This is a genomic window from Synechococcus sp. HK05, assembly GCF_019104765.1.
In the GTDB taxonomy this organism is placed as follows: Bacteria; Cyanobacteriota; Cyanobacteriia; order PCC-6307; family Cyanobiaceae; genus Vulcanococcus.
On record NZ_JAHRXJ010000009.1, the window covers coordinates 1 to 55016 of the forward strand.

The 55016-nt window shown below is 65.1% G+C and carries 56 protein-coding genes (1 of these 56 running past the window's edge); 24 read left to right on the forward strand and 32 right to left on the reverse strand.

Annotated elements, in window-relative coordinates; genetic code table 11:
* The first annotated feature begins 119 nt into the window (after window positions 1-119).
* Window positions 120-1154 (forward strand): YihY/virulence factor BrkB family protein, encoded by a 1035-nt coding sequence (locus KUL97_RS06745; protein WP_368656111.1) that lies wholly within the window; start codon window positions 120-122, stop codon window positions 1152-1154.
* A gap of 30 nt (window positions 1155-1184) precedes the next feature.
* Window positions 1185-1529, forward strand: a complete 345-nt coding sequence (locus KUL97_RS06750) for a zinc ribbon domain-containing protein (RefSeq protein ID WP_217796219.1) — start codon at window positions 1185-1187, stop codon at window positions 1527-1529.
* On the opposite strand, the gene KUL97_RS06755 is transcribed toward KUL97_RS06750, so the two are convergent.
* The 5 genes from KUL97_RS06755 to KUL97_RS06775 are packed head-to-tail and all read right to left on the reverse strand — an operon-like array spanning window position 1515 to window position 3741.
* Window positions 1515-1904 (reverse strand): DUF2834 domain-containing protein, encoded by a 390-nt coding sequence (locus tag KUL97_RS06755; protein ID WP_217796484.1) that lies wholly within the window; start codon window positions 1902-1904, stop codon window positions 1515-1517. The two genes, KUL97_RS06750 and KUL97_RS06755, sit on opposite strands and share 15 nt — an antisense overlap.
* Before the next feature lie 8 nt (window positions 1905-1912).
* Window positions 1913-2170, reverse strand: a complete 258-nt coding sequence (xseB, locus tag KUL97_RS06760) for an exodeoxyribonuclease VII small subunit (protein ID WP_217796220.1) — start codon at window positions 2168-2170, stop codon at window positions 1913-1915.
* Window positions 2163-3320 (reverse strand): exodeoxyribonuclease VII large subunit, encoded by a 1158-nt coding sequence (gene xseA, locus KUL97_RS06765; RefSeq protein WP_217796485.1) that lies wholly within the window; start codon window positions 3318-3320, stop codon window positions 2163-2165. Before xseA ends, xseB begins: the two co-directional genes overlap by 8 nt.
* Window positions 3317-3529, reverse strand: a complete 213-nt coding sequence (locus KUL97_RS06770; RefSeq protein WP_217796221.1) for a hypothetical protein — start codon at window positions 3527-3529, stop codon at window positions 3317-3319. The genes xseA and KUL97_RS06770 overlap by 4 nt, the downstream gene beginning before the upstream one ends.
* A 59-nt stretch (window positions 3530-3588) precedes the next feature.
* Window positions 3589-3741: a chlorophyll a/b-binding protein gene (locus KUL97_RS06775; protein WP_010304750.1), complete on the reverse strand. Its 153-nt coding sequence runs from the start codon at window positions 3739-3741 to the stop codon at window positions 3589-3591.
* A gap of 93 nt (window positions 3742-3834) precedes the next feature.
* Here KUL97_RS06775 and KUL97_RS06780 point away from each other — a divergent pair, with 93 nt between their 5' ends.
* On the forward strand, window positions 3835-4623 hold the full coding sequence (locus KUL97_RS06780) for an HAD family hydrolase (protein WP_368656112.1): 789 nt from the start codon (window positions 3835-3837) through the stop codon (window positions 4621-4623).
* Here KUL97_RS06780 and hrpB read toward each other — a convergent pair.
* The 3 genes from hrpB to KUL97_RS06795 form a co-directional block, all read right to left on the reverse strand.
* Window positions 4608-7106, reverse strand: coding sequence for an ATP-dependent helicase HrpB (gene hrpB, locus KUL97_RS06785; protein ID WP_217796222.1), 2499 nt, complete (start codon window positions 7104-7106; stop codon window positions 4608-4610). The two genes, KUL97_RS06780 and hrpB, sit on opposite strands and share 16 nt — an antisense overlap.
* A 26-nt stretch (window positions 7107-7132) precedes the next feature.
* Window positions 7133-7516: a hypothetical protein gene (locus tag KUL97_RS06790; RefSeq protein ID WP_217796223.1), complete on the reverse strand. Its 384-nt coding sequence runs from the start codon at window positions 7514-7516 to the stop codon at window positions 7133-7135.
* Window positions 7517-7577: 61 nt separating this feature from the next.
* Complete coding sequence (locus KUL97_RS06795) at window positions 7578-7853, reverse strand: DUF2973 domain-containing protein (protein ID WP_217796224.1); 276 nt, start codon at window positions 7851-7853, stop codon at window positions 7578-7580.
* A gap of 157 nt (window positions 7854-8010) precedes the next feature.
* Between KUL97_RS06795 and KUL97_RS06800 the strand changes: the two genes are divergently transcribed.
* Window positions 8011-9138: a trypsin-like peptidase domain-containing protein gene (locus KUL97_RS06800; RefSeq protein WP_217796225.1), complete on the forward strand. Its 1128-nt coding sequence runs from the start codon at window positions 8011-8013 to the stop codon at window positions 9136-9138.
* Window positions 9139-9144: 6 nt separating this feature from the next.
* Here KUL97_RS06800 and KUL97_RS06805 read toward each other — a convergent pair whose 3' ends face one another.
* The 8 genes from KUL97_RS06805 to KUL97_RS06840 form a co-directional block, all read right to left on the reverse strand.
* The gene (locus tag KUL97_RS06805; protein WP_217796522.1) at window positions 9145-9345 is read right to left on the reverse strand and encodes a hypothetical protein; all 201 of its coding nucleotides are present in this window, start codon (window positions 9343-9345) and stop codon (window positions 9145-9147) included.
* Window positions 9346-9470: 125 nt separating this feature from the next.
* Entirely contained in the window at window positions 9471-11198 is a 1728-nt protein-coding gene (locus tag KUL97_RS06810) for an ABC-F family ATP-binding cassette domain-containing protein (protein WP_217796226.1), read from the reverse strand.
* Between the two features lie 221 nt (window positions 11199-11419).
* Complete coding sequence (locus KUL97_RS06815; RefSeq protein ID WP_217796227.1) at window positions 11420-11653, reverse strand: hypothetical protein; 234 nt, start codon at window positions 11651-11653, stop codon at window positions 11420-11422.
* An 80-nt stretch (window positions 11654-11733) separates the two neighbouring features.
* On the reverse strand, window positions 11734-12885 hold the full coding sequence (locus tag KUL97_RS06820; RefSeq protein ID WP_217796487.1) for an anhydro-N-acetylmuramic acid kinase: 1152 nt from the start codon (window positions 12883-12885) through the stop codon (window positions 11734-11736).
* 62 nt (window positions 12886-12947) lie between these two features.
* Window positions 12948-13583 (reverse strand): peroxiredoxin, encoded by a 636-nt coding sequence (locus KUL97_RS06825; RefSeq protein ID WP_217796228.1) that lies wholly within the window; start codon window positions 13581-13583, stop codon window positions 12948-12950.
* A gap of 53 nt (window positions 13584-13636) precedes the next feature.
* A complete protein-coding gene (hflX, locus tag KUL97_RS06830; protein ID WP_217796229.1) occupies window positions 13637-15274 on the reverse strand; it encodes a GTPase HflX in 1638 nt (545 codons plus the stop codon).
* The gene (locus tag KUL97_RS06835) at window positions 15271-15948 is read right to left on the reverse strand and encodes an HAD-IA family hydrolase (protein WP_217796230.1); all 678 of its coding nucleotides are present in this window, start codon (window positions 15946-15948) and stop codon (window positions 15271-15273) included. The genes hflX and KUL97_RS06835 overlap by 4 nt, the downstream gene beginning before the upstream one ends.
* Window positions 15949-15971: 23 nt before the next feature.
* Window positions 15972-17144, reverse strand: a complete 1173-nt coding sequence (locus KUL97_RS06840) for an FAD-dependent oxidoreductase (RefSeq protein WP_217796231.1) — start codon at window positions 17142-17144, stop codon at window positions 15972-15974.
* 88 nt (window positions 17145-17232) lie between these two features.
* Between KUL97_RS06840 and KUL97_RS06845 the strand changes: the two genes are divergently transcribed.
* Both KUL97_RS06845 and KUL97_RS06850 read left to right on the forward strand, forming a co-directional pair.
* On the forward strand, window positions 17233-17970 hold the full coding sequence (locus KUL97_RS06845) for a phosphoadenylyl-sulfate reductase (RefSeq protein ID WP_217796232.1): 738 nt from the start codon (window positions 17233-17235) through the stop codon (window positions 17968-17970).
* Window positions 17971-17982: 12 nt separating this feature from the next.
* On the forward strand, window positions 17983-18651 hold the full coding sequence (locus tag KUL97_RS06850) for a type III pantothenate kinase (protein WP_254896291.1): 669 nt from the start codon (window positions 17983-17985) through the stop codon (window positions 18649-18651).
* A gap of 2 nt (window positions 18652-18653) precedes the next feature.
* Here KUL97_RS06850 and bcp read toward each other — a convergent pair whose 3' ends face one another.
* On the reverse strand, window positions 18654-19121 hold the full coding sequence (bcp, locus tag KUL97_RS06855; protein WP_217796234.1) for a thioredoxin-dependent thiol peroxidase: 468 nt from the start codon (window positions 19119-19121) through the stop codon (window positions 18654-18656).
* 40 nt (window positions 19122-19161) lie between these two features.
* Here bcp and KUL97_RS06860 point away from each other — a divergent pair, with 40 nt between their 5' ends.
* The 4 genes from KUL97_RS06860 (at window position 19162) to KUL97_RS06875 (ending at window position 21905) form a co-directional block, all read left to right on the forward strand.
* Complete coding sequence (locus KUL97_RS06860) at window positions 19162-19791, forward strand: 4'-phosphopantetheinyl transferase superfamily protein (protein WP_217796235.1); 630 nt, start codon at window positions 19162-19164, stop codon at window positions 19789-19791.
* Window positions 19792-19825: 34 nt separating this feature from the next.
* On the forward strand, window positions 19826-20338 hold the full coding sequence (locus KUL97_RS06865) for a hypothetical protein (protein ID WP_254896292.1): 513 nt from the start codon (window positions 19826-19828) through the stop codon (window positions 20336-20338).
* Between the two features lie 116 nt (window positions 20339-20454).
* Window positions 20455-21135 carry an alpha/beta hydrolase gene (locus KUL97_RS06870; RefSeq protein ID WP_217796236.1) on the forward strand — a complete coding sequence of 227 codons (681 nt, stop codon included), beginning with the start codon at window positions 20455-20457 and terminating at the stop codon, window positions 21133-21135.
* A 161-nt stretch (window positions 21136-21296) separates the two neighbouring features.
* Window positions 21297-21905 (forward strand): alpha/beta hydrolase, encoded by a 609-nt coding sequence (locus tag KUL97_RS06875; protein ID WP_217796237.1) that lies wholly within the window; start codon window positions 21297-21299, stop codon window positions 21903-21905.
* 2 nt (window positions 21906-21907) lie between these two features.
* On the opposite strand, the gene KUL97_RS06880 is transcribed toward KUL97_RS06875, so the two are convergent.
* Window positions 21908-24103, reverse strand: a complete 2196-nt coding sequence (locus KUL97_RS06880) for an AAA family ATPase (RefSeq protein ID WP_368656113.1) — start codon at window positions 24101-24103, stop codon at window positions 21908-21910.
* 172 nt (window positions 24104-24275) lie between these two features.
* Between KUL97_RS06880 and KUL97_RS06885 the strand changes: the two genes are divergently transcribed.
* The 5 genes from KUL97_RS06885 to KUL97_RS06905 all read left to right on the forward strand — a co-directional run bounded on the left by KUL97_RS06885 (window position 24276) and on the right by KUL97_RS06905 (window position 33414).
* A complete protein-coding gene (locus KUL97_RS06885) occupies window positions 24276-25331 on the forward strand; it encodes an efflux RND transporter periplasmic adaptor subunit (protein WP_217796239.1) in 1056 nt (351 codons plus the stop codon).
* Window positions 25332-25339: 8 nt separating this feature from the next.
* A complete protein-coding gene (locus KUL97_RS06890; protein ID WP_217796240.1) occupies window positions 25340-28603 on the forward strand; it encodes an efflux RND transporter permease subunit in 3264 nt (1087 codons plus the stop codon).
* Window positions 28604-28717: 114 nt separating this feature from the next.
* A complete protein-coding gene (locus KUL97_RS06895) occupies window positions 28718-29710 on the forward strand; it encodes an efflux RND transporter periplasmic adaptor subunit (RefSeq protein WP_368656114.1) in 993 nt (330 codons plus the stop codon).
* Window positions 29711-29719: 9 nt separating this feature from the next.
* Window positions 29720-33133, forward strand: a complete 3414-nt coding sequence (locus KUL97_RS06900) for an efflux RND transporter permease subunit (protein WP_217796241.1) — start codon at window positions 29720-29722, stop codon at window positions 33131-33133.
* Window positions 33133-33414 (forward strand): hypothetical protein, encoded by a 282-nt coding sequence (locus tag KUL97_RS06905; protein WP_254896294.1) that lies wholly within the window; start codon window positions 33133-33135, stop codon window positions 33412-33414. The genes KUL97_RS06900 and KUL97_RS06905 overlap by 1 nt, the downstream gene beginning before the upstream one ends.
* 7 nt (window positions 33415-33421) lie before the next feature.
* On the opposite strand, the gene KUL97_RS06910 is transcribed toward KUL97_RS06905, so the two are convergent.
* From KUL97_RS06910 to KUL97_RS06940, 7 genes are all read right to left on the reverse strand, one after another.
* Window positions 33422-35062 carry an alpha-D-glucose phosphate-specific phosphoglucomutase gene (locus KUL97_RS06910; protein WP_217796242.1) on the reverse strand — a complete coding sequence of 547 codons (1641 nt, stop codon included), beginning with the start codon at window positions 35060-35062 and terminating at the stop codon, window positions 33422-33424.
* Window positions 35063-35129: 67 nt separating this feature from the next.
* The gene (locus tag KUL97_RS06915; RefSeq protein ID WP_254896295.1) at window positions 35130-35576 is read right to left on the reverse strand and encodes a hypothetical protein; all 447 of its coding nucleotides are present in this window, start codon (window positions 35574-35576) and stop codon (window positions 35130-35132) included.
* A 224-nt stretch (window positions 35577-35800) separates the two neighbouring features.
* Window positions 35801-37213, reverse strand: a complete 1413-nt coding sequence (locus KUL97_RS06920) for a phosphatidylserine/phosphatidylglycerophosphate/cardiolipin synthase family protein (protein WP_217796243.1) — start codon at window positions 37211-37213, stop codon at window positions 35801-35803.
* A gap of 47 nt (window positions 37214-37260) precedes the next feature.
* Complete coding sequence (locus KUL97_RS06925) at window positions 37261-37434, reverse strand: hypothetical protein (RefSeq protein WP_217796244.1); 174 nt, start codon at window positions 37432-37434, stop codon at window positions 37261-37263.
* 10 nt (window positions 37435-37444) lie between these two features.
* Complete coding sequence (locus KUL97_RS06930) at window positions 37445-38491, reverse strand: DUF4912 domain-containing protein (RefSeq protein ID WP_217796245.1); 1047 nt, start codon at window positions 38489-38491, stop codon at window positions 37445-37447.
* A gap of 162 nt (window positions 38492-38653) precedes the next feature.
* Entirely contained in the window at window positions 38654-39412 is a 759-nt protein-coding gene (locus KUL97_RS06935) for a phycobilisome rod-core linker polypeptide (protein WP_217796246.1), read from the reverse strand.
* Window positions 39413-39517: 105 nt separating this feature from the next.
* Window positions 39518-40132: a phycobiliprotein lyase gene (locus KUL97_RS06940; RefSeq protein ID WP_217796247.1), complete on the reverse strand. Its 615-nt coding sequence runs from the start codon at window positions 40130-40132 to the stop codon at window positions 39518-39520.
* Between the two features lie 53 nt (window positions 40133-40185).
* Here KUL97_RS06940 and KUL97_RS06945 point away from each other — a divergent pair, with 53 nt between their 5' ends.
* Window positions 40186-41049 (forward strand): DMT family transporter, encoded by an 864-nt coding sequence (locus tag KUL97_RS06945; RefSeq protein ID WP_217796248.1) that lies wholly within the window; start codon window positions 40186-40188, stop codon window positions 41047-41049.
* Here the strand turns inward: KUL97_RS06945 and KUL97_RS06950 are convergent.
* Entirely contained in the window at window positions 41030-41392 is a 363-nt protein-coding gene (locus tag KUL97_RS06950) for a hypothetical protein (RefSeq protein WP_217796249.1), read from the reverse strand. The genes KUL97_RS06945 and KUL97_RS06950 overlap by 20 nt on opposite strands.
* On the reverse strand, window positions 41386-42021 hold the full coding sequence (sufR, locus tag KUL97_RS06955; RefSeq protein WP_217796250.1) for an iron-sulfur cluster biosynthesis transcriptional regulator SufR: 636 nt from the start codon (window positions 42019-42021) through the stop codon (window positions 41386-41388). Before sufR ends, KUL97_RS06950 begins: the two co-directional genes overlap by 7 nt.
* A 214-nt stretch (window positions 42022-42235) precedes the next feature.
* On the opposite strand from sufR, the gene KUL97_RS06960 reads away from it, so the two are divergent.
* From KUL97_RS06960 to KUL97_RS06980, 5 genes are all read left to right on the forward strand, one after another.
* The gene (locus tag KUL97_RS06960) at window positions 42236-42589 is read left to right on the forward strand and encodes a ferredoxin-thioredoxin reductase catalytic domain-containing protein (RefSeq protein WP_217796251.1); all 354 of its coding nucleotides are present in this window, start codon (window positions 42236-42238) and stop codon (window positions 42587-42589) included.
* A 10-nt stretch (window positions 42590-42599) separates the two neighbouring features.
* Window positions 42600-44042 carry a Fe-S cluster assembly protein SufB gene (gene sufB / locus KUL97_RS06965; RefSeq protein WP_217796252.1) on the forward strand — a complete coding sequence of 481 codons (1443 nt, stop codon included), beginning with the start codon at window positions 42600-42602 and terminating at the stop codon, window positions 44040-44042.
* An 80-nt stretch (window positions 44043-44122) separates the two neighbouring features.
* Complete coding sequence (gene sufC, locus KUL97_RS06970; RefSeq protein ID WP_217796253.1) at window positions 44123-44917, forward strand: Fe-S cluster assembly ATPase SufC; 795 nt, start codon at window positions 44123-44125, stop codon at window positions 44915-44917.
* Window positions 44917-46161 (forward strand): Fe-S cluster assembly protein SufD, encoded by a 1245-nt coding sequence (gene sufD / locus KUL97_RS06975; RefSeq protein WP_217796254.1) that lies wholly within the window; start codon window positions 44917-44919, stop codon window positions 46159-46161. Before sufC ends, sufD begins: the two co-directional genes overlap by 1 nt.
* Window positions 46158-47447, forward strand: a complete 1290-nt coding sequence (locus KUL97_RS06980; RefSeq protein ID WP_217796255.1) for a SufS family cysteine desulfurase — start codon at window positions 46158-46160, stop codon at window positions 47445-47447. Before sufD ends, KUL97_RS06980 begins: the two co-directional genes overlap by 4 nt.
* 6 nt (window positions 47448-47453) lie before the next feature.
* On the opposite strand, the gene KUL97_RS06985 is transcribed toward KUL97_RS06980, so the two are convergent.
* Genes KUL97_RS06985 through KUL97_RS06995 form a run of 3 tightly spaced genes read right to left on the reverse strand, consistent with a single transcriptional unit; the run spans window position 47454 to window position 50597 of the window.
* Window positions 47454-48167, reverse strand: a complete 714-nt coding sequence (locus tag KUL97_RS06985) for a trans-aconitate 2-methyltransferase (protein ID WP_217796256.1) — start codon at window positions 48165-48167, stop codon at window positions 47454-47456.
* Between the two features lie 27 nt (window positions 48168-48194).
* Window positions 48195-49121, reverse strand: a complete 927-nt coding sequence (locus KUL97_RS06990; protein ID WP_217796257.1) for an aldo/keto reductase — start codon at window positions 49119-49121, stop codon at window positions 48195-48197.
* A 54-nt stretch (window positions 49122-49175) separates the two neighbouring features.
* Window positions 49176-50597: an FAD-dependent oxidoreductase gene (locus tag KUL97_RS06995; RefSeq protein ID WP_217796258.1), complete on the reverse strand. Its 1422-nt coding sequence runs from the start codon at window positions 50595-50597 to the stop codon at window positions 49176-49178.
* 75 nt (window positions 50598-50672) lie between these two features.
* Between KUL97_RS06995 and KUL97_RS07000 the strand changes: the two genes are divergently transcribed.
* Window positions 50673-51227, forward strand: coding sequence for a DUF1543 domain-containing protein (locus KUL97_RS07000; RefSeq protein WP_217796259.1), 555 nt, complete (start codon window positions 50673-50675; stop codon window positions 51225-51227).
* Here the strand turns inward: KUL97_RS07000 and KUL97_RS07005 are convergent.
* Window positions 51203-52222, reverse strand: coding sequence for a metallophosphoesterase (locus KUL97_RS07005; protein WP_217796260.1), 1020 nt, complete (start codon window positions 52220-52222; stop codon window positions 51203-51205). The two genes, KUL97_RS07000 and KUL97_RS07005, sit on opposite strands and share 25 nt — an antisense overlap.
* Before the next feature lie 65 nt (window positions 52223-52287).
* Here KUL97_RS07005 and mtnA point away from each other — a divergent pair, with 65 nt between their 5' ends.
* Window positions 52288-53382, forward strand: coding sequence for an S-methyl-5-thioribose-1-phosphate isomerase (gene mtnA / locus KUL97_RS07010; protein ID WP_217796261.1), 1095 nt, complete (start codon window positions 52288-52290; stop codon window positions 53380-53382).
* Window positions 53383-53393: 11 nt separating this feature from the next.
* Complete coding sequence (locus KUL97_RS07015; RefSeq protein ID WP_217796262.1) at window positions 53394-54053, forward strand: class II aldolase/adducin family protein; 660 nt, start codon at window positions 53394-53396, stop codon at window positions 54051-54053.
* 3 nt (window positions 54054-54056) lie between these two features.
* On the opposite strand, the gene KUL97_RS07020 is transcribed toward KUL97_RS07015, so the two are convergent.
* Window positions 54057-55016 carry the 3' portion of a sodium/glutamate symporter gene (locus KUL97_RS07020; RefSeq protein ID WP_217796263.1) on the reverse strand. Its footprint extends 444 nt past the window's final position, so only the last 960 of its 1404 coding nucleotides appear in the window; its start codon lies off the right edge, out of view — the gene reads right to left on this strand; the stop codon is at window positions 54057-54059.

Here is a 55016-nt window from a genome sequence, read left to right on the forward strand (position 1 = left end):
GCAGCGCCGACGATATTTGGGGGGTAGCCCCCTGAGAAAATAGGTCGATGCCAGGTAAAACATTCTTTGCTCCAACCAGCTCACGCCTCAAAGCTTGCTGTTGATCAGCAGCTGAGGTGATGAGACAGAGAAGCCACCCGAAAGGGTGGCTTTTTTGTTGGCTGAAAGGAGCTGACGCTGTAGCGTCGGGTCAGGAGCGGTGCCCCAGGATTTCCATGCAGCGGTCTGGTTGGTGGCGTTCTCTGGTGCGCTTGTTTTGGCGTTCCTATCGGCTCTGGGATCGTGAAGATTGCGTGGATCTGAGTGCTGCGTTTGCATATCACACGCTCCAATCGATTTTCCCCATCCTGTTGATTGCTTTGGGCGTCGCTAGTCGCGTGCTAGGGCGTGCGGATAATGTGTCTGAGCAGCTCTTGGAATTGGCGGATCAGGTGCTGCCTGCGTCTGTGATTCCGGTGATTAGAAGCACGCTGAATCAGCTCATTCGCCAGGGCACCGGCGCTGGTTTGGTAGGTGCTGGCTTCCTGTTGGTGTCATCCACCAATGCTTATTTGAGTCTCCAGCGTGGTGCGGATCGGTTATGGGGGTTTCGACCCTGTTTGCTACCGATTGACCACTGGATGCGGCCGGTCTGGCGGTTCATTCGGGCTCGGCTCGAGGCGCTTGCCTTGGTGACATTGATCGGCTTCTTCGTGGTGTTGGACCAACTCACCACCAATCTGCGCTTGCTCAGTCCTGGGAGTTGGCGTCTGATGCTGCAGAGCTGGTTGCCCTCCTGGCTGCACCTCTGGGCACCGGTGCCGATGGCTGTCGACTTTGGCCTGTCGCTGTTGATCGCCTGCAGCTTGGCATTTGCCCTGCTTGCCATCCTGCCGACGCGTCATGTTCCGGTGCGAGCGCTGATTCCTGGCTCGTTGTTGATTGGCTTGGTCCTCACCATCTTCAACGTGGTGCTTGGTCGCAGCTTGCTCTCGCTTGGCTCGCGTTTTCAGGCCTATGGCGTGATTGGTGGTGTCTTGCTGCTCAGTTTGTGGGTCTGGCTGGTGGGCTTGGTGGTGTACTTCGGTACGGCGTTAAGCGTGGTGGTCAGCCGGCGCCGTGAGGTTGAGGCATCCGCACAGTGGCGTGCTTCCGCTGCGCCTGATCTGCCCTGAAGATGGGGTTGCCATCCCAGAGGTCCGCTGATGCAACGCCCGATTCCGTGGTTGTGGATCCTGGTGATCGGGTTCCTGTTGTTGGCCCCTGGTTTCACCGGGCGTCTGTTTGTGGACGTGCTCGAGGGTTTTGCACTGTTGTTGGTGTTTGGCCCTCTGGTCTTGGCCGGTGCAGGCTTCCTGGCTTGGCAGTGGTTCCGGCGCCGGTTGATTACCTGTCCTGCCTGCGGGACACCGAGCCTGGGCGCCAGCGTCTGTCCCGCCTGCGGGACGAGCTTGTTGAATGCCAACGGTCAAACCAGCGTGACCAATGATCAGCCGGCTAGTTCTGCCGTGATTGATGTGGAGGTACGCGACGTGTCAGGCGATCGCTGAGCCATCGGTTCCTCCGGCTTGCCGGGCCAGCTCGGCGAGCCGCCGTTCCCTCAGAAACAGGAAAAAGGGCGCGGCAAAGGCAAACGCAATCGTGACGGAGCTCAGCAACACAAGCCAGAGATGGCGCATCTGTAGCCGGCGGCTTTCCACAATGATCCAGATCGTGATTGCTGAGGCACCCACCAGCAGATCTCGGGAGAGGGATTGCGCTGCCGGGTTGGCATTGGCCAGCGCGATGAACAGCTCGAGATCAAAGCTGGAGCCGTAGTCGCGCATGTAGTCCAGGTTGGCCATCCACGGCAGCACGCCCCCAGCGACCGCCAGCGCCAGATACAGCCAGGCCAGCCAGGGTTTGGGCGCGGTGTTGATCTCCATAGCGGTGCTTACCTGTTGGTTGTGTCCCATTGGATCACTTCCTGCTCCACGCCTTCGAGAACTGCGCTGCAGCGGTTGGCATAGGCCTCGGCTCGGCGATAGAGGGTTGCCATCTCTTCCACCTCGAGTTCGCTTGATTGCAGCTTGGCCATCGCCAGCTCAAGGGCCGTTCGGGCCTCGTTGAAGCTCAGTGCCTCCACCTCGGCGTGCCATGGATCGGCGGCGTGAGGGGCGCTGCGCTTGCGCTTGGGTTTGGGCTCAGCCATCAGCACCGGGTTCCGTGGTTTGCACAACGGTGTTGATCCTGCCGTCTGCCACCAACACTTGCAGCACATCGCCGCTGCCTACCTGCTGCACAGAGCGCACCAGTTGCCCATCACCACCATGCAGCAGCGCGAAGCCTCGCTCCAGCAGCCGCAGGGGTGAGAGGGCCTGCAGCAGTTCGATCCGTTGCTCCAGCTGGTGGCGTGCGTTGGCGAGGAGCTGGCGCGGATGCAGGGCCACTAAGCGCTCCCGGATCGCCGTCAGCCGGAAGCGTTCTTGTTGTAGGCGGTGGCTCACGGCTTGCCGGACTAGGGCGCGTTGCTGTTGCAGTGCCAGCATCAGGTGTTGGCGGTCTGGCAAAAGAGCGACCACCGCTGCGGTGGGGGTTGCGGCTCGGTAATCGGCCACCAGATCCGCGATGGTGGTGTCGTCTTCATGGCCCAGCCCCGTGACCACGGGCAGCGGACAGGCGGCCAGATCGCGGGCTAAGGCTTCGTTGTCGAACACTGCTAGATCTTCCCGGCTGCCGCCGCCTCGGGCCAGCACAAGCGCTTCAATCCCAAGCTCATCGGCACGGGCGATCACCTCCGCCAGACGTGCGCGGATCTGCTCGTCGACGGCACCCTGCACTGGAATCGGCACCACATGGATGCGTGTGGCTGGCCAGCGCTCCTGAGCGGTGCGCAGCATGTCGGCCAGCGCAGAACTGGGCACGCTGGTGAGGAGCGCAATCGCCGCGGGCATCGCCGGCAGCGGCCGTTTGCAGGCCGGGTCGAGCAGACCCTCGGGTTCCAACAGGGCGCGCACGCGCTCGAATTGGCGCAGCACAGCGCTCAGGCTGGGACGCAGATCGAGGATCTGTACGCACAAGCTGGCGCGGCTCGCCCAGAAATTGAGCTTGCCCACCACCTGCACACCATCCCCTTCGCTGGGCTGAAAGCTGAGCTTGTTCAGCTGCGATGCCCAGACCACACCAGAAATCGAGGCCTGCTCATCCACCAGGGTGAGCCAGAGGTGGCCTTTTTTGAGCTGCGGCCGCGAGACGGTCGCCTCCAGCAGGAAGCGAGGCGCAAAACCTCGCTCCAGCAGCGAGGCAATCGCCTGGTTCAGTTCGGCAACGCTGTAGCGCGGTAGCCCTGGATCGCCGTTCACCGCTCCAGGCGGCGATAGCAGCTCCACCAATAGAGGCAAACCAGGCTGCCGAGCACGGCCACGGCTTGGCCCGCAGGATGGTCGATGCGAATCCAGCCCACGCTGGTGATCACAATGCCGCTGCTCAGCATCCGGGCGCCATCGCGGCGGTTCTTGGCAAAAAGCTGGGCCAGGGGACCTGCGGGTGGTGTGCTGCCAGTTTGACCCATCAAAAAGCGCCCCCTCGCAGGAGAAGGCGCTGATCATGGTTGGGGTTGGCGTGAAGGCTTCAGCCCAGGCCGATCTGGCCGAGGATGCCTTGGCCGGTGAGCAGTTCGGTCGCGAGGCCGATGGTGAAGCCCAGCATGGCCAGACGGCCATTCCAGGTTTCGGCGAAATTCACAAATCCGAAGCGCGCAGATGTTGAAGTGGAGTCAGGCATCGGTAAGACGCGAACGCTTGAACTGTAACGAAACATGTGGGCTGCTTGACGGTGTTCGGCGATACGGTTGTCGCCACTTGATCGCCATCGGCCGTGTCGCGTGCGTTGTTGCAAAGTCAGCTCTCTGCCCCCTTGCCGGAGGCGCCTGAGCTCGTGCTGGTCACCGACCTCGATGGCACCTTGCTGGGGGGCGCCACCGCTGAGCGGCGCCGTTTTTACCGATGGTTGACGGAGCAGCGACAACGGGTGCTGCATGTGTTTTGCACCGGCCGCGACCTCAGCTCCATTGCCAGGGTGTTGGCAGAGGATGAGCCGATCGGTTTGGCTGCTCCCCATCTGGTGATTGGTGATGTGGGTTGCACGGTGGCCTGCGGCCAGTCGTTGCTGCCGGTGCCGTTGGCGGTGGATCCGATCGAGGCGCTTTGGCAGGGCAAGGAACAGCGGTTGCTGCCATTGCTGGAGGGGCAGCCTGGTCTGGCGCCCCAACCCCTCCACTCCGAGCGACGTCTGGCGTATTACGTCGACCCAGCGGCCTTCGATCACAGCCTGATCCCGCAACTCGAGGCCCATGGTGTGGATTGCCTCCTCTCCGACAACCGTTATCTCGACCTACTCCCCAGTGGCGTGAACAAGGGCACCACACTCTTGGCCCTGTTGCAATGGCTGGATGTGGATCCCGCCTGCGTGGTGACAGCCGGTGACACCCTCAACGACCTGGCGATGTTTGAAACCGGCCTGAAGGGGGTGATGGTGGCCAACGCTGAACCCGCACTGCAGGAGCACCTGCCCCGCCTGCCCTCGGTGTATCTGGCTGCAGCAGAGGGATGTGCCGGCATTGCCGAAGGCTTACGCCATTTCGGCTTTGATCACCTCTGGGACTGACGGCGTTCGAGGGCGCGCTTGGTGAGTGCGGTGGCGGGCGTGTTGGCGGGATCATCCGGCCACGGGTGGCGGGGGTAGCGGCCCCTCAGCTCTTTGCGCACCTCCAGATAGGCGCCACTCCAGAAGCCCGCCAGGTCTTGGGTGATGGCCGCAGGTCGGCCGGCCGGGGAGAGCAGATGCACCGTGACAGGCAGCCGGCCCCCCAGCACCGTTGGGGTACTGGCTGCGCCGAATAGCTCCTGCAGTTTCACCGCCAGCACCGGTTCGCCGCTGCTGTAATCCAGCCGTGCCTCCCGGCCTGAGGGGATGGGCAGGTTCTGGGGAAGCAGCGCATCAAGTTCGCGGCGCGCCTCCCAGGCCAGGCCGCTCCAGAGGGCTTCCTCCAGGTTGATGTTCTGTAGATCGGTGCGGCTGCGAAGACCGTCGAGTTGATCGATCAGCCAGCTGGCCGGATCAGCGGCCAGGGTCGTGAGGCTTCGGTCGGGCCAGGGATCTCCCAATTCCCGCTGGGCCAGGGCCAGGCGTTGCTGCAGTTGGCGGCTGCCAGCGTCCCAGGGGAGCGCTTCGATTCCCAGTTCGATTAGGCCGGTGAGCAGGGCTTCGCGCAGCACAGCTGCTGGTGCTTCGGGCCAGGGGCGGCGCTCGAGCACCAGTGCCCCCAGGCGCAGTTCCCGCTCAGCTCGGATGCGCTGCTGCTGGGAATCCCAGCACACCTGCGCTTGCTCGTCTCCCGCGGTGTGCGCCAGGGCGTTGAGGCTGCTGATGGCTAGGGGCAGGGCCAGCTGGATGCGGGCATCGCTGCTGCCGCCATCGGCGGCGGCGATGGCCAGGGCTGGAGCGCCCACCAGGGGGTCGCTGGGGTGCAGCACGGCGCCGCGGCCGCTGCGGGTGAGGTAGCGCCCAGAGCCGGGCGTGCGCTCCAGCGCCACGCGTTCGGGGTAGGCATGGGCCAGCAGCTCGGCGGCCAGAACGGTTTCAGGTTCAGCGGGGGGGCTCTGGCCCGAGCTGGGCGGCAGCTGGCGCCGCAGCTGCTGTCCCAGTTGCTGCAGATGTTGGCGCCGCGGATCGCGGCCTGGTTGCCGCAACCAATCGAGCCGCCGCATCAGATCGCAGCCAGCCTCCTGCTGCGAGAGAGGATCGCGTTCGCTCAGCAGTGCTGCCAAGCTGCAGCCCAGTTCTTCGGCTCCCAGCTCGCGGGCCCGCAGGAGCAGTTGCGCCAGCCTTGGATGCACCCCCAGGCTGGCCAGCTGGCGGCCGTGGGCATTCAGGGTGCCGTTCACCTCGAGGGCGCCCAGCTGATGCAGCAGCCCTTGCCCCTCCTTGAGGTGGGCCTGGGGTGGTGGCTCGAGCCAGGGGAGCGTCTCTCCGAGGCCAGCTCCCCATTCGGCGAGCTGCAGCACCAACGGTGCTGGGTCGGCCTCCATGACCGCAGGAGGGTCGAAGGCGGGGCGGCGGTTCTGCTCCGCCGGGCTCCACAGCCGCAGGGCGCGGCCTGGGCCCAAGCGCCCGGCGCGGCCGGCCCGTTGCTCAGCGCTGGCCAGGCTGGCGGGCACGGTTACCAGGCTCTCCATGCCGCTCACCGGATCGAAGCGGCTGCGGCGGCTGAGCCCGCTGTCGATCACCAGGCTGACGCCTTCGATCGTGAGTGAGCTTTCGGCGATCGCCGTCGCCAGCACCACCTTTCCGCCGGGGCCGTTGGCGCGGCGGATTGCGCGGCTCTGTTCGGCCAGGGGCAGATTGCCGTGCAGCAGGCAGAGCTCCAGGTTTCCCCCCCAGCTGGTGGCGGCGATCGCCTCCTGGCAGAGGCGCAGCTCCCGTTGGCCGGGCAGGAACACCAACACCGTGTCTCCGGGCTCCCGCTGATCGAGCCAGTGGGCCTCGAGGGCGCGTACCACCTGGCCTGGCAGGGATTCCCGCTCCCGAGGTGGTTGATGGCTGATGTCCACCGGGTGGCTGCGGCCTTCGCTGGTGAGCAGCGCGGCCTCCGGCAATTGCTCCACCAGCGGTTGCAGGTTGAGCGTGGCGGACATCACCAGTAACCGCAGCTCCGGCATCAGCAGCTCGCGAGCTTCGCGTAACAGAGCGAGGGCCAGATCCGCCTCGCAGCGACGTTCGTGAAACTCGTCGAAAATCACGCAGCCCACCCCCTCCAGGCCCGGATCGGCCTGCAGCTGCCGCAGGAACAGGCCGTCGGTGAGCACCTCCAGGCGGGTGCTGGCAGACACGCGGCTCTCCAGACGCACGCGGTATCCGACGCGTTGGCCCACCTGTTCGTCCAATTCAGAGGCGAGCCGTTCGGCGGCCGCCTTGGCGGCCAGGCGCCGGGGCTCCAGCATCAGGATGCGGCCGCGGCAGCCCTCCAGCAGGGCCAGCGGAACGCGGGTGGTTTTGCCGGCCCCTGGAGGCGCCTGCAGCAACACCGTGCCCCCGGCGGGGAGCCGCTGCACCAGCTCAGGCAGCAGCGGCTCGATCGGTAGGGGCACGGGCTGGTGTGGGTGAAGCGGCGGGCTCAGCGCACGTGGCGGGCACCGTCCACCGGGTGATACACCTCGCCGGTGGTTTCTTCGTACACGATGGCCGGCAGGCCGGTTTCAAACATGGTCTGGAGGGCTTCCTTCAGGTAGGGGTTCCAGCCACCGGTGTTCACCTTGCCGTGGCGCACGGTCCAATCCCAGGTGCCTTGTAAATCTCTGGGGACGCGGCCCTCACGGTCGCGGCGGGCCACCAGATCCTGGGATTCCACGATGCCCACCAAGATCGGTTGCTTGCCATAGGCCGGGGTGAGGATCAGCTCCAGACGCACGGGATCTTCCTTCACCAGCTTCAGCTGAAAGCGGGGGGGCAGCTTGATGGCCTTGAGCACCGCAGCCACGATCCGGGTTCTTTGCTCCACTCAGCCTCCGCTGTGTCCACAAGCACTCAACGGTTGTACCAGCTGGAGGGCCCGTGCGGGCTCAGCTGGGGTCGTTCGGTGAGGCGGGCTGCTCTTGATCACCACCGAAGCGCACGGTGAGGAGGTCGTCGCGGGTGAGCTGACCATCGGCATCCAGCAGCTCGGGGTGGATGGTGAGGCGGCCGGTGCGATCGCCTCTGGGGATGCGGTTTTGATCGCCCGGGCGGGGCACTGCAGCAAATCCGCGGCCCATGATCCGGAAGGCCTGCCAGAGCAATCCGAGGAAGCAGGCCGCGTAGACCAGCGGCAGCAGCTTGGCGAAGAACTCGGAGATCATGGGTAGGGTCCCGGCGAGGGAAGCGATGGGCCGGCGTGCAAGTCGTGTGCCCCATCATCGCGCGGCTAGGCCAGTTGCGGTGGGGAAATCCACCAGCGCGGCCCCTTTGCCCCCACCACAAACCTGCGTACGGTCGAAGCCCACCGGTTCCCCTGCGATGGCTGCTGTGCATTCCCGGGTGTTGCCTTTGGCCCTCGTTGCGGCCCTGGCTGGCGTGGCCCTGCCGCCGGCCCTGGCCCAATCGTCAGCAGCGAGTGCGGTGCTCTCGCGCCAATCCTTTGTGGCGGAGGCCGTGCGGCGCACGGGGCCGGCGGTGGTCACGATCGACACCGAGCGCACGGTGGTGGTGCCGGGCCGTCAGAGCCTGCCGCCCTTCCCGTTCATGGATCCGATGCTGCGGCAGTTCTTTGGGCTGCCGCAGGGTGGTGGCACCATCCCGCCTTCCCAGCGCACCGAGCGGGGTCAGGGCAGTGGCTTCATTTATGACAGCAGCGGCCTGCTGCTCACCAACGCCCACGTGGTGGAGGGCAGCACGCGCGTGATGGTGGGGCTGAGCGACGGCCGCCGGGTGGAGGGCACGGTGGTGGGGGCCGACCGTGTGACCGATCTGGCGGTGGTGCAGCTGGCGGGCGGCAGCTCCTGGCCCGTGGCGCCCTTGGGTAACTCCGACAGCCTGCAGGTGGGTGAGTGGGTGATCGCGGTGGGGAATCCTTTTGGCCTGGATCAGACCGTGACCCTCGGCATCGTGAGCAGCCTCAACCGCAATGCCGCCTCCCTCGGGATCACCGACAAGCGCTTGGAGCTGATTCAGACCGATGCGGCGATCAATCCGGGAAATTCCGGCGGCCCGCTGCTCGACGCTGATGGCGCCGTGGTGGGCATCAACACGCTGGTGCGTTCCGGACCGGGAGCCGGCCTGGGCTTCGCGATCCCGATCAACCGGGCCCGCACGGTGGCCGAGCAGCTGGTGAGCAAGGGCAGCGTGAGCCACGCAATGATTGGTGTGGGCCTGGATGCCGTGCGCAACGCCAGCGGCAGCCCCGTGCCTGGTGCGGTGGTGCGCAGTGTGATGCCAGGTGGCCCGGCGGCGCGGGTGGGGGTGCGGCCCGGCGATCGGATCACGGCGGTGGATGGCCAGCCCGTGACCAACCCCGCTCAACTCACCCAGTTGGTGGAACGCAATGGCGTGGGGCGCCCGATGGAGCTCACACTGCAGCGGCAGGGCCAGACCCTGCAGCTGCAGGTCACGCCAGTGGAGCTCTCCACCTTGATGCGCTCCCGGTGAGCCGGATCAGCTCTCGGCCTCGCGCAGCACTTCTACGCATTGGGTGACGCACTCCCCATCGTCGATGGAGCAGGCGGTGATGCACTCAAAATAGGTTTCCACTGGATCGACACCGTTCACGCCGGAGGATGTGAGCCCCATGGCGAGGAAATCAGCTCCTGTGGTGGTGCTGGCGGCGGCATTGGAGGGATGCGGAACGATGCCCATGGCCAGACCTCTAGGGGGGAAGTCATCAGCGTATGAACGTCTTGCGTCCAAGCCAAGAACAATGAGTTCTCTTGCCTAGGGAAGTGTGAAGTTGTTTTGAGCGGTGGCTGGCTCCGGTGCTGGGATCAGGCGGCTTTCTGTTTGCGCGCTTCGGCTTTCGCTTTCTGTTTGTCGCGGTTGGCCTTGCGCTTGGCGTCCTGTTCGGCGGCCTGGCGAGCGGCCTCAGCGGCGGCAGCTTCCTCTGCCTTCTTGTCGCGGTAGTAGGCGTAATCGCCGCGGTAGACCGCCAGCTCACCGTCGCGGATTTCCACGATCTTGTTGGCCACCCGCGAAATGAAATAGCGGTCGTGGCTCACCACCAGAACCGCGCCTTCGTATTCGATCAGGGCATCCTCGAGCATCTGTTTGGCTGGGATGTCGAGGTGGTTGGTGGGCTCATCGAGCACCACCAGATTGCAGGGCATCAGCAACATCAGCGCCAGGGCAAGCCGCGCTTTCTCGCCGCCGGAGAGCTTGCCCACCTCCTTGAACACGGCGTCGTTGCTGAAGCAGAAGCTGCCCAGCAGGGAGCGCACCTGGGTCTGGGTCCAGTCGGGCACCGCTTCGAACAGCGTGTCGATCACCGTTTTGGAGAGATCCAGGGCTTCGGCCTGGTTCTGCTCGAAGTAGCCGGCGATCACGTTGTGCTCGCCTAGGCCGGCGAAGCCCTCGTCGGGTGTTTCGATGCCCATCACCAGGCGCAGCAGGGTGGATTTACCGGCGCCGTTCGGGCCCACGAAGGCGATGCGATCGCCCCGCTCCACCTCGAGGTTCGCCCCCAGGAACAGGATCTGCTCGCCGTAGCTATGGCTGAGGTCTTTGATTTCAGCGATCAGGCGGCCGCTGCGTGGGGCTGGCGGGAACTGGAAGCGCGGGCCGCTGACGCTCTCGATCGGCGCCTCGATGCGCTCCACCTTGTCGAGCAGCTTCTCGCGGCTTTTCGCCTGGGTGGAGCGGGTGGCGCTGGCGCGGAAGCGATCGATGTAGGCCTGCTGGGTGGCGAGCTCCTTCTGCTGGCGCTCAAAGGCGGCCTGGCCGGCTTCGCGCTCCAGCGCCTTCTGCTCGAGGTGCTGGCTGTAGTTGCCCAGGTAGCTGCGGGAGATCCCCCGCTCGGTTTCCACGATCTGATTGCACACGCGATCGAGGAAGGCCCGGTCGTGGCTGATCACCACCAACGGGCAGGTCTGACCCACCAGGTAATCCTCCAGCCACTGGATCGTTTCCACATCCAGGTGGTTGGTGGGTTCATCGAGCAGCAGCAGATCCGGCTCCTGCAGCAGCACCTTGCCCAGGGCGATCCGCATCTGCCAGCCGCCGGAGTAGTCGCCCACCAGCTGCTCGGCGCCGTCTGGGGTGAAGCCGATCGTGGGCAGCAACTTGTCGATGCGGGCATCGAGCTCGTAGCCATGCAGGCTCTCGAAGCGGCTCTGCAGGCTGCCCAGCTCACGGATCAGCGCATCGAGGTGATCGGGATCCTCGGCGGCCTTCTCCGAACCCATCTCCTCCTCCACCTCGCGCTGGCGGTTCAGCACCTCAGCGGCTTCGCCGAAAGCCTGAAACAGCTCCTGCCGCACCGTGCGGCGCACATCCACATCGAATTCCTGCTGCAGATACACGATCCGCGGATCGCCCTGCTTCACCACCTGGCCGCTGCTGGGCTCCTCCATCCCGGCGATGATCCGCATCTGGGTGGATTTGCCGGCACCGTTCACCCCCACCAGGCCGATGCGATCGCCCGCTTTCACCTCCCAGGTGACATCCCGCAGCACCTCGCCGGTGGGATAGATCTTCGAGACGCGTTCGAGGCGGAGCAAGACAGATGCAGTGGAGGGCGCCTGGGGCCCGGTCCTGGTTGCATCATCTCCCCTGGGAGGTCCGGCCCTGCAGACTGTTTTCTGTCCCCGCACAGCCCGGCGCCATGGTGAAGCGACTCGAACAGGTGGCGGCCCTAGTGGTGGCAGCCGGCCTGGCGATCGTGAGCTACTGGCTGTTCTTCAGCTGGATGGGGGCCGACCGCCGGCCGCGCCGCAGTGCCCTAGAGGCCGCCCCGGGCCTTGAGCAGCCACTGCTTGGTTTCAGGGTCGTCGATGCTGGCCAGGTGGATCTTCACCTCGTCGCGGCTTACGGGCAGCCCCCAGCCGTCGCCCAGCTCGCAGATACGGCTGAGGGCGCCTGAAGGGTCCTGCAGGGCTTGGCGGAACAGCTCCTGGGTGAGCTGCTGATCGCTGCGGATGCGCTCGTAGAGGGCGGGGGCGTTGCCGGCGCTCATGGGCTTGCTAGCCGATGGGCTCACCCTATGAACGCCGGCCGCTTCTGCCCGCGCATCGTGGTGGATCGTGATCTGGCGCTTCAGCGCGTTGGCCGGGCGCACACCCCCAGCACCGCTGGCTTTGCCGCGCCCGTCACCGAGGGCAGCGAGCCGCTCACGCCGCGCTGATGCCACCAGGCCAGGAGAGCAAAGGCCAGGGCTTCACGGTCGCTGTCGCCGATGCCCAGTTCCGCCAGCGGCCGCAGCTGCAGGCCGCGGCAGCGGCGCCGCAGCGCCGTGATCAAGGTGGTGTTGCGGGCGCCGCCGCCGGCGACGAGCAACTCCAGAACCGCGGGACCGCGGGCTAAATCCTGGGCCACCACGGCAGCGGTGAAGGCGGTGAGGGTGGCCAGGGCATCGGCGGGTTCGAGCGGCTGGTTCCGCCGCCGGGCGGCGAGCTCCAGCTCCTCGAGGCGCCGTTCCAGATCCATCTGGCCATACAGCTCCCGGCCTGTGGATTTTGGGGGCGCCTGCTGCAGATAGGGCTCTCGTAGCCACAGCTGCACCAGAGGCTCATCCACTTGGCCCTGGGCTGCCCAGGCGCCACCGGCATCGAAGCGCCGCTCCCCGCCGCTGAACTGGGCGGCTGCCAGATCCAGCAGCGTGTTGGCAGGGCCGCAATCCCAGCCCTGCACCGCAGCGCCGCGATCGGGCCCCGCCTGCGGCGGCAGCAGGGTGAGGTTGGCGATACCGCCAAGGTTGAGCAGGGCTCGCCAGCCACCGATGGCCGGCAGTAGGGCGGCATCGGCGGCTGGCACCAGCGGTGCCCCCTGGCCCCCCAGCGCCAGATCGGCGGCGCGGAAGTCGAACACCACCGGCCGTTGCAGCAGCTGGGCCAGCAGGGGGGCCTGCAGCAGCTGCCAGCTGCTGCCGCGGCGGGCGTCTTGGGGCGGCCGATGCCAAAGGGTTTGGCCGTGGCAACCCACCAGCTCGGCGTTGCCGGCTGGATCGCAGGCCCGGGCCGCGGCGGCCTGCACCTCCGTGAGTGCTTCCCCCAGTTCGATCACATCGGCTGCCTGGATCGATTGGCCCTGGCCGGCGGCGATCAGCCGCAGGTGCAGATCGTGCGGGTAGGGCACGGTGGCGCGGCTCAACAGCCGCCAGCGGGGCCGCCGCGGCGGACCCCTGAATTCCGCCAGCACGGCATCCACCCCATCGGCGCTGGTGCCACTCATCAGACCCAACACCCGCATGGCCACAAAAAAGCCCCCGGTCATTCTCCGGGGGCCTGGGTGATGGGGCGAGCCTCAGTGGCTCACTTGTTGGGCTGCGGAGTCATGCGCAGGTAAGGCTTGATCTCGGTCACGCCCTTGGGGAACTTGCTGCGGGCTTCGTCGGTGGGGATGGAGGGCACCACCACGCAATCGTCGCCGTCTTTCCAGTTCACCGGGGTGGCCACCTGGTGGTGGTCGGTGAGCTGCAGGGAGTCGATCACCCGCAGGATCTCCTGGAAGTTGCGGCCGGTGCTGGCGGGGTAGGTGATCTGCAGTCGGAGCTTCTTGTTCGGGTCGATGATGAAGACCGAACGCACCGTGAGGTTGTTGAGCGAATTGGGGTGGATCATCCCGTAGAGATCGCTCACCTTCTTGTCCTCATCGGCGAGGATCGGGTAGTCGACCGTGGTGTTCTGCGTTTCGTTGATGTCGCAGATCCAGCCGCCATGGCTCTCGGCGGAGTCCACGCTCAGGGCAATGGTTTTCACGTTGCGCTTCTCCCACTCGGAGCGCAGGCGCGACACTTCGCCCAGCTCGGTGGTGCACACCGGGGTGTAGTCGGCGGGGTGGGAGAAGAGCACCACCCAGCTGTCGCCAGCGAAGTCGTAGAGGTTGATCGGGCCCAGCTGGGAGTTCTGGGTGAAATCGGGGACGGTGTCGCCCAGTTGGAGCGCCATGAGCCGGCATGGGAGGAGGCCAGATGTTGACATAGCCAGGGCGGCAACTGACGTCAAGTCAACGGCGTTGGTTCGCTGAAGAGCCAGTCGCGCAGCCCCTCCAGACCGAGCCCGCCGGTGGCCGACACAAACAGCACCTGGCCATCGAGGGTGCGGGCCTGCTGCAGCGCTTCCGCGGGGCAGCGATCGATCTGGTTGCCGATCAGCCGGCGCGGGGTGTCGCTGCCCAGCTCATCGAGGATGGTGTGCACGGTGTTCAGTTGTTCCGCCCAGCCCGGATCGGAGAGATCCACCACCAGCAGCAGCTGATCGGCTTCCAGGGTTTCCTCCAGCGTGGAGCGGAAGGCCTCCACCAGCGGCGGCGGCAGGGCGCGGATGAAGCCCACCGTGTCGGTGAGCAGCAGGGTTTGGGGCGGTCCGCCGGCGGGATCGGGCCGGCTGATGCGGCGGGTGGTGGGATCAAGCGTGGCGAAGAGCTTGTTCTCCGCCAGCACGGCTTCGCCAGCGGCTGGCTTGCTGAGGGCATTCAGCAAGGAGCTTTTGCCGGCGTTGGTGTAGCCCACCAAGGCAAAACGCTGCAGCCCGTGGCGCCCGCTGCGGATGCGGGCCCGGTGCTCCCGCAGCTTCTGCACGTCGCGCTGCAGCTTGTCGATGCGGCGGGCGATGGCGCGGCGATCTTTCTCCAGCTGGGTTTCACCGGGGCCGCGGGTGCCGATGCCGCCGCCCTGGCGCGAAAGGCTCAGGCCGCGGCCCACCAGCCGGGGCAGCCGGTAGCGCAGCTGCGCCAGTTCCACCTGCAGGCGTCCGGCGCCGCTGGCGGCCCGCTGGGCAAAGATGTCGAGGATCAGTTCGCTGCGATCGCTCACCGGCAAATCCAGCAGCCGCTCCAGGTTGCGGGCCTGGGCGGGGGTGAGTTCGCGGTCGGTGACCACGAGTGAGGCCCCCAAGCGCCGGGCTTCCAGCGCGGCCTCGCGCAGCTTGCCTTCTCCCCACAGGGTTTGCGGCGAGCCTGATGCCTTGCGCTGCACCACCAAGCCCACCGGCTTGGAGCCGGCGCTGCGCACCAGCCCCTCCAGCTCGGCGATCTCACGCCGGGCTGTTTCCGGATCGGAGGGGCTGAGCACCAGCAACATCACCTGCTCGATGCCGCTTGGCTGGATGGCCCGGGGCTGCAGCGTGGGGCGCTCCGGCGGGATCCACTGGCAGAGCTCGCTCAGGTCGGCTTCGTGCTGCTGCTGCCAGGGGTGGCTGGGATCGCCGCCGGGCAGATAGGCCGCGGCGCTCCAGAGGCCGCCCGCCCCGGGCTGTTGTGCGTAGCGCAGCCAGAGCTGGGGATCGAGATCGAGCCCCACCACCGCTTCGCTCCCGTGGGGTTCGAGCTGCTTGGCGCGGCCCACGCAGGTGATCAGGCGCAGGTCGCTGCCTTGCCGGCGCGGCCCCCCGGGCAGGCGCTCCAGCAGCCGGCCGGATTGCTCTAGCGGGCCCACCCACAGCAGCCGGCAGAGCCCTCGGCCATCGATCACGAGGCTCAGGGGCAGTTCGAGTTCGCAGCTTTCCGCGGCCAGCCGCTGCAGGCTGAGCAGATCCGCGCCAAACGCTTCAGGGTGACGCCGGTGGCTGAGACGCTCCAGGCGGCGTGTCTGGGCGGGACGTAGGCCGGCGGTGCGGCCCAGGAGGGCGGTTTGCTTCACGGAGGTGTTCCGCCTGGGGTACCGGCGGGCTGCTGCCGCTGGATCAGCACGCAGTGCAGGCCTGCCGCCCGGGCACCGGCTTCATCCTCGGGGCTGTCGCCGATATGCCAGGCCGCGTCGGCCGGCAACGCCAGCAGCTCCAGCGCCCGCGTAAAAGGCCGCGGGTCGGGCTTGGCTGCCCCCACCGCCGATGACACCACCACCGCATCCAACAGCGGTGCCAGCTCCAGCTGCTCCAGCAATCCGTGCAGCCGTTGATCGAAATTGCTCACCACCGCGAGCTTGAGCCCGGCGCTGCGCCACCGCTGCAGATGCTCCGCCACGTCCTCGTACACCTGCCAGGGCTCGGCGCTGGCGTAATAGGCAAAGAGGGCTGGCCCCAGGCCCTCCGGGAGTGGGCCTTCATGGCCGCAGGCCTGGAGGCAGCCATCGATCAGCGCCACCCACCAGGCCTGCTCCGCCTCCAGCAGCGCCTCGCCCTCCAAGCCTGGGAAGGCCAGCGGTGGTGCCGCGCGAAACAACCTCGGAAACACGGCGTTAATCTCCGGGGCCTCCACGTTCAGCCCGTGTTCCGCTGCGAACGCGGCGTAGGTGCTGCCCACGGAACGGCGCAGGCCGATCAGGGTGCCCATCGCATCGAGTAGCAGGCCTTTGGGGCGGCGCGCGTCGGTCATCGAGGCAGTGGTTGAGCGGTGCGTCAGAACCAATCGGCCAGCCAGCCACCGGCCACCCGCAGCTGGTGCTGCAGCCCCGGCATGCGGGCCAGATAGGCCAGGCGCCGCAATTGAAAGGCTGCGGTGCCCGCCAGGGTGATTCCCATGCCGGTCAGGCTGGCCTGGCCGATCCCCAACCCCAGCATTTCGCCTAAATCGCTCCAGATGAAGGGCTGAAGCTCCTCGCCGCGGCGCTGGCGCAGCACATTCGCCGCCACGCAACTGGCCTGCTGGTAGGCCACCTGGGCCGTGGCCGGATGGGCTTCGCCGCTGGCATCCGGGCAGAGGGCGGCATCGCCCATGGCAAACACGTGCTCCGCGCCAACCACACGCAGATCGCCGTGGCAAGGCAGCCGGCCGCGGCTGTCGAGAGCCAGGGCCGGCGTGAGTTCGGGCACGCTTCCCACCACACCCCCGGTCCAGATCACCCCATCACAGCTGAGGGTTTCGCTGCTGTTGCCCCGTTGCAGGCTCACGCCCGTGCCGCTTACCGCCATCACCCGTGTGCCCGTGCGCAGACGGATATCGCGCTTCAGCAGGGCCTGCTGCGCCTGCTCCCGATTGAAGGAGCGGGAGGCGGGCAGGAGCTCTTCCCCCTGTTCAATCAGCTCCACCACAGCTGCTCCCTGCAGCAGATCCGCGAGTTTGCAGGCCAGCTCCACACCACTGGCGCCTGCCCCCACGATGGCGAGGCGTTGCAGCGGCCGCTGCTGCTGCTTCAGCCGTTGCACCAGCTGCTGCAGGCGATCCACATCCGCCAGGCTGCGGAAGCCAAGGCAGTGTTCCGACACGCCGGGAATGCCATAGCTGGTGGGTTTGCCGCCGGTGGCCAGCACCAGTTGGCTGTAGGCGATCCGTTGTCCGCTCTCGGTGCACAGCTGTTGGGCGCTGGTGTCGATCTGGCTAACGCGATCCTGTAGCCACACCACCCCCTTGCCAGCCAGGAGTTCGCTGTAGCTCGGGGCCACTTCCCAGCGCCGCAACTCCTGGCTCAGCAGCTCATAGAGCAGAGGCAGAAATAGGAAGCGCTCCTGCGGCTCAATCAGCATCACCGGCACGTGGGCCGCAGAAGCCGCCAGCTGCAAGGCCGCGCTCAGACCGCCGAAACCGCCTCCTACCACCACAACAGGTTGCTGTTCGGCCTCGGCTGAGGGCACGGCTGCGATCGGGCAAATGGTGTTGCGCGAACCCTAACCAGCAGCTGTGGCAACGGAAGCGATTCCCCTGGCGTTGGAGGATGGGTCGATGACGAGCACCCCGGCCACTTCCCCAGCCGCTTTGGATGAGCAGCAGTGCTGTCAGGCGCTGGAATCCCTCGATGCGCTCGGACGGCTGCGCTGGGGCTTAGAGCAGTTCGGCGATGGCTTTGCCCTCACCACCAGCTTCGGCATTCAGGCGGCGGTGTCGCTGCATCTGATCAGCCAGCTGGATCGCCGGGTGCCTGTGATCTGGGTGGATACGGGATATCTGCCGCCGGAGACCTACCGCTACGCCGAAAACCTGATCGAGCGCCTGGGGCTTCAGGTGCATGTGGCCCAGGCCGAGCTCAGCCCGGCGCGCATGGAAGCGCTCCACGGCCGCCTCTGGGAAACCGGCCGCGTCGAAGACATGGAGACCTACCACCGCATCCGCAAGGTGGAGCCGTTGGATCGCGCCTTGGACACGCTGGCGGTGCGCTGTTGGGCCAGCGGGGTTCGAGGCCGGCAGACCGATCACCGCAGCACGATGCAGCCCCTGGCGCAGATGCGTGGTCGCTGGGCCCTGCGGCCGCTGCTCGCCTGGACCAATAAAGACGTGTTCTATTACATGCAGGAGCACGATTTGCCGCAGCATCCCCTGTTTGAGCAGGGCTACTCCACGGTGGGTGATTGGCATTCCAGTGGTCCCGATGATGGCGGCCTCAGCGGCCGGGCCACCCGCTTCGGCGGGCTCAAGCAGGAATGCGGCATCCATCTGCCCGGGATGGCCGGCGAGGGCATCTGAGTGGGGCGGTTGTTGCTGATCGGCAACAGCCGCTGGCATTGGGCCGAGCGCAGCGGCCAGGGGCTGCAGTGTTGGCATGGCCCGGCCGGAGAGGTGGTGGAATCACCCGACCTTGAGGCCTGGGCGGCCGTGGGATCCGTGCCCCGCGGTGGGGCTGTCGCCTCAGCCCCCAGGGTTGGTTTGGTGGATGTGCCGTTGCAGGGTTTGCCCCCCTGGCTAGGAATCGATCGCGCGCTGGTGGCTTGGGGGGCGTGGCGGCAGCAGCGTCAGGCCGTGCTGGTGGCCGATGCCGGCACCGCGTTGAGCCTCACGCGGGTGGATCCGGAGGGTTGTTTTGCCGGTGGCTTGATCAGTGCTGGGGTGGCATTGCAGCTCAGAGCATTAGCCGCTGCCACAGCCCAGCTGCCCGCTGTGAGCAGCGTTGGGGGTGATCCCGCGCAGGCGGAATCGGCCTGGCCTTCCGCCACGGCCGCTGCCATGGATGAAGGCTGCCGCCGCGCCGTGGCGGCAGCGATTGCTGTTGCCGCGGCTTCCGCCGAGGGCGCACAGCTGTGGCTCACAGGCGGTGATGCAGAGCGGCTGCTGCCGCTCCTGCAAGAGCAGCACCTCAACCCAGTGCACGCGCCGAATCTGGCCTTGGAGGCGATGGCCGCGCTGCCGCTGCTGGGTGGGTGTCGCTGAGCTCAGGCCAGGCCCAGATCACGCAAGATGTCGTCGGCCATGGTTTCGGCTTTCACCTTGGTGTAGGCCTTCTCGATCTTGCCGTCTGCATCCACCACAAAGGTGTGGCGCATCATGCCCATGTATTCACGGCCCATGAATTTCTTGAGGCCATAGCTGCCGAAGCTCTCCGCCACCGGGCAGGGCTCGGCGTCGGTGAGCAGGGTGAAGGGCAGTTCGTATTTGGTGATGAATTTGTTGTGGCTGGCTGCACCGTCTTTGCTGATGCCGAGCACGGCAATGTTGTGCTGCTCAAAGGCTGACCACTGATCGCGAAAGTTGCAGGCCTCTTTGGTGCAGCCCGGGGTGTCGTCCTTGGGATAGAAGTAGATCACCACGCGCTGGCCCTTGAAGCTGGCCAGGCTCACCGGCTCGCCGTTCTGGTTGGGGAGGGTGAACTCAGGGGCGGCATCACCGATCTGCAGAGCCATGGCCGGGCTTGAACACAATGGCGGGAGCCTAAGGGGCGCGTTGAGCGCAGCGCCGCGGGTGTGGCTGCAGCCGCTGGCGCTGGATGAGGCGGGGCCCTGGGCGATCAGCGCGGTGGAACAGGCTTGGAGTGCCGTGCTGCCACCGGCGGTGCAGCAGCGCTACCGCGCCAGCCGCCATCACCTGCGCGTTCGCCTGGCCGAGCTGCTGCAGCTGCGGCCTGAGGCGGTGCCGCTGCACAGTCCCCCAGGGCAGGCCCCAACTCTCGAGCAGGGGTTGGGTTGCGTGAGCCTGAGCCATAGCCGGGATCAGCTGCTCTTGGCCTGGTCGCACTGGCCCATTGGTGTGGATCTGGAGTGGCAGCAGCGGCGGATTCAGGCGGAGCTGCTGGCGCGTCGGTTTTTCCCGTCGCAGGAGTGGTTGCAGCTGCAACGTCTCGCTCCGCCGCAGCGAGCGGCCCAGGTGCTCGAGAGTTGGGTGCGCAAGGAGGCCGCCATCAAATGGCAACGCAGCAGCCTGGCCTCGGACCTGCGCCATTGGCGATGGTGCGCTGATCGCCAGCGCCTGGAGCATCTGCTTGAGGGTTGGCAACCGCGCAGCGTGTGTGAGCGTCGTAACGGCTGGTTGTGCGCTGTGGTGGGGGAGGCAGCTGAACAGGCGATCTGGGGTTAACGTCCGGCCGTTCCCAGGTCTGAGCAGGCCCCCCATGCCCATGGCCCTGCGCTGCAGCGTGCTAGCTCTGCTGAGCCTGTTGGGGGTGGCCGGGCTGGCCCAATGGCGCCTGTTGCCGCCTCTGGCCATGCGCACCGGTGCATCCACCGATCGGGTGTTGGCGGATCTGGCTGCCCAGGAGGCCCTGCAGGATGGCCGCGCCAGAGCCACGGAGGCGTTGGGGCAGTTTGTGGGCGGCCAGATCACCCGCTACTTCTGGGGCAGTTTCACCGGCTATCTCGACGTGCTGGGCCTGGAGACCCCGGAAGGCATGGAGGCGCGCATCCGCGAAGCCCCCGACCAGGTGCAGCTGATGTTGATTCCCAGAGGTGGCGACGAGCGCTACGTGGCTCAGGTGCAGGCTGAAGACAACGTGCCTCGTGGTGTGGCCTGCAGTGGTCGCGGCGAACCCGCCGCCTTCCGCTACGAGCGCGATGCTCTGCACTGTCCCCCCGGATGGACCGCCCTGGAGCTCCCCGCACGCCGCGGCGCGGGACAGCGCAGTTGAACGGCTGCGTTAGCCAGCTCCCTGTTTTTCGATAACCGATTCTTAAATCAACCCGCAGATGGCCCATGGCGGACGGTCCTCGTCGCCATACCGGGAGAGTCATCCTCTGCACAACCATGCGCAAGGTTCTCCTCCCCTTGGCTGGCGCTGGTGTCCTGCTCGCAGGCCTCTCGGCCCAGGCCATTCCCCAAGGGCCTACCACCATCAATTCCGATCAGGCTGGTGTGCGCTACGGCGCTCCCACCTTCATCCAGCAAGGTCTCCCCACCCAGACCGCTCGCGCTGTCACTCAGGGTTTTGTTCGCTCCAACACCCTGCTGCCCCTGGGCGGCACTGAGGTGATCGACAACCCGGTTCCCAAGGATCTGAAGGATCTTTCGGGCTGGTCACGCGATGAGCTGCAGGCTGGCCTGCAGAAGGAATACGACGTCGACGTGGCTGCCGTGGCCCGTTTCCTCTATTCCGAGAAGGGTGAACAGTTCCTGTCTGAAAGCATTCAGCAGAACAACTACACCCCCTACTACAGCCAGAGCCACAGCCTTCAGGCCGTGCGCAGCGCGATCATTCTCGACTCGGCCGATGGCAAGCTGTCGAGCTACGGCATGATGTCGAATCTGCCCACCGATCAGCGTCTGCAGGGCGCCATGAAGGTGTGCGATGTGAGCGATGCGTCCAATAGCCAGCGGGCGACCTCCCTGCTCAGCTGGTACATGAACACCCCGGCTTGCATTGCGGCCTACACCGCTGAAGCTCCCGAAGCACCCAAGCCTGCTCCCGCGGTGCGCGGTCTTTGGTGATCGGGTCGAAATCAGTTTCGGGTTGATCGGCCTTCCGGCCTCCGCTCCAGGAGCGGAGGCCGGCTTTTTCTGGAAAAAATCTGAAGGCTGATGGCCGGCCTGGATCCAGGCGCCATACCGAGGAGGCCCCATGTGGCAGAGGTGATCTCTGCCTGATTCCAATGTTGAAGGCTCTCCTTCCCTTGGCCGGTGTTGGTGTTGTGCTGGCCGTTGGACCGGCTCAAGCGATTCCGCTCACGGCTCGTACGGTTTGTGTGAATTGTCTTGGGCCTCGTTCCAATACGCTTTCGCCGATTGGCGGAACCCCAAGAATTGACAATCCAGTTCCTAAGAATCTCACGGATCTCTCTGGTTGGAGTGAGCAGCAGCTGGAGGCAGGATTGCAGAAGCAGTACGACGTAGGCGTTGTTGCTGTGGCGAACTTCCTTTACTCCTCCAAGGGTGAGCAGTTTCTTCTGAATAGCATTCAGCAGAAAAACTACACGCCTTATTACAGCCAGCAGAAGAGTCTTCAGGCTGTCCGCAGTGCCATCATTCTTGATTCTGCGGATGGCAAGCTATCCAGCTACGGCATGATGGCGAAGCTGCCCACCGATCAGCGTCTGCAAGGTGCCATGCAGGTGTGTGATGTCAATGACATCAATAACAGCCAGCGCTCCACCTCATTACTGAGTTGGTATATGAATACGCCCGCCTGCATCTCGGCCTACACCGCTCAGCAGGCCGAGGCCCCAGCCAGTCCTGCGCCTGCGGTGCGCGGTCTTTGGTGAGATCAGCAGCTACGGCGAGCGATCAGTCGTTGATGCTGAAGCCGCTGCGGTAAGCGGCATCCCACACGCTGCTGGAGTTCGCGCTCCAGCAGCTTCAATTGGGCAGATTGGAGCAGCTGGCTCAATCGCTGGCGGTAGGTCGCCTGGGCGCCGAGCCAGCGCTCGATCACTCCGGTCGTGAGCTTGAGCTCGAGCGGTTCTTCCCAGCTCTGCCAGCTCACGCTCCAGCCGCGTTGTTCCAGACCTATCTGCAGATCGCCGCGATCCGGTGGTGTGTTGAGCCAGGTTTGCTCCATCGCCAGGAGGGGTTCCAACACGCTGCGCAACTCAGCTGATGCATCCGCGAGGGCGAGCAGGGCTGCGGCGGGTCCGAGAACGGGCTGGCTGAACAGCAGCCGCATCTGGGCCTTCGGCGCGGCGAGTTGGTTGAGTTGGTCGAGAGTGGCGGCGAGTTGGACCCCGCTCTGTTCCCGGAAGGGGTGCCGCGCCGCGATCCACTCAAACGTGGTGCCTGTTTCCAGGGCTCCAGCCAGATCCTGAGTGCTGCAACCGATCACGCGGGGCTGCCGGAGGGCATCAAGCACGCGCAGCTGGCTGTGCAATCGCTCCGCATCGGCGCTTTGGTTGCACTGGATCACGACCCCGCCCTCGGGGGTGTGTTGCAGCGGATCCAGCGCCCAGAGCAAGGAGCGCGCTTCGAGGATCAAGACCCGGTCGTGGCGTTGCCAGTGGGCCTCGTCCCAGAGCTGGCTACGCAGCTGATCAAGCCGTTCCCCCTCGCTGCCCAGCTGGCGTTGTAACCAGCGCTCCAGGGCTGGATCGTCGGGGCTGCTGCTCAGCACCTCACCGAGTTCCGCTTCATGTTCCGCGGCCGCGGCCAGCTGGGCGGCCCGACGTTGCTGCAGTCGTTGACGGCGTTGCCCCTCCCAGCCCAGTGCTCCGGGTTGCCAGAACACCTGTCCCTGCAGGGTTGTGGGTAGATATTGCTGGGCCACCCAGTGTTCGGCGTAGGCATGGGGGTAGCGGTAGCCCACCCCATCGCCGAAGGCCTTCCCATCGCGGTTGGCGTCGCGCAGATGCGCGGGAACCTCCTGGCGGCTGCTGGCCTTCACGCTTTTGAGGGCATCGAAGAAGCCGAGCAGGCTGTTGCTCTTGTCGGCGCCGGCCAGGTAGAGCGCCGCTTGAGCCAAGGGATAGAGCCCCTCCGGTAGCCCCACCCGTTCGAAGGCCGCGGCACAGGCCTCCACCACCACCATCGCCTGGGGGTCGGCAAGGCCGATGTCTTCCCCGGCGGAGATCAGCATGCGGCGGAAGATGAAGCGGGGGTTCTCGCCGGCCTCCACCATGCGTGCCAGCCAGAACAGAGCCGCATCGGGGTCGCTGCCCCGCAGCGACTTGATGAAGGCACTGATGGTGTCGAAGTGGGCGTCGCCCTGTTTGTCATAAAGAACCGCCCGCTGCTGGATCGATTCTTCGGCAATCGCCAGATCGATCTGGATCACGCAACTCGCGTCAGGCTCGGTGGTCTCCACCGCCAGCTCCAGCGCATTGAGCAGGCTGCGGGCATCACCGCCGGCCACGTCCACGAGATGGTTGGCGGCCTGATGGCTGATCACAACCTGCCGGTTGCCATAGCCGCGCTCCGGATCGCGCAGGGCCCTCTCCAGCAATTGATGCAGGTGCCGCGGCTCCAGTGGCTGCAGTCGGAACAGGCGTGAGCGGCTCACCAGAGCCTTGTTCACTTCAAAAAATGGGTTTTCGGTGGTGGCGCCGATCAGGGTCACGGTGCCGTTCTCCACCCAGGGCAGCAGCGCATCCTGCTGGGCGCTGTTGAAACGGTGCACTTCATCGATGAAGAGCAGGCTGCGCAGCCCGTGCTGCTCCAGGCGTCGGCGCGCTTCATCCACCTCCGCTCGCAGGTCTTTCACCCCGGCAAGCACAGCGTTGAGGCTGCTGAAGTGGGCGCGGGTGGTGGTGGCGATGATCTTCGCCAGCGTGGTCTTGCCCACACCAGGCGGCCCATAGAGGATCAGGTTGCCGACACGATCAGCCGTGATGGCTCGCCGCAACAGACGTCCTGGTCCGAGGATGTCCTCCTGGCCCTGAAAGTCGTCGAGGCTGCGAGGGCGGAGCCGATCAGCCAGGGGAGCCAGGTTCTGGCGCAGCTGCTCGCCGCGGTGGCTGAACAGATCGCTCACGCCTTGTGTGGTGCTGCTGGCATCATCCAACGGCAGCGACCTAGGAAATGCCGCAAAACCGGCTAACTTGCGCAGCACTGACTGACATGTTGTGCGGCGCGGCCTTCTCGCTCTCCCCCTGCCTGTCTTGCTCCTCGCCGCCTGCGGTAGCAAGCCACCAGCCCCCAAGCTGATGTCGGTCCAGGTGGCCACCATCGCCGAGGGTGACTTCAGCCCCTCGATCGATGTGGTGAGTGAGCTGAGCTCCACCGCTGATGTGGCGCTACGGCCCGAAACCGATGGACGTGTTGTAAAAATTCTTGCGACCCAGGGTCAGCGGGTCAAGGCTGGTGATCCGATTCTTGTTCTTGACAACGTTCAGCAGACCGCAGCCCTTGATGCCAGCAAAGCCGAGGCCCGTAAGGATTTCCTCAATGCTGAACGTTATGTTTTTCTCAATCAGCAGGGAGCCGTCTCCACGCGAGATCGTGACTATTACGTTACCAAGGCGATTCAAAGCCGCGATCAGGTGAAGGCCAACGCTGCAACCTTGGGCTACAAATATGTCACAGCACCCATTGACGGTGTGATCGGCGATCTTGACCGCGTGAAATTGGGAGATTATGTGCGTCAGGGTCAAGCTATCACCGGAATTGTGGATAATTCCACCCTGTGGACTCTCATGGATGTGCCTGCCACGCAGGTTTCAAAAGTGGCTCTGGGTCAAACAGTGCAGCTGACAACCCAGTCCAACCCCCCGGTGAAAGGTCAGGGAAAGGTCGTCTTCATCTCCCCTTACTTCGGGTTCAGTGGCACTGACAAATCGCCCAATACGGTGCTGGTCAAAGCCACATTCCCGAATCTCACCGGACGGTTGAAAACAGGGCAGTATGTGAAAAACAAAATCATCACGGGGTCCACCCGCGAGCTCTCAGTTCCGGTAACGGCTGTGCTCATGCAAGCGCAGCAGCCGTTTGTTTACCGCCTGGTGACGCTCTCTCAGGCTCTGCCGAAGATCAAGGCTTCTACCCAGATCCCCGATGCGCAGAAGCAGAAGCTTGAAAAATTGCCACCAACCACTCCAATCGTTGTGCAGACGCCAGTCAAGCTGGGGCCCTTGCAGGGCAACAACTACCCAGTCCTCTCTGGGTTGAGCAGCGGTGATCGTGTGGTGACCAGTAACACGGCCCTGCTGCGAACAGGGATTCCAGTGAAGCCCGTGTCGTCGCCTAGCGCTGCAGCGAACTGAGGTCAGCCATGTCGTTCTCCGATAATTTCATCAAGCGGCCTGTTCTGACCACCGTTTGCAGCATTTTGATTGTGTTGGTGGGGGTGATTGCGATCCCCACCTTGCCGATTGCCAACCTCCCCAATATTGCGCCACCGCTGATCCAGGTCACCGCCAATTACAGCGGTGCCAATTCATTGGTGACGGAGCAGGCGGTGACCAACCCCTTGGAACAACAGATTAATGGTGTTCCGGGAGCTGCGTATATCTCCTCCACAAGCAATATGGAGGGCCAGAGCATTATTCAGGTCTATTTTGATGAGACAACGGATATTGATATTGACCAGGTTAATGTTCAGAACAGGGTTTCGTTAGCTATGCCGCAGCTGCCTTCTCAGGTAGCTGCAACCGGTGTGTCTGTCCAGCAGAGCACCCCTTCCATTCTTCTTGCGTATCAGGTCTCGTCGAGTGACGGCCAGTTTGATGCGGCTTACCTGAATGGCCTGGTTTATGAGCAGCTCTATTACCCCTTAGAGCGTGTTCCTGGTGTAGCGAATGTGAATATTCTTGGGGGCACCAACCCTGCCTATTGGCTCAACGTCGATCCGGTCAAGCTTGCTTCCAACAAGATCACGGCGACGGATGTGATCAATGCGGTGAAGTCCCAGAACAGCACGGCCATCGGTGGTCTTGTCGGCGGGCCACCTGCTGCGGGCGATCAACTGTATACCTATCCGCTGCTGGTTGAAGATAATGGTAACTTGATGTCTATTGAGGCATTTAATAAGTTGATTGTTGGCAGGAGTCCTGCTGGCAATGTTCTTCTGCTCGAAGACGTAGGCAGTGTGTCCTACGGGTTCAATAATTACACCACCTCTGCGGTTAACACTGAAAACCACCCCGCGATCACGGTTGCGGTTTTCCAGACTCCAGACAGCAACGCTCTCGATGTTGCTGATGCTGTTGTTCAGGAGATGACCTCCTTCGCGGCTCAGGTCCCACCCGGTGTCACTGTCACTCAGGTCTACAACATTGGCCAGTTCATTGAGTCTTCTGTTGAGGGCGTGGTTGATGCCCTTGGGCTTGCCATTGTTTTGGTGCTGCTGATTCTGTTCCTGTTCCTTCAGAACTGGCGCGCCACGGTTGTGCCGAGTTTGGCGATTCCCATTTCATTGGTGGGTACATTTGCCTTTATCAAGGTGTTTGGTTTCTCCATTAACCAACTCACCTTGTTGGGTTTGGTGCTGGCGACCGGCCTTGTGGTGGACGACGCGATTGTTGTGATTGAAGCTGTTTCCAAAAATATTGAAGCTGGCATGAAGCCTCGGCAGGCTGCTTTGGCCTGTATGGGTGAGCTGTTTGGTGCGCTGGTGGCGACAGCCTTGGTGTTGATGGCTGTGTTTGTGCCTGTGGCTTTCTATCCAGGAAGTATCGGCATCATTTATCAGCAGTTTGCTCTCACGATTGCGTTTTCGATTGCTATCTCAGCTTTCAATGCGCTCACCTTCTCTCCAATGCTGTCTGGCCTAATTCTGCGTAGCGGCACTCCCCCCGAGCCTCGTGGTTGGGGGTGGCCAGTGGCTGGTGTGATTGTGGGTCTTGCTTTTGGGCGCTTTAGCTCGGCTGCTTTCGGCAATTGGACCTATGTGCTTGGGGTGGTTGTTGGTGGTTTGGCCGGCGCCAATTTGCCTCTGATCTTTAAGCGGTTCAACGCCTTTTTTGAGCGTTTGCAAGCGGGCTACGCCAAGCTTGTTCAGGCCCTCATCAGCCGCCGCCGCATGGTGATGGCTGGCCTGGGTGGTGGCATCGTGCTCACAGCATTGGCTTTCACGGCCCTGCCCCAGGCCTTCATTCCTGATGAAGATCAGGGTTACATCCTGGGGATCTATCAGCTGCAAAACGGTGCATCCTTGAGTCAGACCCAGAAGATGGGCACTCAGATCGCCAGCATTCTCAAGGAAGAGGATGACGTTCTTTCTGCAGCTGTAATTAGTGGCTACGGGTTCAACGGCTCAAGCCCTGACCAAGGCACGATCATGGTGGGCCTCAAACCGCTTGAGGAGCGCTCTGGCCAGAAGAACAGCTCCTTTGCCATCGCGGATCGCCTCAACGCAAAGTTGTCCCAGCTTGATGCTGGTTTGGCCGTGATCGGTCAGCCGCCAGCCGTTCCTGGCTTCTCGGCCCAGGGCGGCTTCTACTTCCAGTTCAATGACCTCAGCGGCAACTATTCCTTCAACCAGCTCAACGACCAGGCCAAGACGTTGATCGGAGCCGGTCAGGCCAGTGGTGAGTTTTCTTCGCTTTACACCCAGTTCATCCCCAGTGCTCCGGCCTTTGATCTCAAAATTGACCGCTCTTTAATGGGCGCGCTCAACGTGGACTATGCCGAGGCGATGAGCACCATCGCTGCTTTGGCTGGCGGCAGCTACACCGGGCTGACGTATGAAAATGGACAGGTGCGCAATGTGTATGTGCAGTCTGTGGATGAGCAGCGAGCTGAGATTGAAGATATCCTTAGCTACTACGTGAAGAGTCGTAGCGGTGATTTGGTGCAGGTGTCTCAATTTGCTGAGGCCAACCTCAACAGCGCTCCTCCAATTATTAGTCACTACAATCTCTACCGCACGATTCTCGTGCAAGGTGCGCAGGCGGTTGGGAAGAGTTCTGGTCAGGCTCTCGATGCCATTCAGAACCTGTTCCAAAAGCAAAACTTCACCAACATCGGCTATGCCTTCACTGGTTTGGCTGCTCTCCAGCTCTCTGCCGGTAGCGCCAGCATCCTGGTATTTGGCCTCGGCATCCTGATCGTATATCTGGTGCTTTCCGCTCAATACGAGAGCTATGTCACCCCTGTGATCATTCTGATGACAGTGCCCCTGGCGATGCTGGGTGCATTGGCCTTCCTTGCCATCCGTTCGATTGATCTCAACATCTACGCCCAGGTTGGCCTGGTGACCCTGATCGGTCTGGCGGCGAAGAACGGCATCCTGATCGTGGAAGTGGCCGAACAGCACCTGGAATCCGGCATGTCGGCGATTGAGGCGGTGATTGCCTCCGCTGAATCCCGCTTGCGTCCGATCCTGATGACGGCGATTGCTGCCCTGGCCGGCTTCCTGCCGCTGGTGGTGGCCAACGGCGCCGGTGCTCAGAGTCAGCAGTCGCTGGGTACGGTGATCTTCGGCGGACTGGTGGTCGCCACCGTGCTCTCGCTGGGCGTGGTGCCTCCCTTCTATGTGGTGATCAAGAAGCTGGAGGAGCGTTGGTTCGGCCCTGAGCAGCCTGAGGAGGCCTGAGCTATCACCAACCTGCATCGCCTCAGCAGTCACCAGCGGCTGCTCACGCTGGGAGCAACGACCGCCCTCCTGGCTGGGTGCAATCTCAGGCCCAAGCCACCGGCTGCTGTGCCGGTGAAGTTGGCACTGGTCCAGGAGGCGCGCTTCAGCGATGCCATCGACACCGTGAGCACCCTGGAGGCCAACGAGCTGGTGCAGTTGGCTGCCCAGGCGTCGGGCCGGATCCAGCAACTGCCGATCTCCCAGGGCGATGTGGTGAAGGCCAATCAGCTGTTGCTGGTGCTTGATCAGGCCCAGATTCGGGCTGAATTGGCAGATCTTCAGGCCCAGGAGCAGAAGGCGAAGCTCACCTGGGAGCGCTATGAGTTTTTGGTTCCCCAGGGTGCGGCCACTGCGCAGCAGCGTGATGAGTTCAAGGCGCAATACATCGCTGCGAAGCAGGCTGTGATTGCCCAGCAGGCCGATCTGGCCTACAGCAATCTGCGCTCTCCCCTGCCCGGCATCGTGGCTGATGTGCAGGTGAAGATTGGCGATGTGCTGCGGGCCGGTGATCCCTTCACCAAGCTGATCAAGAACAACACGCTCATGGCCCGGGTGGAAGTTCCTTCCACCTATGCCGATCGCATTCGCGTGGGCTTGCCGGTGGCGCTGAGCATGCCCGGCACCAATCGGCTGCTGGCGGAGAGCCGCGTGAGTTCCGTGGATCCCACGGTCACCGCTGGTAATCAGGCGCTGTTGGTGAAGGCCGTGTTCCAGAACCCTCAAGGCGCGCTGCGCAATGGCCAGCGGTTGCGCACTCGGCTGGTGCTCGATAGCCGTGAGCAGCCTGCTGTGCCGTTTGCCGCTGTCACGCAAACGTCCGGGCAGAGCTTCGTGTGGCGGGTGGGCAGCCTCAAGGAGCTGGAGGCCCAGCCTGGTCGCGCCCCGCTGGAGAAGTTGCGGCGCTTGCCAGCGGGCACCCGCTTCGCCCTGCAAACCCCCGTGAAGTTGGGTTCCATTCAAGACAACCGCTACCCCGTGCTTTCCGGTGTGGACGCGGGCCAGAGGGTGATCACGACCAATCTGCTCAAGCTCAGACACGGCATGCCTGTTCAGGTCGTCGACTGAGGCCGCGCCATGTCTGCATCCAATCAATTCATCACCAGGCCGGTTCTCACCACGGTCTGCAGCTTGCTGATCGTGATCGCTGGCCTGATCGCCATCCCGATCCTGCCGATCGAGAACCTGCCGGATATTGCGCCTCCCACCGTGAAGGTGCGCGCCACTTACACCGGCGCTGATGCCGTGTCGGTGGAGCAGGGGGTCACCTCCGTGCTCGAGCAGCAGATCAACGGTGTGGAGAACATGGATGTGATCACATCCACCAGCTCCGCCGATGGGGTGAGTGCCATCAGCGTGGCCTTCAACAGCGGCACCGATGCGGATATCAATCAGGTGAATGTGCAGAACCGGGTTGCTCTGGCGGAGCCGCAGCTGCCGGAGGAGGTGCGGAAGGCCGGCGTATCGGTGAACAAGGCTTCCAACTCGATTCTGCTCGTTTACAACTTCGGCAGCGAGAACCCAGATCAGATCGCCTACAGCGCCGAAACGATCAGCGGCCTGCTGGATCTCAATCTCACCGATGCGATCAAGCGGGTGAAGGGGGTTGGCGATCTCACCTATTTCGGTAACCGCAAGCTGGCCTTCCGCCTCTGGCTCGACCCGGAGAAGCTCACGGCCTACGGCCTCAGTTCAACGGATGTGGTGTCGCAGCTCACAAGCCAAAACCGATTAGTGCCTGCGGGTCAGGTGGGCGGTGAGCCCTCGCCGCAAGGGCAGGAGTTCACCTTCACGGTGCAGCTGCAGGGGCGCTTGCGCAGTGTGGAGGAGTTTGAGGATCTGATCGTCCGCACCGGCGACGACGGCGGCCTGGTGCGCCTTCGTGATGTGGGCCGTGTGGAGCTGGGTGGTGAAACCTATGCCGTGAGTGCTACGGACATGCAGGGGGTTCCGTCTGTGGGCCTGGCGGTGTATCAGCTCAGCGGCAGCAATGCGCTTGAGGTGTCGGCCGGTGTGAAGCAGGTGCTCGACGACTTCGCGGCCCGCATGCCGGTGGGTATGAAGATGGAGAAGATCTACGACAACACCGATTTCATCTCGGCCTCGATTCAGGGCGTGGTGAATTCCCTGCGTGATGCCGTGGTGCTGGTGGTGTTGATCCTGTTTCTGTTTCTGCAGAACTGGAAGGCCACGCTCGTGCCAGGTATCGCCATCCCGGTGGCACTGGTGGGCACCTTCGCCCTGGTGCTGGGTTTCGGTTTCTCGCTCAATCAGCTCACCCTGTTCGGTCTGGTGCTGGCCACCGGCCTGGTGGTGGACGATGCGATCACCGTGATTGAGGACACTTCCACCAAGAAGGCGGAGGGCATGACGGCGCTTGAGGCCGCCAAAGCCACCATGGATGAGCTGTTTTCGCCGGTGATTGCCACCTCGCTGGTGAAGTTCGCCGTGTTTCTGCCGGTGCTGTTCTTCCCTGGTGCCACCGGCACGATTTACAAGCAGTTCGCTGCCACGGTGATCTTCTCGATCGCTATCTCCACCTTCAACGCCCTCACCTTTTCACCGATGCTCTCGGCGTTGCTGCTCGGGCGTGAGTCGCCACCACCGGGGCGGCGCGGTTATGCCATCGCCGGCACTGTGATCGGCTTCATCTATGGGTTGTTGGTGGTGGGCAATGGAGCGGCCATGGCCCTGCTGCCCCTCGCAGCCGGCGGAGCGCTCGGCCTGGTGCTCAGCCGGCTGAGCGGGCGCCCCTTCACCCTGCCGCTGGCTGCCGGTGGTGCGGTGAGTGGCCTGGTGCTGGCCGGTGTCAGCAACCCGTTGCCGGTGCTGCTCTACGCGGCGATCGGTGTGGCTCTGGGCTGGAACACCCCACTGATCTTCAGCCGTTTCAACCGCTTCTATGCCGCTGTTGAGGTCCGCTACGCCGCTGGCCTGGCTTGGGCCCTTGAGCGGCGGCGGCAGGTGATGGGAGCTCTGGCTGGTGGGGTGCTGCTCACGGCCATTGCCTTTCAGCTGGTGCCCGGTGGCTTCGTTCCGATCGAAGATCAGGGCTATGCCATCGGTTTCGTGCAGGCGCCCGAAGGTGTGTCCACCCAGGTGACCGAGCGGATCAACAGCCAGGTGGCCGCTGTTCTGCGTAGTGAACCCGATATCACCGCCGCTTCGGTGTTCAGTGGCGCCAGCCTGGATGGCAACAGCCCCAACAAAGGCTTGTTCTTCTTTGGCACGCGCAACTGGTCAGAGCGCACCAAGAGCGACCAGAGCATGGGGGCGATCGTGGAGCGCCTCAATCGCAAACTGGCGGCTGAGGTGGATGGCGCCCGCAGCTTTGTGGTGGAGCCACCGGCGATCCCTGGCTATGGCACGGGCGGTGGCTTTGAGTTTCAGCTGCTGGATCAGAGCGGTGGTGCCTACAGCCTGCCGCAGTTCTATGCCAATGCGCAGCAGATCATCGAGGCTGCCAATAGCGATGCCGATCTGCAACGGGTGTACACCTTGTTTGCACCGGAGTCGCCCCAGATCGCAATCAAGGTGGATCGCGACCGTATGGCGGCGTTGAACGTTGACTTCGGTGCCGCGATGCAGTCGTTCAGCGTGAATTTTGGTGGGCTGTATGTGAACGACACCTTCCAGGAGGGCAAGGTGCGCCGGGTGTATGTGCAGGCCCAGCCGGATAGCCGAGCTACTCCCGAGCAGCTGGCGGCTCTCTACGTGAAGGACCGTACCGGTGAGCAGCAGATCCCCCTGGCTGAATTCTTCACGGTTGAGCAGGTGGTTGGGCCCAGCGTGGTGCCCCACCTCAACCTCTACCGCTCGATCAAGATTGAGGGGACACCGGCCTCCGGCAAGAGCTCGGGTCAGGCGATCAAGGCGATGAAGCGCCTGTTCACAGCTCAGGATGCCCAGGGGCTCGGCTTCGACTGGACCGGGATTTCCCGGGAGGAGGTGAAGGCCGGTGCCCTGGCCGTGGTGATCTTCGCCCTCGGCATTCTGGCGGTGTATCTGGTGCTCTCCGCCCAGTACGAGAGCTATACCGACCCGCTGATCATCCTGATGACGGTGCCCACCGCCATGCTTGGTGCTCTGGTGTTCCTGGCCCTGCGCGGTGAGGTGCTGAACGTCTATGCCCAGGTGGGCCTAGTGATGTTGATCGGTCTGGCCGCGGGTAACGGCATCCTGATTGTGGATCTTGCGAACCAGCGGATGGCCGCTGGTGCTTCGGCCCTGGAGGCGGCCCGCTTCGCCGCCAGTTCCAGGCTGCGGCCGATCTTGATGACGGCGATCTCGTCGCTGTTTGGCTTTCTGCCGCTGGTGTTTGCGAGTGGCGCGGGTGCACGCAGCCAGACCTCGCTGGGCGCTGTGGTGTTCGGCGGTCTGCTGATCGCCACGGTGTTGTCGCTGTTTGTGGTGCCGGTGTTTTATGTGGTGATGAAGAGCCTGCTGGCCAGGTTTGATTCATCCCAGCCCACAGCCACGGGGCTGAACTGATGCCTGATCCTCTGCCCTCGCCGCGTCAGACGGGCCGTTTTGATCCGTTGCGCGTGTTGGCAGCCATGGGCGTGGGCGCAGCCCTGGGTGGAGTGCTGGCCGGCTTGATGCACCGGATCATTCTTCATACGCCGGCCGATGTGCCGGCAACCCGTCTGCGGGCCTTCTACGCCATTCTCGTGGTGAGCGGTGTGCTGGCGGCCTTCGCGATCGAATCGATCCGTCAGCTTCAGGAGGCGAGCCCTGAAGCTGACTATCACCGCCGTCGCCGGATCAGGTGATCGCTGATCAAGTGATCACCGTGGGTCGATCCATCCCCGTGCGGGTCTTGATCTCGGCGAGGTTGTCGATGGCGCTGATCAGATCGCCGAGGGCGGTCTGGGGATCCTGAGCGAGGTTGCCGCTGGGCGGCACATAGCTCTCGAGATACACCCGCAGCGTGGCGCCCTGGGTGCCGGTGCCAGAAAGGCGCAGCACCACGCGGCTGCCATCATCGAGCAGCAGGCGCAGCCCCTGGCCGCTGGTGAGCGAGCCATCCACCGGATCGGTGTAGGCGAAGTCGTCGGCTGTGGCGATGGAGCGGCCTGCGAAGCTCTGGCCCACCAAGCTCGGCTGCATCTCCTTGATGCGGTTGTAGAGGCCGTGGGCGGCATCGCTGGCGATTGCCTCGTAGTCGTGGCGGGAGTAGTAGTGGCGGCCGAAACGGCTCCAGTGCTCCGCCATGATCTGCGCCACCGGCTCGCGGCGCTTGGCCAGGATGTTGAGCCAGAACAGCACCGCCCACAGGCCATCCTTCTCGCGGATGTGGTTACTGCCGGTGCCGAAGCTCTCTTCGCCGCAGAGCGTGATCCGGCCGGCATCGAGCAAGTTGCCGAAGAACTTCCAGCCGGTGGGCGTTTCGAAGCAGGGGATGCCCAGCTCCTTGGCCACCACATCAGCAGCGGCGCTGGTTGGCATCGAGCGGGCCACACCGGAGAGCCCAGCGGCGTAGCCGGGCACCAAGGTGGCGTTGGCGGTGAGCACAGCCAGGCTGTCGCTGGGGTTCACGAAGCAGCGGCTGCCCAGGATCATGTTGCGGTCGCCATCGCCATCGCAGGCGGCGCCGAAGCGGTAGGCGTCGCTGTCCATCAGCAGCTCCGCAAGCTCGTGGGCATAGGTGAGGTTGGGATCGGGGTGGCCCCCGCCGAAATCCTCAAGCGGCACGGCGTTGCGCACGCTGCCAGCCGGTGCCCCAAGCAGGCCCTCCAGCAACCGTTTGGCGTAGGGGCCGGTGACCGCGTGCATCGCGTCAAAGGCGATCGGGAAGTCGCCCTTGAGCAGATCAGCGATCGCATCGAAGTCGAACAGCTTCTGCATCAAGGCGACGTAGTCGTCGACCCCGTCGATCACCTCGAGTTGCAGGTTGCCGATGCTCTGCTGGCCGGGCGTGTCCAGGCTCAGCGCCGTCTCCTCCCAGATGCGATAGCCATCCAGGCTCTGGGTGCAGGCATAGATGGCATCGGTGAGCGATTCCGGCGCCGGCCCGCCGTTGGCGCCATTCACCTTCACGCCGAAGTCGCCCTCGGGGCCGCCGGGGTTGTGGCTGGCCGAGAGGATGATGCCGGCGGTGGCCTGGCTCTGGCGGATCAGATTCGAGGCCGCGGGAGTGGAGAGAATGCCGCCGGTGGTGGTGATGATCCGCGCCACACCATGGGCGGCCGCCATGCGCGCGATCACCCCGATGGCGCGGCGGTTGCCGTAGCGCCCGTCGCCGCCCACCACCAGCGTGCCGCCGGCGATGCCGGGCACCGTGCGCAGGATCGCCTCGATGAAGCTCTCGAGGTAATGGGGCGTTTCAAACTGCCGACTGCTTTTGCGTAGGCCGGAGGTGCCTGGCTTCTGGTCGAGGAAAGGCTGATCGAGCGGGATCTGCTGCACGCCGCTGGTCATCGGGGACTGCCGAGGCGGCACCAAGTTAGTCCGCCTCGATGGTTTCTCTCGCAGCGGAGATCACGCCTCAGCGTTGGCCGCCACCAAAGTTGATCCCACCGCCGCCGGCTGGCTTCGCGGCCGGTGTGTCTGCCGACTCAGGTTTTTCGGAGCTGCGGCACACCAGCAGTAAGCGTTCGGCAGGCTCGCTGATCGCTTGCCGGCGGCTGAAGCTGTTGGTGGAAGCTGGCTGGGCTTTGGCCAGCATCTGCCAGATCAGATCCTTGCAATTGGCCGGAAGCCGCGGGTGATCCATCAGTGGGTCTCCGATCGCGCGGGCTTGCTTGCAGGTTTCGGTGGTGTTCTCCCTGGCACAGGCCAAGGCAGCCAGTTGCACCTCGCGAAGGGTCTCCTGGCTGGGAAATGGCACATAGGGGGCTGCCCGGCCGCTGTGTGGCAGAGCAACGCCAGCCCACACAACCAAGGAGGCCAGTGCCGATGCAGCTGGCGAGGGCCAGCCCCGAAGAGCAGTCATCGCAACCGGAACGATGAGCCCATCATGCAATGGGTTGGATGGCAGCAACAGCTCAACCCAATTCCGTGAGCACCACCAAGACTGGCATCAGCATCAAGGTCACCGCAGCAGCGGCAATCAGCGCAGTGGCTGTGAACATCGCCCCTCCGTTTGCTTGAAATCACCTTAGAAACAAAAAATGGGGTTGCTGTGGCGACGGTCACTGAATGTGTGTGCTGTTTGCCTCACTCCCGCTGCATCCCGCTGCCGCAGCGCCTGCGGTTGTCGTGCAGCTTGCGCTGCAGCTGCGGCGAGATGCCCAGCTCAGCGCCTTTCCAGAGCCGATCGATCTCGCGGGTGAAATGAGCCGCCAGTAGGGGCGAATGGATCAGCAGCAGCACCTCATCGTTTTGATGGGCGGCACTGGGGCTCCAATTGAAGCTCCCTGTGATCACGGTGCGTTCATCCACGATGGCCAGCTTGTGGTGGAGTTTGTCCCCCCGGGTCAGGCGGGGGATGCCCACCCCTTCGGCGGCCTCCTGAAGCGGCCGGTTGCCGGCTTCCAGCTTGCAGTGGCGATCGGCCAAGGCCACGCCGAGTAGATCGAGCACCTCAGAGAAGGAGCGGCTTGCAAAACCGGGATCGGCCAGCAAGCGCAGCTTGACCCCCTTGGCCTGGAGGCTGGCGATCCGATCGGTGAGGGCCTGAGCTGAAAACACGAACAGCGCCAGGTCAAGCCGTTGTTGGGCGGCGGCCAGGGTGCTGCTGATCAGGTTGAGGCCATGGTTCGGATCGCTGCGCGGATGCGGTGCAAAGAGCACATCCACGGGGGTGTCGCCCACCATTGCTCGCATGGCGGGCCCGGATTGTTTGGCGAGCCCGAAGCGGCTGTCGGGCTCCCCGCCCGGGCCATCGCCCCACATGCGGTTGAAGTCGTCCGCGAATCGCTCAGCCAGCGCTGGGCTCTCCAACCTGAGCAGGTGGTTCACGTTGCCGCGAGTGCGTCGATCCGCCGCATCGCCATGCATCCCAGAGGCGGTGAAGTTGGCTGATCCGGTCACCACCAGCCGGCGATCCACCACCACATATTTGCTGTGCATCAAGCCGCTGCCTTTGCTGCCATCGGCGGTGTCGTCGAGCCAGGGCACCCCACCCGCGTTGAGTAGCGCCACGGCATCGCCGGCCTGTTGCTCCTCCAGGCTCACCACGCCGTCGCGGTTGTGATCGGCGAGCTCCATCAAGAGTTGGCGCCGCTGGCGAGCATGGCCATCGAGATCGGCATCGTGTTGCTCGCTCCATGGGGTGCTGTAGGTGTTTTCGAGCACCACCTTCACGGTCACGCCCCGCCGGTATTGGCGCACCAGGGCTTGGGCGATCGAGGGCAGCGAGAGCTCCTGCACCGCCACCAGAATCTCCTGTTCGGCGGCCTCAATCGCCTGGATCACAAACGCTTCCAGGTTGTCGCCGTTGCGTTGCGTTGCGTGGATCGGGCTGCGGTAGTGAACGCCTTCCCGATGGTTGAAGGCCACCTGGATCGCTTTCGGCAGTTGGAGATCAGGGGGCTTGGCTCCCAACACCCGGCCGGCCTGGCTGCCGCAGCCTTGAAGCAAGCCCAGGCAGAGGCCCAGAGCGGCCGCACAACGCCTCCGATGGGTCATGGATTGCCACCTGTCGTTAACAGGAGCATTCCCCGATGGCTGCAGGCTCAGCCGTGTTCCGGTAGTTCAGAGGTGCGCAACATGGCCACAAACCAGAGGCTGCTGATCACCACAGCCGCCAGGACACCCGCGCCGATGCCCACCTTGGCCATCAGCAGCACCACCAGGAGCGGCAGTGCAACCGCACCGGTGATCGGGGTGAGGGCAACGAGGGCTTTCATCGCCAGACCCTTAGAACCATTCGGCCACAGCCTGGTCGCTGGGATTGCTGTTGTCTTCCGGTGTGGTGCGTTCGAAATCGAGCGTGATGTTGCGCTTCTGCTCCCCATCGGCGGCCACGGCCTCGATGGCATACACCTGCTGGCCATCGCGGAAAGGCACCTGCACGCGGAAGGTGCCATCGCTGGAGAGGGGCACCTCTTCTCCGCCGATGCTGAGCTTGGCGGAGGGATCGGTGGCGCCGTAGACGATCAGCTCGGCATCGGCCACGAGCCAGAAGGAGCGCTGCCGTGGCGCCACCACACCGGAGCCAGATTCGCTGCGGCCGCTGGCCCAAAGGCCGGCACCGGAAGGGTTGAGGCCGGCGCCACTGCTTTGGTCGAGTTCGTGGAAGGCTTCCGAGCCCCGGCCGAGGCGGCGGGTGCCCACGGTGGCGGTTTGGTACAGCCGCTCGTGCAGGCCGTTATCGCTGCTGGGAAGGGTTTGCGGTGCGACTGCGGTGGGAGGTGTGTCGAGCGAGAACGGCACAAATTGGTCGAGGATCTGCTCGCTGGGATGCAGGGCCGGCACCCTGGCCACTGAGGAAAAGGCCAGGGAGATCCAGCCACCACCACTGACGCGGTAGCCGAGCTCCACGCGGTAGTCGCGGTCGCTGAGGGGGACCGGCAGGTACCACTCGGTGGCATGGCTATCCACCGGCACCTCCTGGAGGGTGTGGGGGTGGCTGCCGCCGTTGCTCATGCCGGTGACATCGGCCACTCGCAGGCAGAGCTGGCTGGCGCCGGCCTTAAAGGCCTGCTGACGATCGCGTTCACTGATCTCCCAGAACACGTAAGCCCACTGCGGATCGCGGGGTAGAAACACCACGCGTGTGTCATCGGCCTGTTTGGTGGGTGCGTGCTCTCGCTCCAGGCTTGAGAGGTCGGCTTGGCGTTCGCCGATCGCACTCACCAATTCGTCTTTGGTTTTGCGGCTGTAGAGGGTCACACCCAGCTCGCTGGCCACCTGGCGCAGTTGGCGCAAGGTCATCCGGGCAAGCGATGACAGGGTCTGACTCACAGCGCCTCCGGATTGTGTTCGGGATCAGTCTGACCAACTCTCACAGGTCCGCCCTGATCTTTGATCCTGCAGTCAGGATCCCAAGACTGCGCGGTTGGCGGCGGGCACAAAAAAGCGGGGGTTTCCCCCCGCAGCGTGATGGAGCCTGAAGGGCCGCGGATCTCAGCGGCCGAGGCTGCGGTAGGGCACTTTGGCGAGGTAGTCGATGTCGGCACTGCCGGCGGCGCTGGCACCACGCAGAGCAGGCAGGGTGCGAACCCAGGGCATGTAGTCCTGCGGGAAGCCGCCGCGACGCTGCAGGGAGCGTTCGGGCAGTTTGCGGGCGGTGCCGGTGTACACGATCTGGGGGAAGCCCAGGATCCCGCGGTAGTAGGCGTCGTAGCGAGGGCTGGTGATGTTGAAGGGGGTCTCACCCAGATCACGGCTGCCCACCACGCGGTTGCGGTGGTAGGGAACGGTGTCGTAGCCGAAGGCGTTGAGGTACTCCTCGCTGTCGAGGATGTCGTCAACCATGCCCTTCACCCCGCGGGTCATGAGCACCGCAGACCAGGCGATTTCCTCGGACTTGCCGTGGGTCTGGCGGCCCAGCAGCTTTTCCACCAAGTGGCGGGCCACTTTGTAGTTGCTGTTGAGGGTGTAGAAGCTGCGGTTAAAGGTGTCCGACAGGCAAAGGGAGCGAATGAAGTCGCGCACGGTGATCTGACCGTTACGCAGTTGCGACTCCAGGGTGCGGTCGCGGTCGACCTTGAAGGCGTGGAAGAAGATCTGGCGGTAAGCCGCTTCGATCACGAAGTTTTGGTCTTCGCGATCCATGGCCTTGTCCATGGACGCGGCTTTCGGATCCTCATCCGAACCCACGCGAAGAGGGTCCACACGCGAGTTCTGCGTGGTGGGCGCGTACTTCAGGAGAGGAAGGGCCACTCGAACTTCGGCATCCGTCGCTGGTGATCGTAGAAGTGCCGTCACGGCTCCACTGATCCGCCTTCGGCAGGACTCACAGTCCGTAACGTTCGCAACAGCCCGCTCTCACCAGCCCAGGAGCGACAGGGCTGGTTCATTCGCTGCCGCGCTGTCGGCTGATGCCGAGGCCGCGGGCCGCTCCTGCTGGCTGTCGTCGCAGCGCGTTTCGATGCAGAACGAGGCGTTGTTGGAGAGGCCCTCCACCGTGCTGCTGCGCACGCGCACATTCGGGCCCTGAAAGGCAAAGCGCTCCCACACGCTCATCGTTTCGTACTCGGTGCTCAGCAGCAGGCCGTCGTGCTCATCCATGCAGAAGCGGGAGCTGGCCGGTGCTTTTTCGGCGTAGCCGAGATCGCGCAGCAGGATTCCCTCGCGGCCGCGCTCGTCGGTGGGGATCAGGCCGATCACACTTTCGCCGGTGTGGTCTTCACCGGCTTTGTCCCAGGCCATCGAGGCGCTCCAGCGCACCCAGCAGCCGCCTACAAGGCCCGTTGGATCCTGGCCGTGCAGCTGGGCCAGCTCCACGAGGCGTTGATCGTTGGCGGCTAGCTCTTCCACCACGATCAGGGAGCCGCCCGCCTCGGCGCGGCGATGCAGCAGGTGGTGCACGCTGCGCTGGGAGCGCCAGCGGCCGCAGCTCAGCTGAAAAAAGCTGAGGGCGTTCTCAAGGGAGAGGCTCACGGCGGCGCGGCGGGTGCAGCGATGATCGCAAGCCGCCACCGCCGGTTGAGGTTGTGTTGATCGGTGCTCTGGCTGCGTTGGCTGCCGCGTTGTGTTGGACGCTGGCCAGCAGCCTTTGGCGGCGCCTCCCCACCTCCCTCAGCGGCGCCGAGCTGAATCTGCTGAAAAATTTGCTGGCGCTTGCGATGCTCCTGCCCCTCGTGCTGGGGCGTCCGTGGCCTGCGGCCCACGGCCCGCTGCTGCTGTTGGCGCTCAGTGGTGTGCTGGGGATTGCGCTGGGCGACAGCCTGTATTTCGCCGCCTTGCGCCGGTTGGGCACGCGCCGCACGCTCACCATCGACGCCGGCGGGCCTGCTGTGGCCTCCCTGGGTGGGATGGTGTGGCTGGCGGAGGTGCCGGAGCCGCTCCACTGGCTCGGCCTCGGCCTGATCACCTTGGCGCTGCTGCTCGTGGCTTGGCAGCGTTCGGGCGACGCCCTAACCGGGCGCCTGCAGATGCAGGGTGTGGTGTTGGCCCTGGGGGCGCTGCTCTGCGGCAGCACAGGAGCGCTGGTGTCGCGGGCGGCGCTGCGGGATGCCGCTTTCGATCCGCTGCAGTCGGCTCTGGTGCGGGTGCTGGCGGCGGGCTTGGTGTTGCTGCCGTTGCTGCGGGGTTGGCGAAGCAAGGGCTTGGGCCCGCGGCCTCCGCTCCGGCGCTGGCCCCTGGGGTTACTGGCCACGCTGCTCGGAACCACCGCGGGCATCGCCTTGCAGCAGCTGGCGTTGCAGCGGTTGCCGGGCGGCATTGCGGTGGCACTGTTGGCCACTGCTCCGCTGATGGCTATCCCCTTGGCTCATTGGGAGGGAGATCGGCCTGGATGGCGGGGATGGTTGGCGGCCTTGCTGGCCCTGAGCGGCGTTAGTGCTCTGGTGGCTTGAACGTGTTGCCCAGCCGTTCATCGGCCTGTTGCTGGCCCCAGCGCACCAGGTCGCTGATCTCGAGCGACAGCGGGGGCTTGTGCAGGGCGAGGCCGATGGCTTCCAGCTGAACGGCGGCCTTGGCCAGTTGCTCCACCAACACCGGAATAAAGGTGGGATCCACCGCCAGGTTGGCTTGTTGGTGCGCCCAGGCCATCAGGCCCTCCTGGGCTGGAAAGGCGGTGCTGCCTTGGGCTGCCTGCTGCAGGCAGCGCAGGCTGTGGGCCAGCAGGCGCAGGTGGTGACGCTCCAGCGCTGGAAGCAGCGTGCTCTCCAGCTCCTGAAGGTCGTTCTCGCTCAGCACGGCTGCAGCAGAAATCCGCAGGAGTGGCCGCCATCGAGCAGCCAGTGCACCCGCTCCACGGCGCAGTCGGGGAAGGTGTGCCGAATCAGTTGCAGCTCCTGGTCGCACACGCAGGGGAATTGTTCAGCGATCTTCATCACCGAGCAGTGGAATTCGCTGATCACCCAGCCCGCGCCATCGGGATTGGGGCGGTACTCGGCCACGTACCCCTCGCGCCGGCGCAGATCCACCAGCCGCTCGAGGCGTTCCTGCAGGGTGCCTTCGCCGATCAGGCGGCGGTAGTCGGCGGCTTTTTCAGAGGCCTGACGCTGCAGCAGCTGATCCACCATCTCGGTGGGCAGGCTGGTGGCCATGGAGCTGAGCAGCCCCAGGGCGAAATGTTCGCTGCCGTTGGGGAACTGGCGGCGGCCAGCGGCTGTGAGCCGCCAAAGGTTGGACGGGCGCCCAGGCCCTTCGGGCGCCGGGCTGGCTTCCACGAGCCCTTCTTCTTCCAAAGAGCGCAAGTGGCGCCGCATCACTTGGACTGACACGCCAAGAGATTCAGCCAGTTGCGCCGCGGTGATTTCACCCTGACGCAACATCAGGGTGAGCGCTGCCTCTCGGGTGGGTGCCTGCGTGGAGGCGCTCATGGCCAACTCTCTACCACCACACCATGCCACGCCTGTTCGGGCGCTGACGAGTGGACCGTGCTGGTGCGCCCACACGTCACAATGCAGCGTCACCCCCGGGTGCCGCCCGTGTGCTTTAGGGTCAACTTGCGAAACATCTTGGTTTCGTAACTGCGGTTCCGCAACTGCTGGCCAAGCCCGCACGGGCCCAACGCTCCGCCTCGCCTTTGCCCTCATGTCTGAAGCTCCTGCCTCTCAAGCCAGCGACAGCCTTGAGGTGATCCGCAAGTTTGCGGAAACCTATGCCCAGCGCACAGGTACCTATTTCTGCAGCGACCCCAGCGTGACGGCAGTCGTGCTCGAGGGTCTGGCCCGCCATAAAGACGAGCTCGGTGGTGCCCTGTGCCCCTGCCGCCATTACGAAGACAAGGAGGCCGAGGTGGCCCAGGCCTTTTGGAACTGCCCATGCGTGCCAATGCGTGAGCGCAAGGAGTGCCACTGCATGCTGTTCCTCACCGAAGACAACCCCTTCCGCGGCGAGAAGCAGACGATCACGCTTGAAGAAGTGAAAGCCCATTGCGCCGGTTGAAGGTCCGTTCATGAGCAACGCACAGGCTGTTGGTGATCTGGTGAGCCAGCCGTACAAGTACGGCTTCGTCACCGATATCGAAACCGAAAAGATCGCCAAGGGCCTCAGTGAGGACGTGGTGCGCTTGATCTCCAGCAAGAAGGAGGAGCCTTCCTTCTTGCTGGACTTTCGCCTGCGTGCTTACAAGCAGTGGCTGCAGATGAGCGAACCCGATTGGGCCGCTCTCGGCTACCCGCCAATCGACTACCAAGACGTGGTGTACTACGCCGCGCCCAAGCAACAGCAGAAGAAGGCCAGCCTCGATGAGGTGGATCCCAAACTGCTCGAAACCTTCGACAAGCTCGGTATCCCGCTCAGCGAGCAGAAGCGCCTGTCGAACGTGGCTGTGGATGCGGTGTTCGACAGCGTTTCGATCGCCACGACCTACAAGGAAAAGCTGGCTGAGCACGGAGTGATCTTCTGCTCGATCAGCGAGGCGGTGAAGGAACACCCGGAACTGATTGAGCGCTATCTCGGCACGGTGGTGCCCAGCAACGACAACTACTTCGCTGCGCTCAACTCCGCTGTGTTCAGCGACGGCTCCTTCGTGTTCATTCCCAAAGGTGTGGAATGCCCGATGGAGCTCTCCACCTATTTCCGCATCAACTCCGGCGATACAGGTCAGTTTGAACGCACCCTGATCGTTGCCGAAGAGGGTGCTTCGGTGAGTTACCTCGAAGGCTGCACTGCCCCGATGTTCGACACCAACCAGCTGCACGCAGCCGTGGTGGAACTGGTGGCTCTTGATGATGCCTCGATCAAATACTCCACCGTTCAGAACTGGTATGCCGGCGATGAAAACGGCGTGGGGGGCATCTACAACTTCGTGACCAAGCGCGGCCAGTGCCGCGGCGACCGCAGCAAGATCAGCTGGACCCAGGTGGAAACGGGTTCAGCCATCACCTGGAAGTACCCCAGCTGTGTGCTGCAGGGCGCTGACTCGGTGGGTGAGTTTTATTCCGTGGCCCTCACCAACAACAAACAGCAAGCCGATACCGGCACCAAAATGATTCACGTGGGGCCGCGCACCCGCTCCACCATCGTGAGCAAGGGCATCAGCGCGGGGCGCTCTGCCAACAGCTACCGCGGTTTGGTGCAGATCGGCCCGAAAGCGGTGGGGGCGCGCAACTACAGCCAGTGCGATTCGATGTTGATCGGTGATCAGGCGGCCGCCAACACCTATCCCTACATCCGCTCCCAGCAGCCTCAGGCTTCGGTGGAGCACGAAGCGAGCACCTGCCGCATCTCGGAAGACCAGCTCTTTTATCTCCAGAGCCGCGGCATCGGCTTTGAAGAGGCGGTTTCGATGATGGTGAGCGGTTTCTGCCGCGACGTGTTCAATCAGCTGCCGATGGAATTCGCCGCGGAAGCCGACAAACTGCTCGCCCTCAAGCTGGAGGGCTCCGTGGGTTGAGTTCATCCCCGTTGCCCCATCGGCGTTGATGCGCCCGCTCCAGTTCTGTTTTTGATTTCGTTCTCGCCCGCTCCCACGCCGTGATTCGCCCCGACGCTCCCGTACTGCTTGAGATCCGTGATCTCCATGCCCGGGTGGAGGACAAGGCAATCCTCAAGGGTGTGAACCTCACGATCCGTGCCGGTGAAATTCACGCGGTGATGGGCCGCAATGGCAGCGGCAAAAGCACCCTCTCCAAAGTGCTGGCCGGCCACCCCGCTTACACAGTGACGGGCGGCAGCGTGACCTACCGCGGCGAGAACCTGCTGGAGCTCGATCCCGAACAGCGGGCGCGGATCGGCGTGTTTCTGGGGTTCCAATACCCCGTGGAGATCCCCGGGGTGAGCAACCTCGAGTTTCTGCGGGTGTCCACGAATGCCCGCCGCGCTCAGAAGGGAGAAGAAGAGCTCGACACCTTCGCTTTCGAAGATCTGGTGCGCGAGCGCCTGAAGGTGGTGCAGATGGATCCCGCCTTCCTCGATCGTTCGGTGAACGAAGGCTTCAGCGGTGGCGAGAAAAAGCGCAACGAGATCCTGCAGATGGCTCTGCTGGAGCCTCTGGTGGCGATCCTCGATGAAACCGATTCCGGCCTGGATATCGATGCCCTGCGCATCGTGGCCGGCGGCGTGAACCAGTTGGCCAATGCCGACAACGCCACGCTGCTGATCACCCACTACCAGCGCCTGCTCGATGCGATCACGCCGGATTACGTGCATGTGATGGCGGCGGGCCGCATCCTGCGCACCGGCGGCAAGGAGCTGGCGCTCGAGCTCGAGCAACGCGGTTACGACTGGGTGGATCAGGAGCTCGCCTCCCTGGCGGCGGAGGTGGCCTGATGAGCGCAAGCCTCGCTGCACCGGCCGCAGCCAAGGGCGCTTGGCTCGATGCCTGGTTGGCCGACCTGCCCACCGCTAGCGGTGGGCTGGCGCCGGTGCAGGAGCGTGGCCGCCAGGCCCTGCGCCAAAGCTCGATTCCCTCGGCGCGCCACGAAGATTGGCGCTTCACCGATCTCTCGCTGCTCCAGGCGCTGCCCCTAGCTCCGGCGGCCCCAGCAACAGCTGGCTTGCCTGCCCCTGCAGCCGGCGCCTTGCGCCTGCTGTGGAGCGGCGGCAGCGATCCGCTGGCGGGCCAAGCCCTTCCGGCTGGTTTGCAGCAACTCAGCCCTGGTGAAATCGCCCAGGGGCTGGGCCACACCCTGGCCGCTGCTGGCTGCCAGGAGCATTGGCCGGTGGAACTCAATCACGCCGCAGCCGAGCGCGTGTTGGCTCTGCGTGTGACTAGCCGCAGCAAGCTGAGCCTGGAGCTGGTGAGCGCCGCAGCCGAGGGTCTGCAAGCGCTGCGCCTGTTGCTGCTGCTGGAGGAGAAGGCTGAGCTTGATCTCTCTCAATGGATCGAAGCCCAGGCCTCTGGTTTGCACAGCCTGGTGATTGAGGCCCATCTGGCCCGCGGCGCCCGCCTCAGCCATGGCCTGGTGGCACTGGGCCAAGCCGATGCCGCGCTCATGGCCCATGTGGCGATCGAGCAGGAACCGGAAAGCCGCGCCCAGCTCAGCAGCGTGACCTCCGGTTGGGGCTTGGCGCGGCTTGAACCCCGGGCTGTGCAGGTGGATGGTGCCGCCCACACCACTCTGCGTGGTTTGCAGCTGGTGGATGGTCAGCGCATCGCTGACACCCACAGCTTTGTGGAGTTCAAGGGTCCGGAAGGGCAGCTCGATCAACTGCACAAAGCCGTGGCCGCAGGCCAGGGCCGCAGCGTGTTCAACGGTGCCGTGCGCGTGCCACGCGCCGCCCAGCGCACCAATGCATCCCAGCTCAGCCGCAGCCTGCTGCTCTCGGATCGCGCCAGGATCGACACCAAGCCGGAGCTGGAGATCGTGGCCGACGACGTGAAGTGCGCCCATGGCGCCACGGTGAGCAGCCTGCAGACTGATGAGCTCTTCTATCTGCAGAGCCGCGGCATCGGCTCCGACCAGGCAGCAGGCCTGCTGCAGCGTGCCTTTTGCGAGGAAGTGCTGCGGGAGCTGCCCGCGGCGGCCCGCAGCTGGTGTTCGCTCGATCGTTTGCTGGAGAGCGCGGCATGACCACAACCCTTTCGGCTCCCCAGGCCGCTGCTGTGGCCCAGCCCGACAACCTGGCGGCGCTCACCCGCCCTGATTTCCCGCTGCTGGCGCAGACCGCCTGCCTCGGGCAGCCGTTGATCTATCTCGATCACGCCGCCACCAGCCAGAAGCCTCGCCAGGTGCTGGAGGCGTTGCAGCACTACTACGACCACGACAACGCCAACGTGCACCGCGGCGCGCACCAGCTGAGCGCCCGTGCCACCGAAGGCTTTGAAGGTGCCCGTGCCAAGGCGGCAGCCTTTGTGGGTGCGGCGAACCCCAACGAGATCGTGTTCACCCGCAACGCCAGCGAGGCGATCAACCTTGTGGCCCGCAGCTGGGGTGAGGCCAACCTGCGCCCCGGTGATGAGGTACTGCTCACGGTGATGGAGCACCACAGCAACCTGGTGCCCTGGCAGCTGCTCGCTGACCGCACCGGCTGCGTTTTGCGCCATGCCGGCCTCACCGAGAGCGGTGAACTCGATCTCGAAGACCTGCGCAGCAAGATCAGCGATCGCACCCGGCTGGTGAGCCTGGTGCAGGTGAGCAACACGCTCGGCTGCCTCAACCCGATTGAGGAGGTGGCAGCCCTCGCCCACGCCGCCGGTGCCCTGGTGCTGGTGGATGCCTGCCAGAGCCTGCCCCACCTGCCGGTGAACGTGAAGCAGCTTGGCGCTGATTTCCTGGTGGGCAGCTCCCACAAGCTCTGCGGCCCCACAGGCATGGGTTTCCTCTGGGGCCGTGAGGCGCTGCTCGAGGCGATGCCCCCCTTCCTGGGCGGCGGCGAAATGATTCAAGACGTCTACCTCGACCACAGCACCTGGGCCGGCCTGCCCCACAAGTTCGAAGCCGGAACTCCGGCGATCGGCGAGGCGGTTGGCATGGGCGCCGCCCTCGACTACCTGCAGGCCATCGGTCTGGACCGCATCCATGCCTGGGAGCAGCAGCTCACCCGCCAGCTGTTTGATCGCCTCCAGGCCATCGATGGCCTGCGCATCCTTGGTCCCACCCCGGAGCAGCAACCCGATCGCGCGGCTTTGGCCGCCTTCCATGTGGAGGGTGTTCATGCCAACGACATCGCTGCTCTGCTGGATTCAGCCGGGATCTGCATCCGCAGCGGCCACCACTGCACCCAACCTCTGCACCGCCACTACGGCATCAGCGGTTCAGCGCGCGCCAGCCTCAGCTTCACCACCACTGCGGAGGAGATTGATCGCTTCGCCGAAGAGCTGGATGGTTCGATCAGCTTCCTGCGCGAGCACAGCTGATGGCGTTCAGGCTGGGGTGAGTACCGCCATCGCCTCTGCGCGGTGCGCCCCAGTCCACGCCCAACGCCAATGCCATCCGGCGGCCTTGGCTGCGGCCTCAATCGCAGAGCGATCGGCTGGATTGTCGTAAGTGGCTAGGTGTTGGCTCACGTGGTCGCGCTGCTCAGGCGAAAGCTGTGGCCAGCCCGCGGCGATGCGCTGCAGGTACCGCTGCACATAAGCGTCTCGGCTTTCGCCGGCCTCGCGGAACACATCCACCCAGATGAATAGGCCCCCCGGGGCGATCCGGCTGCGCAGGCTCTCGAGCAGCGTGTGTTTCTCTCTGTCGCTGAGGTGATGGATGGCGAAGGCGGAGTGAAGGATGTCGACCGGTTCTTCGCCGTTGTCCGACGCCTCGTTTGCCCAGCGCAGCAGATCGCCTTCGATCCACTGGCATGGGTAGGGCACGTCTCCCAGTGCTTGCTGCGCCAGGGGCAACACCTGGGCTGTGAGATCCAGGCCGGTGTAGGCCCCCAGGGGCAGGCGGCGCAGCAGCGGAGCCAGCAGGGCCAGATCGCCGCAGCCCAGATCCACCATCCGCGGGGCGAGAGCCCCCGCTTCGCGGGCTGTGAGCCAGCCCTCCAGAGCCGCAGCGGTGGCGGCGGCCACGGCCTGATGCTCCATCAGATCGTGTTCCACCACGGCCCGGTAGGAGGCCCACTGCTGAGCGAAGAAATCCATGCTGGGCATCCTGAAGCAGCGCTCCGTTCAGGCGGTTTCGTCCCACAACTCGGCGTGGCGATAGGGGCCGCCGGGCAGTTCCCAGAAGCTGCCATCCACGAAGCGATGGCCGCGATCGAGGCTGGCGATCTGCTGCAGCTCCTCGGGGCTGAGCTGCAGTTGGGTGGCGGCCAGGTTGCTGGCCAGGCGATCGCGCTGCACTGATTTGGGAATTACGGCCGTGCCGGTGCCGATCCCCCAGGCCAGCAGCACCTGAGCTGGTGTGGCGTCGTGGCTTGCAGCGATGGCGGTGATGGTGGGATCGGCCAGCAGCGGCGCCTGGCCCGGTGCACTGGGGGAGCCCAGGGGGGAGTAGGCCGTGAGCCCGATGCCCTCCTGCTGGCAGAGCTGCAGCAGCGCGTTCTGCTGCAGCCAGGGATGGCGCTCCACCTGGTTCATCGCCGGGCGCAGCCGGCTGGTGTGCAGCAGACCCTGCAACTTGGCGGCGCTGCAATTCGACACGCCGATTTGGCGCACCAGGCCTTCCTCCACCAGCGCTTCCATCGCACCCCAGGTTTGGCTGAGCGGCAGCTGCTCCAGGGGGATCTGATCGGCGGCTTGCTCCGGCATCACCACGCCATGGCGGTGCACCACGGGCCAATGGATCAAATAAAGGTCGAGCTGCTCGAGCTGCAGAGAGCTGAGGCTGCGCAGCAATGCCGGCCGCACCTCCTCGGGCGCGTGGCAGTCGTTCCAGAGCTTTGAGGTGATCCATAGCTGATCGCGCTTCACCACCCCATCGCGGAAGGCACCCGCCAGGGCCTGGCCGATTTCGGCTTCATTGCCGTAGATCGAAGCGCAGTCGATATGGCGGTAGCCCAGTTCCAGGGCGGTGCGCACGGCCACACCCACCTCGCCGGGGCTGGATTTCCAGGTGCCGAGGCCCAGGGCGGGCGGGCTGAGCAGCGGGGACATGCAGCAGGAAGCCGGATCCCCACAGCCTGGCGGTTTTTTAAATGCTTGCCTCGCTCAGCGCTGATGGCTTGCGGTGCAGTGCTGCGCGGCAGCAGCAGCCGCCTGTTCGCCGGCTTCGATGGCGCCTTCGAAATAGCCCGGCCAGCGCGGTGACGCCTCCGTGCCCGCCCACAGAACCCGCCCATGGCTGGCGGGCCTGGGTCCGCCTTCAAGGCCCGCGGCCAGGCGGGCATGGCTGGTCCAGCTGCCGGGGGCGGGAAAGCTGGTGAAGGCGCCGCCGCTCCAGGTTTCGCTGTTCCAGGCCTGCTCCACCAGTTCCAGGGGGTCGCCGGCGGCTGGCCCCCAGTAGGCCACCAGATCACGCAGGATCAGGGTTCGCCGCTGTGCGGCCGGCAGGGCCGCCAGGGCCAGGGCCCGTTCGCCGGCCACGAAGCTGGCCAGCACGGCTGGCTGGCCCTCCGGTGGAGCGCTATCGGCGGTGAGCTCCAGCCAGGGCAGATCGCCGATGCCCAGGCCGTTGAGCCCCTGCTCGCGCCAGAAGGGCCGGCTGTAGCGGGCCAGGATCTTGGTCATGCCGCCCATGGCCGTGCGCTGCAGCAGGGCCTGATGGGCGGGCGGTAGGGGTGGATCGAAGCGGATCGCCTGCCGCAGCGGTGGCGGCACGGCCACGATCACCGCCTGCGCCTGCAGTGGGCTGAGTCCTTCCGCCCGCACCGTGGTCGCTCCGCTGCTCTGCTCGATCGCCTGCACTGCTGCATTCAGCTGCAGGCAGCCGGGGCTGCTGGCCTCCAGCTCGCGGGCCAGGCGCTGGGCTACCCCGCCGGCGCCGCCGCGCACTAGCCAGGCTTCGGGCGTTTCTGCCTGGGGTGCCACGGCCTGGGTCCAGGCCAGGTGAAGGATCGAGCTTTCCCAGGGTTCGAAGCCGCCTGAGCCTCCAACCCGGCAGAGCCAGTCGAGCGGAAGCCTGGCAACGGGCAAGGGGCTGTGCTGAGCAGCCCAGGCCGCCACGCTGAGCCGATCGAGCTGTTCGGCGTGGGGCGTGAGCCAGGGCTGCTGTGGGTTGATCTGGGCCACCAGCGCGGCGAAGCGCTGCTGCAGCGCCTGGGTGGCTGCCAGCGCCTCCGGGGCTAGCCCTAGGGCGCCGGGTTCAAAGAACAGCAGGCTCGCTTCAAACCGCTCGGCCAGGGGGGCCTGCACCCGCCGCCCCTGCCAGCAGAACACCCCCTCGCCGGCGTAGTGGCTCGGATAGCGGCTGAGCCCGAGTTCCTCCAGCAGCGCCGCGAATCGGTGGTGCGGGCTGCCGCCCCATTGGCCGCCCAGATCCACCACGGATCCATCGGCCAGGGTGTGGCTCACCATCCGCCCGCCCACTCGGCCCCGGGCTTCCAGCACCCGCACCCGGAGTCCCTGCTGCTGCAACCGCCGCGCCGCGATCAGGCCTGAGAGGCCGGCACCCACCACCAGCACATTCAGCACCTCAGCTATGCAGGCAGTGCCCTCGCTACTGCTGCAATGCTGATCAGGCCGCTGGGTGTTGTCGATTCAGGCGCGATGAGCACGCCAACCACGAACACGCCCATGTTGTTTCTGGTGGTGCTGGGCGGCCGCACCGCCACCAGCCTGATCGAGCTGCACGATGTGCGCTTCGTGGCCGGCCGCACGATCGACGACACGATCCCGGAGTTGCGGCGCCAGTGGTTTGGGAAGCGTGAGGGCCTGCACCTGGACAGCTTCATGGCGGTGCGGGCGATCGATGGCTGGGCGGTGAGCCTCGTGCGCGAGGCGCCCGCTCCCAGGACTGAGCGCCTCTGGTTTGTGAACCTGGGCGCTTACCGCCCCGATGCCCTGGCGGAGCTGCACCAGTTCGGCCTGGTGGTGGCCCGCTCCTCCCAGGCGGCCAAGGCCGCCGCCAAGCGGCAGTGGCTGCAGGGCGCGCTGCAGCAGCACAAGGATGATCTCTGCGCGGTGGACGACTGCCTGGCGATCGAGCAGCTGGAACTGCTGGGTGGTGAGCGCTGGCATGTGCAGCTCGATCCCCATCCCGAGGGCTTCAGCCAGCCGCAGCAGCCGGATTGGTTCGGCTACCGCCGGATCGATCGCTGCTGAGCGTTGCGGTTGAGGCCGCCAGCGCGGCCCATCAGGGTGGCGGGTAGGCGGCTCCAGGCCACGGGCTGGCCGCTGGCCACGGCATAGGTGGTCTCCACCAGGGAGTTGTCTTGCCAGTTGATGTCGAGGGTGGTGTAGGTCTGCTGGGGTGGTATCGCTCCTTGGAGTAGGCGTCTGGGGCCGCTGCCCATGGCCCCCAGATGGATCAGATCGAGCTGGCCGCGGCGGGCCGGGAACCAGGCGTGCTGGTGGCCGCTGATGTAGGCCTGCACGCGGCCCTGCTCCAGCAGGCTCTGCACGGCTGCGGCCTGATCGAGCACCTCACCGGCGCGATCGCGGCCCTGGCTCACGCCCACCAGGGGCAGGTGGCCCACCACCAGCCGCAGCCGTGCCTGGCGCGCTTCCGGGCTGGCCAGCTGCTGGCGGGCCCAGCTCAGCTGGCTGGCGGGGATGCGGCCGGAGCTGGCATCCCACACGAGAACGAACACGTCGTTTTGCAGAGCGCTGTAGTGGAAGGGGAAATCGCCCACATCCACGAAGCGCAGGCCGAGGGCCTGACGCCGGGGCGTCCAGAAGCGCCGCACCGCGGCGCGATCCGCCTCGAAGGCGGGCGAGCCGTCGTGGTTGCCGACGGCCGGCAGAAATGGGCGGCCGGCCTGACGCACCGGCGACAGCACCGTGCGGGCGAAGCCCTCCCACATCGCATCGAGCTGGGCGGCGCTGAGGCCTGGTTTCTGGCCGGCCACCATGTCGCCTGCGCACACCACCAGCGCCGGTTGCAGGGCCAGCAGCTGCTGGAGGCCCTGGCTCACCTGGGGGATGTAGGTGGTGGAGCCGTAACTGCTGTTGAGGTCGCTGATCAGGCCTAGGCGTAGATCGGGGCCGGCGCTTGGGGCGGCGGCCGATGGTGCCTGCTGCAGGCCCAGCCAGCTCAGTCCGCCGCCTGCCGCGCCTGCGGCGGTGAGCTGCAGCAGCTGGCGGCGGCGCAGAGGCATGGGGCGCTGAGAGAGCGGGTGCGATCGACGGGCAGCATGGAGCATTCGCCCCGGCAACGCACCCCATGAAGATCGACGGCAAGGCCTGGCGCACCATCTGGCTCGAGCCCGATGGCCGCTCGATCGGGGTGATCGATCAGATCCAGTTGCCGCATCGCTTCACCACCCGCACGCTGCGCAGCTGCGATGAAGCGGCGGAGGCCATTCGCACGATGGTGGTGCGCGGTGCACCACTGATCGGAGTGACCGGTGCCTACGGCTTGATGTTGGCGCTGCAGGTGGATCCGAGCGATGCGGCGTTGGCCGTGGCGTTTGAGCTGCTCAATGCCACGCGCCCCACGGCGGTGAACCTGCGCTGGGCGCTGGAGCGGGTGCGCGATCGCGTGGCGCCGCTGCCGCCGGAGCAGCGGGCTGAGGCGGCGAAGCTGGAGGCCGCGGCGATCGCCGATGAAGACGTGGCCATGTGCGAGGCCATCGGCAACCACGGGCTGGCGATTTTTCAGCAACTCGCCGCCGCGCGGCCGGCTGAACGCCAAGGGCAGCCGTTCAACGTGCTCACCCACTGCAATGCGGGCTGGCTGGCCACGGTGGATTGGGGTACGGCCCTGGCGCCGATTTACAAAGCCCACCGCGCCGGCCTCAACATCCATGTGTGGGTGGATGAAACCCGCCCGCGCAACCAGGGCGCTTCGCTCACGGCCTATGAGCTCGGCCGAGAGGGCGTGCCCCACACCGTGATCGTGGACAACGCCGGCGGCCATCTGATGCAGCACGGTCAGGTGGATGCCGTGATCGTGGGCACCGACCGCACCACCCGCCGCGGCGATGTGTGCAACAAGATCGGCACCTACCTCAAGGCCCTCGCCGCCCACGACAACAGCGTGCCCTTCTACGTAGCCCTGCCCGCCTCCACCATCGACTGGACCATCGACGACGGCGTGGCCGAGATTCCGATCGAAGCGCGCGATGCCCGGGAGGTGACCCATATCCAGGGGCGCACCGCTGCCGGTGAGCTCGCTGTGGTGCAGCTCACGCCCGATGGCAGCGAAGGCTTCAATCCCGCCTTTGATGTGACCCCGGCCCGCCTGGTGACGGCGCTGATCACCGAACGGGGTGTGGCACCTGCCAGTGAAGACGGCCTGCGCAACCTCTACGCCTGAACGTGAGCACGATGAGCGAACAGGATCTGCGCGAGCAGCTGGTGGCCGTGGCCCGGCGCATGCAGGCCAGCGGCATCAACCAGGGCACCTCCGGCAATCTTTCGGCGCGCATCCCCGGCGGGATGCTGATCACGCCCAGCTCCCTGCCCTATGAGCTGATGCAGCCCGGTGATCTGGTGGCGCTGGATCTGGCGGGTAAGCCCTTGGTGGCGCCCGAGCCGGGGCGCCCGCAGCGGCGGCCGTCGTCGGAGTGGCGGCTACACGCCGATGTGTTGGCCAGCCGGCCGGAGGTGCAGGCGGTGCTGCACTGCCACTCGATCCATGCCACCGCCCTCGCCTGCCATGGCCGCGGCATTCCGCCCTTCCACTACATGATTGCCGTGGCCGGCGGCCACGACATCCGCTGCGCGCCCTACGCCACCTTCGGCACCCAGCTGCTCTCCGATGGGGTGGTGGAAGCGCTGCAGGGCCGGCTGGCTTGTTTGATGGCGCAGCACGGCCAGGTGGTGGTGGGCCCCAACCTGGACCGGGCCTTGGCCCTGGCGGTGGAGGTGGAAACCCTCGCCCGCATCTATCTGCAGGCGCTGGCCATCGGCGAACCGCCGCTACTCAGCGCCGAGCAGATGGAGCAGGTGCGCCACCAGTTCCGCACCCTGCTCTACGGCCACTGAGCCTTAGGCCCGCTGGGGCCGGCGCCCGATCCAGAGGCCAAACGCGATCGAGGCCACGGTGAGCAGCAAGGCCACCGCGTTGAAGCGCGGTAGGCCCCAGCTCGCCAGTGCGATGGGTGCCAGGGCGGTGATCAGGCCCCCGCCGAGGAAGGGTTCAAACACCAACTGCTTGAACGAGAAGCTCTCCATGGCCCGGCTGCGGCCCAGGGGATCGGCCATGCGCAGCAGCAGCAGGCCTGTGGCTGTCACACCGGTGCCCTGGCCAAAATCAGCGATGGCTCGCTCGAACCAGTGATCGCGGAAGAAGCGGCGCGCCAGGAGCAGGAAAGCCGCCACGTTCCAGGCCAGACCAGCCAGCGCCAGCAGCAGGAAGGGAAGCCAGTTGTCTTCCAGCATCGGCAGGTTGAGGCTGGCCATGGCGGCCGTGATCAGCACATCCATCGCCAGCGAGCCCACGCTGGCTTGCACTACCGGCGAGGCCAGCGTGCTGTGCCCGCGCCACTGCAGCAGCAGCTGCACCATCAGCCCTCCCAACATGGCGAGAGGAAACACGGGAATGGCGTTCAGCAGGTCGGCCGTGGCGGCCCCTCCCAGCGCTCCGCCAAGGCGGGTGAGGCCTTCCTTCAGCAGCACCCCGAGCCCAACCGCGGCCCCCGCCAAGGCCAGGTTCACCGTGAGTGCATCGATGGTCACGGAGGCCGAGCCGATCGGATCGCTCAGGCCCGCAGCCTCTTCCTGCGCCAGCTTGGCCTCGGCCGACATCGGATCGCTGTGGGCGGCCCGCTGCAGCAGGGGCCCTGCTGATGGTTGCGTGTCTTGAGCGCTCAGCAAGGAGCGGCTGCGGCCGATGACCACCAACGTGCTGCCGATCAGCACGGCACTCACCACGCCCACCGTGGCCATGGCCAGCCCCAGGGCCTCGCCCGAGGGCAGGCCCAGGTCGGCGAAGGTGTCGCCCATGCC

What these genes read in the sequence shown, in the direction of transcription:
- sufR (WP_217796250.1), bottom strand. Translation starts at nt 42,021, where the DNA reads ATGAGCGCCTCCACGCAGGCACCCACCCGAGAGGCAGCGCTCACCCTG.
- KUL97_RS06750 (WP_217796219.1), top strand. Translation starts at nt 1,185, where the DNA reads ATGCAACGCCCGATTCCGTGGTTGTGGATCCTGGTGATCGGGTTCCTG.
- KUL97_RS06815 (WP_217796227.1), bottom strand. Translation starts at nt 11,653, where the DNA reads ATGAGCGCCGGCAACGCCCCCGCCCTCTACGAGCGCATCCGCAGCGAT.
- KUL97_RS06865 (WP_254896292.1), top strand. Translation starts at nt 19,826, where the DNA reads ATGCCCATGGCCCTGCGCTGCAGCGTGCTAGCTCTGCTGAGCCTGTTG.
- KUL97_RS06910 (WP_217796242.1), bottom strand. Translation starts at nt 35,062, where the DNA reads ATGACCAGCGGCGTGCAGCAGATCCCGCTCGATCAGCCTTTCCTCGAC.
- xseB (WP_217796220.1), bottom strand. Translation starts at nt 2,170, where the DNA reads ATGGCTGAGCCCAAACCCAAGCGCAAGCGCAGCGCCCCTCACGCCGCC.
- KUL97_RS06925 (WP_217796244.1), bottom strand. Translation starts at nt 37,434, where the DNA reads ATGAAAGCCCTCGTTGCCCTCACCCCGATCACCGGTGCGGTTGCACTG.
- KUL97_RS06795 (WP_217796224.1), bottom strand. Translation starts at nt 7,853, where the DNA reads ATGATCTCCGAGTTCTTCGCCAAGCTGCTGCCGCTGGTCTACGCGGCC.
- KUL97_RS06920 (WP_217796243.1), bottom strand. Translation starts at nt 37,213, where the DNA reads ATGACCCATCGGAGGCGTTGTGCGGCCGCTCTGGGCCTCTGCCTGGGC.
- sufD (WP_217796254.1), top strand. Translation starts at nt 44,917, where the DNA reads ATGAGCGCAAGCCTCGCTGCACCGGCCGCAGCCAAGGGCGCTTGGCTC.
- KUL97_RS06900 (WP_217796241.1), top strand. Translation starts at nt 29,720, where the DNA reads ATGTCTGCATCCAATCAATTCATCACCAGGCCGGTTCTCACCACGGTC.
- KUL97_RS06985 (WP_217796256.1), bottom strand. Translation starts at nt 48,167, where the DNA reads ATGGATTTCTTCGCTCAGCAGTGGGCCTCCTACCGGGCCGTGGTGGAA.
- KUL97_RS06890 (WP_217796240.1), top strand. Translation starts at nt 25,340, where the DNA reads ATGTCGTTCTCCGATAATTTCATCAAGCGGCCTGTTCTGACCACCGTT.
- KUL97_RS06990 (WP_217796257.1), bottom strand. Translation starts at nt 49,121, where the DNA reads ATGTCCCCGCTGCTCAGCCCGCCCGCCCTGGGCCTCGGCACCTGGAAA.
- mtnA (WP_217796261.1), top strand. Translation starts at nt 52,288, where the DNA reads ATGAAGATCGACGGCAAGGCCTGGCGCACCATCTGGCTCGAGCCCGAT.
- KUL97_RS07000 (WP_217796259.1), top strand. Translation starts at nt 50,673, where the DNA reads ATGAGCACGCCAACCACGAACACGCCCATGTTGTTTCTGGTGGTGCTG.
- KUL97_RS06870 (WP_217796236.1), top strand. Translation starts at nt 20,455, where the DNA reads ATGCGCAAGGTTCTCCTCCCCTTGGCTGGCGCTGGTGTCCTGCTCGCA.
- KUL97_RS06755 (WP_217796484.1), bottom strand. Translation starts at nt 1,904, where the DNA reads ATGGAGATCAACACCGCGCCCAAACCCTGGCTGGCCTGGCTGTATCTG.
- KUL97_RS06770 (WP_217796221.1), bottom strand. Translation starts at nt 3,529, where the DNA reads ATGGGTCAAACTGGCAGCACACCACCCGCAGGTCCCCTGGCCCAGCTT.
- KUL97_RS06915 (WP_254896295.1), bottom strand. Translation starts at nt 35,576, where the DNA reads ATGACTGCTCTTCGGGGCTGGCCCTCGCCAGCTGCATCGGCACTGGCC.
- KUL97_RS06905 (WP_254896294.1), top strand. Translation starts at nt 33,133, where the DNA reads ATGCCTGATCCTCTGCCCTCGCCGCGTCAGACGGGCCGTTTTGATCCG.
- KUL97_RS06980 (WP_217796255.1), top strand. Translation starts at nt 46,158, where the DNA reads ATGACCACAACCCTTTCGGCTCCCCAGGCCGCTGCTGTGGCCCAGCCC.
- KUL97_RS06875 (WP_217796237.1), top strand. Translation starts at nt 21,297, where the DNA reads ATGTTGAAGGCTCTCCTTCCCTTGGCCGGTGTTGGTGTTGTGCTGGCC.
- KUL97_RS06745 (WP_368656111.1), top strand. Translation starts at nt 120, where the DNA reads ATGAGACAGAGAAGCCACCCGAAAGGGTGGCTTTTTTGTTGGCTGAAA.
- KUL97_RS06805 (WP_217796522.1), bottom strand. Translation starts at nt 9,345, where the DNA reads ATGGGCATCGTTCCGCATCCCTCCAATGCCGCCGCCAGCACCACCACA.
- KUL97_RS06885 (WP_217796239.1), top strand. Translation starts at nt 24,276, where the DNA reads ATGTCGGTCCAGGTGGCCACCATCGCCGAGGGTGACTTCAGCCCCTCG.
- KUL97_RS06845 (WP_217796232.1), top strand. Translation starts at nt 17,233, where the DNA reads ATGACGAGCACCCCGGCCACTTCCCCAGCCGCTTTGGATGAGCAGCAG.
- KUL97_RS07005 (WP_217796260.1), bottom strand. Translation starts at nt 52,222, where the DNA reads ATGCCTCTGCGCCGCCGCCAGCTGCTGCAGCTCACCGCCGCAGGCGCG.
- KUL97_RS06820 (WP_217796487.1), bottom strand. Translation starts at nt 12,885, where the DNA reads ATGCGGGTGTTGGGTCTGATGAGTGGCACCAGCGCCGATGGGGTGGAT.
- bcp (WP_217796234.1), bottom strand. Translation starts at nt 19,121, where the DNA reads ATGGCTCTGCAGATCGGTGATGCCGCCCCTGAGTTCACCCTCCCCAAC.
- KUL97_RS06775 (WP_010304750.1), bottom strand. Translation starts at nt 3,741, where the DNA reads ATGCCTGACTCCACTTCAACATCTGCGCGCTTCGGATTTGTGAATTTC.
- sufB (WP_217796252.1), top strand. Translation starts at nt 42,600, where the DNA reads ATGAGCAACGCACAGGCTGTTGGTGATCTGGTGAGCCAGCCGTACAAG.
- KUL97_RS06960 (WP_217796251.1), top strand. Translation starts at nt 42,236, where the DNA reads ATGTCTGAAGCTCCTGCCTCTCAAGCCAGCGACAGCCTTGAGGTGATC.
- KUL97_RS07015 (WP_217796262.1), top strand. Translation starts at nt 53,394, where the DNA reads ATGAGCGAACAGGATCTGCGCGAGCAGCTGGTGGCCGTGGCCCGGCGC.
- KUL97_RS06835 (WP_217796230.1), bottom strand. Translation starts at nt 15,948, where the DNA reads ATGACCGACGCGCGCCGCCCCAAAGGCCTGCTACTCGATGCGATGGGC.
- KUL97_RS06825 (WP_217796228.1), bottom strand. Translation starts at nt 13,583, where the DNA reads ATGGCGCTCCAACTGGGCGACACCGTCCCCGATTTCACCCAGAACTCC.
- KUL97_RS06800 (WP_217796225.1), top strand. Translation starts at nt 8,011, where the DNA reads ATGGCTGCTGTGCATTCCCGGGTGTTGCCTTTGGCCCTCGTTGCGGCC.